This is a genomic window from Bacillus sp. GMa5/1 (assembly GCF_050172015.1).
Lineage (GTDB): Bacteria > Bacillota > Bacilli > Bacillales > Bacillaceae_G > Bacillus_A > Bacillus_A cereus.
In genome coordinates this window covers 1-42,106 of sequence record NZ_JBNLYC010000031.1, presented here as the reverse complement: position 1 = coordinate 42,106, position 42,106 = coordinate 1, and the positions used below count along the sequence as shown (strand labels likewise).

Genomic DNA, 42,106 nt, shown 5'->3' with positions numbered 1-42,106 from the left:
ATCTCTATAAAAATAAATACATAACGAGTATAAAAGATGAATGGTTTAGCTATTCATCTTTTATTTTGTATGCACGTGAAAAAGTTAATTTATGTATACAATCAAAAAATAGCTAAATACTAACAGTGAACGAATAAAGAAAGGTAGGAGTATTCCATGCAAAATTTAACAGAGCTTGAAGTAGAAAACTTACGTCATTTAATTGGTGGACACGCAACAATTATTAACAAGTTGGAGCAGTATGCAGAAACGTGTACAGATCCACAATTGAAACAAATGTTACAAAAGGATGCGCAAGATGCACGAAATACGAAACAGCAATTAATGACTTTCCTAGGATAGGAGGAAGCGGAACATGAATGAAAAAGATATGGTAAATGATTATTTAGCAGGATTAAATGCAAGTTTAACAAGCTATGCAAATTATATTGCTCAGTCTGATAATGAGCAGTTACATCAAACGTTAATTCAAATTCGTAATCAAGATGAGATGCGCCAACGTAATATGTATGAGTACGCAAAGCAAAAAAGTTATTACAAACCGGCAGCACCTGCCAATCCGATGATTGTGCAGCAATTGAAAAGTCAGTTAAGTGCAGAATAATAGGATGAAAAAACGAGCGAAAATGGATTCGCTCGTTTTCTTTTTGTATATGTCAATAAATACATAATAAATATTTTTCCAGCTGTAACAAATATGACGAAAATGGAATATAACAATTCACAAAAAGGACAAACACTTTGCTCAATATTTCACAAAGTATCCATGGTTTCTATCGTGAGAACCTTTATAATTAGGAGTGTAAAGAGCAAAAGAAATAGATTATATGATCAATTAGGAGAGATTGCTATGAAAAGACATACAAGAAAAATTGCAATTATCGGTACTGGATTAGTTGGATCAAGTTGTGCGTATTCTATTGTGAATCAAGGTATTTGCGAAGAGCTATTATTAATTGATATAAATCATGAACGTGCAGTTGGGGAAGCGATGGATTTATCACATTGCATTAACTTTACAAATACAAGAACAAAAGTATATGCAGGAAGCTATGAAGACTGCAAAGATATGGACATTGTTATTATTACAGCAGGGCCAGCACCAAAACCTGGACAAAGTCGCTTAGATACTTTAGGAGCGAGTGCGAAGATTATGGAAAGTGTTGTTGGCGGCGTAATGGAAAGTGGATTTGATGGTATTTTCTTACTTGCATCGAACCCAGTTGATATTATTACATATGAAGTGTGGAAATTATCTGGATTACCTAGAAATCGCGTAATCGGTACAGGTACATCATTAGATTCTTCTCGCTTAAGAACAATTTTATCTGAAATGTTACATGTAGACCCTCGTAGTATTCATGGGTATTCATTAGGAGAACATGGTGATTCTCAAATGGTTGCTTGGTCTCACGTAACTGTTGGTGGAAAGCCAATTCTGCAAATTTTAGAAGAACAAAAAGAACGATTTGGTAAAATAGATTTAGATGAAATTGTTGAGAAGACTGCAAAAGCTGGTTGGGAAATTTATAAACGTAAAGGAACTACTTATTACGGAATTGGAAATTCTCTAGCATATATTGCGAGTTCAATCTTTAATGATGATCACCGTGTCATTGCTGTATCAGCCATTTTAGATGGTGAGTACGGTGAATATGATATTTGTACAGGAGTACCAGCTATTATTACTAGAGATGGTATAAGAGAAGTTGTAGAACTCAATTTAACAGAGGATGAAGAATCTCGATTCGCAAAATCAAACGATATTTTACGTGATTATATGAAAACAATTGGTTACTAACTTATAGAAGAAGGTGAAACAAATGAAGGAATATATAATGTCTCGTGTATTTAAAGCATCTGCTGGAATCGCACAAGGTATTTTCGTATCCCTCGGAATTGGTTTACTGATCGAAAATATAGGAAGAATTGTTGATATACCATTACTTATTACAATCGGAGTTGTTGCAAAATCACTAATGGCACCGGCAATTGGTGCCGGAATTGCTTTTATGCTCGGTGCAAACGGTCTTGTAATCTTCTCGGCGATGGTAGCCGGAGCAATTGGTGCCGGATCCATTTCAATTACTGAAGCCGGTCTAATTATTAAAACAGGTGAGCCAATCGGTGCATTATTAACAGCAACTTTAGCTGTATATATTGGTAAACGTTTAAGTGGAAAAACTGCGTTAGATATGATGCTCGTTCCATTTGCGGCCATATTAGGTTCTGGTTTAGTTGGTATTTGGTTATCTCATAATATTACTCCTGTTTTAAATACAGTTGGAGCGTTTATTAAAGATAGCTCAGCTGGTAGCCCATTCATCGCTTCTATCGTCATTGCAGTAGTTTGGGGGCTATTACTTATCTCTCCAGCTTCATCAGCTGCGTTAGCAATTGCACTTAGCTTAGACGGTGTTGCAGGTGGTGCTGCTCTTGCCGGATGCGTCGCTCAGTTTATCGGATTCTCTGTCATCTCAGCGAAAGAAAATAATTTAGGTGGCATATTAGCTCAAGCACTTTGTACTCCGAAAGTACAGTTACCAAATATCACTAAAAATCCAATGATTCTCGTCCCAACTGTCGTTGCCAGTGCTATAGTCGGTCCAGTATCCGCATTAATTTTCCAACTGGAAGCAGGAAAGGAAATTGCAGGTCTTGGATTAAGTTCTCTTATCGCACCAATTAATTTAATTTCCAGCCAAGGATGGGAAGTTCTCCCGGCGATGGTAATTACTTATATCGTCATTCCAGTAGCTGTTTCTTATATACTTTACATTGCTCTTAAAAAAGCAGGTCGTATTCACTCTGGTGATATGACTGTACCGCAATCTTAAGTTGAAAATCTCCTTAATAATATATAAAAGCAGACTGAGAAGCCACAGTCTGCTTTTTTGTCATGCTACATTCTATGATTTTGTTTTACTGGAACTCTTATTGGTTCTTTGGCCAATAAGAGCTGAACGCCGAAGTAAAGTATACTTGCAAGCGTCATTCCAGAAATGGCATCTACAAAGGCATGCTGCTTCGTAAATAGCGTTGATAAAATAATAAGTGTACCGAAGAAAGTAAGGATGTAATATTCAAAAGCATGCTGTTCTCTACGCTTAAAGGCAGCTAACATAATTACAAATGTAGTAAGAACGTGAATGCTAGGGAAACAGTTTACTGGCTGGTCGATACTATAAATATAGCGAACTAGTTCAGAAAATACATCTGTTCCAACGACAGTCGGACGCGGTACAGTTGTTTGCCAAAAATAATAAATAGAAAAACAAGCAAGCTTTCCAAAAATAACACTACTTAAAGTGACATAATATTGCTTTCGGTCAGCAAAGCAGTAATAAATAAGTGCGCCGTATAAGTATGGAAACCAAAGTAAATAAGGAATAATAAATGCTTTTACAAATGGAATCCAATCATCTACTACAGTTGTAACGTCTACTGCGTGAACAGTCGATTTATTTAATACGTCGTAAAGGGGACTTACGAGCACGAGTAGAAGTATATAACTTAACGGAAGAAAAGATGAAAGTTTAAATTTCTTCATGTTGATCTCCTATGTTTAGTAATGTAAGTAAATTCAATTGATTATAATATAGAAACGTGAATTGGGCTATCGATTTTACTTACATTTTCTTGAATTAACCTTACGTTTTTGTCACTTGACTAAAAAGAAGGAGAGGGTGCTAAATGAAGCGTTTATCGTATTTCTTATTTTTTATATTGATATGCCTAGTAGGTGCTGGGTGTGCAAAGGATAAAGCAGGAGAGAAATTAGAATATAACGGAAGAGCACTCGTAATTGGAGTTGTTGGAGAAAAGCCGAAAGATATGTTTAGGAATGTAAAGTTTGAAGAAATGAAGTTAGAGGAACTGGAAAAGAAATCTAAGGAAGTGGATGGTTTTCTCATAATGAAAGATCACTTTCAAGAAGCCTCAACAGAGCAGTATAAAAATGTATTTTCATCGCTAAAGAAACCAGTGTTTTTTATCGGTTTACAAGATAAATCATATTCAATTTTTATTACAAAAGGAATAGAGTATAACAGTGCACGAAAAGATGTAAATGCTATGTATACGCAAGGCTTTGCAAATATCGGAAGTGGTGAAGGGCAACAATGGGCAATTGGTTTATCTAATGGTGGAAATACAGAAGAAAGTATTCATAATATGTATATCGTCGTATTTCAAACCATCGCAGATTATTTGAATAGATGATGAGGGAGCCTGTAAACGAGGCTTCTTATTTTTTTAATCAAACGTTTGTTTAAGCTGTATGTTCGGTAGGAAGAAACTGATGTAACTCAATGGTTAACAAAGAGAAATGGAGAATTAATCAAACGTTTGTTTAAGCTGTATGTTCGGTAGGAAGAAACTCCTGTAGTTCAAAGGTTAAGAAAGAAAAATGGAGAATTAATCAAACGCTTGTTTAAGATATATGTTTGGTGCAGAATCTAAAAAATTTATATATTTATTTTTTTCTTAACAAATGGCGGAAAAATAAGAAAAATTCGCAGGATTATTAAAAATTATCACGAAATAAGTAAAAGTTTAGCGAATAATGGTTTGAAATAATAAAACGTTTTCTATATGATAAAGGTAAAGGTTAGTAAAAAAGTAGGTGAATTTATGACAGTAACATTTTATTCATATCCAAAGTGTGGCACATGTCAAAAGGCAAAGAAATGGTTTGAGGCAAACGATGTAGCATATGAGATGATTCATATTGTTGAAAATCCACCATCAAAAGAAGATTTACGTAATTTACATGAAAAAAGTGAATTACCATTAAAAAAATTCTTTAATACAAGTGGAATGCGTTACCGTGAACTTGGTCTAAAAGATAAGTTGAAAGATGCAAGCGAAGACGAAATGTATGAGCTTTTAGCATCTGATGGCATGTTGATTAAACGTCCAATTGTAACAGATGGAACGAATGTAACACTTGGTTTTAACGAAGAGCAGTTTGAAAGTGTGTGGAAAAAGTACCAATAAGGTATTTTTACATAATTAATACATTCACTGGAGGTACAGTCATGAGCATTCCAAATAATTTACGTTACTCTGAAGAACACGAATGGGTAAAAACTGAAGGTAATGAAGTTGTTATCGGTATCACTCACTTTGCACAAGGTGAGCTAGGCGATATCGTATTCGTTGAACTTCCTGAAGTAGGTGCAACAATCGAAGCTGACGAGCCATTCGGAAGCGTAGAATCTGTTAAAACAGTTTCTGAGTTATACGCACCTGTAAGCGGTAAAGTTGTAGCAGTAAACGAAGAATTAAGTGACCAACCAGAACTTGTTAACGAATCTCCATACGAGGGTGCATGGATGGTTAAAGTTGAACTTTCTGATGCAAGCCAAGTTGAGAAGTTATTAACTGCAGAAAAATATGCAGAAATGACAAACCAAGACTAATTATAGTCGACTAAAGGACAGCCTTTGTGCTGTCCTTTTTTATTTTATGTGAAATAATGAAATTCAAGTTATATGTAAATAAATAAGCTATTATGAGAAAAACTGTTTTGTGGTAAGGTTTCATAAGTCTTCACAATCTAAACGAGCCGCTTGCGCTTTTCATTGTCCAGCTCTAGCGGCTAGATTGTTCGGTGGCTTCGCTTCTTCCTGCAAGGCCAAAAGCGCCTTTACGTCAGAAGCTCCATCCCCCTCACAATCTGAAAGAGCCGCTTGCGCTTTTCATTGTCCAGCTCCACCTCCTAGCCCTTCATGTCTAAGAACCTTCCGTACGAGAAGACAAAAAGCGTCTTCTGTACGAAAGAACCTTAGCCAACAGGGCTAAACAGTCGGTTCCGCTTTTCGTTGTCTAGCTCCAGCGGCTAGAACAGTCGGTCATTTCACTCCTTCACTTGAGGCAAAAGGCGCCTCTAGTTCAGGAGTTCCAATGCCCTCCTGTTCTAAACGAGCCGCTTCCGCTTTTCTTTTGCAAAAATAAACAGGAAACAACATGAAAATAACGAATATACTATATACTAAGTTCAAGGTTATATAGTATATGGTGATCGGGTGATGACATATGATTTATGTAGAAAAAGTCATTATTGTAGAAGGTACATCAGATAGAAGAAAGATTGAATCTATTATTCGTGAACCGGTGGAAATTGTTTGTACAAATGGTACAATTGGTTTGTCGAAAATGGATGAGCTCGTTGATCAGTTTTTTGATAAGGAAGTGTATGTGCTAGTGGATGCTGATGATGCTGGAGAAAAGTTAAGGAAACAATTTCGAAAAGAATTTCCGCAAGCCGAGCATATCTATATTGATCGCTCGTACCGAGAAGTGGCAACTGCGCCATCTACACACTTAGCAAATGTATTATGGGGAGCCGACATTGACGTTTATACAGAATATTTACGGTAAGGAATGATAGAAGTGATTGATTGGACAGGAGCCGAAGCTACAGCCCTAATAGAGAACGAAGAAAAAACAGTATTATATGTATATACTCCAATGTGTGGAACATGCCAATTAGCAAAAAAGATGTTAACAGTCGTTGAGATGACAATTGAAGGCCTCAAAATTGGGATGTTAGATTTAAATTATGCTCCGTATTTAGCGAAAGAGTATGGGATTGAAAGTGTACCTTGTTTACTTGTTTTTGAAAATGGGACACTGATGAAGAAGATATACGCATTTCATTCGGTTGAATATTTATATACGGAATTAAAGTAGGCGGCAAAATTTTTGCCGCCTCGACATATTTCTTGGGAAATATGTCGAGATGCAGGGTGGATACAGTATTTGTCGAGCGAAAATAACAGGATTGCTCTTTAGTGAGAGGGAATGGTATGTAATAGAAAGTGATATGAAGGATGTGATTTAGGGTGAGATTATATTCTTTGCTTCAATCATTTGTAAATTACGCTAATGGTCAATATCATTTAGAACCGCTTTTAAGACAAGAAGAAAAAACTGTTAATTTTCGCTTTGGAGATGAAAGTTGTTCGTTACAAATTTCAAGAGATTATATAGAGCTGGTACATGAGGAAAGAGGAACGGAACAAATCATTTGCTTAGATGAAAAGGATATAGAACAATTGGTGAATGGAAATGTACGATTGCAAATGTTAATGAACGATGGACGTGTACAATATTCAGGAACGTACCGAACGATGTTATTAGTGGAATCGATGTTTCATATATGTAAACCGATGTCAGTAGGTGCTTAAAATTCTGAAGTTTCATTTTTTGCGAAAATTTCTGTTGACATGGTGAGTGTATATTGATACAATTCAAGTCATAAAATATAGACAATTTCATAAATTTCAAATCAGACGAAAATTGAATCTGATTTCTCTTATCAAGAGAGGTGGAGGGACTGTGCCCTGTGAAGCCCGGCAACCGTCAACTTATGTTGAAATGGTGCCAATTCCTGCAAAGCGAATGCTTTGAGAGATGAGAGAGAGGGATAATGTTGTTATATACGCATATAAACCTTTCTGCTTCTCTAAAGCAGAAAGGTTTTTTTATTGTTTGAATGTGGAGGACATTCAAATAATAAAAGTAATGATAACAGTGGACTACACGCATTAAAAATAAAAAATTGCGGAGTCGATCCAAACAAAAAAGGGGTGAACATCATGATTCTATTAGAGAACGTAAAGAAAATATATAAGGCGAAAAGCGGTGATGTCACTGCTGTAGATAACGCCAATTTAAAAATAGAAAAAGGCGAAATATTTGGTGTTATTGGATATAGCGGCGCTGGAAAAAGTTCGTTAATCAGATTGTTTAATCAGTTAGAGAAACCGACTTCTGGCCAAATTACAATTGCGAATCGTGTTATATCAGCAATTACAGGAAGTGAACTTCGTAAGGCAAGACAAGAAATCGGAATGATTTTTCAACACTTCAACTTACTTTGGTCACGAACTGTACGTGAAAATATTGAGTTTCCACTTGAAATTGCAGGTGTTGATAAAGCGAAGAGAAGAAAACGTGTTGATGAATTAATTCATCTTGTTGGATTAGAAGGAAGAGGAGACGCGTACCCATCTCAGCTGAGTGGAGGACAAAAGCAACGCGTCGGGATTGCAAGAGCATTAGCTAACAATCCACAAGTGCTTTTATGTGATGAAGCAACGTCAGCTCTTGATCCGGAAACGACAGATCAAATTTTAGATTTACTATTAGACATTAATAAGCGTCTTGGTTTAACAATTGTACTCATTACACATGAAATGCACGTGATTCGAAAGATTTGTAACCGAGTGGCGGTAATGGAGAGAGGAAAGATTGTAGAAACAGGTCCAGTACTTGATGTATTCCGTAATCCGAAGCAAGATATTACGAAACGATTTGTACAGCAGTTAACAGATTCTGAAGATACAAATGAAACAATTGAAAGTTTAATTGAAAAATATCCAGATGGAAAAGTAATTCGTTTGCAGTTTATCGGTGAGGCTGTAGAAAGACCAGTGCTTCAACGATTAATGCAACGCAGTGATATAGAAGTTAGCATTTTGCAAGGAAATATTGCACAAACGAATAACGGTTCTTACGGTAGTTTAGTTGTTCATTTAAATGGTGAGGAAACAGCGATCCAGCAAGCAATAGAAGGAATTCATCAAGATCAAGTAGAGCTGGAGGTGATTGCACATGGATAAGTTACTCGCAAATGTTGATTGGAATCAAATGTTAGAAGCAACTGGTGAAACGTTATATATGACGGCAATCGCAGCTCTTGCGACATTTGTTTTAGGACTCATTTTAGGATTGTTACTCTTCATGACAGCAAAAGATAATTTATGGGAAAACAAATCAATTAATACGGTGATTGGAGCATTCGTAAATATATTCCGCTCTATACCGTTCATCATTTTAATTATTTTATTAATCCCATTTACAAAGATTCTTCTTGGAACAATTCTTGGAGCAAGTGCAGCTCTGCCGGCTTTAATTATTGGAGCCGCACCATTCTACGCGAGAATGGTTGAAATTGCACTTCGCGAAATTGATAAAGGTGTAATTGAAGCTTCAAAAGCAATGGGAGCAAAAACAAGCACAATTATTTTGAAAGTGTTAATTCCAGAATCATTACCAGCATTAGTATCTGGTATTACGGTTACGACAATTGCTTTAGTAGGCTATACAGCAATGGCGGGAGTTGTTGGTGCTGGTGGCCTTGGAACACTTGCTTACTTAGAAGGATTCCAGAGAGGGAATAACGATGTAACAATCGTTGCGACAATTTGTGTATTACTAGTTGTATTTTTAATCCAGTGGATTGGTGATAGTTTAACGACTCGAATAGATAAACGATAATAAAAACGGGAGGATATTTTAAATGAAAAAATTATTACTTACGGCACTTATTTCAACTTCAATTTTTGGGTTAGCTGCTTGTGGCGGGAAAGATAAAGATGAAAAGAAACTTGTTGTTGGTGCTTCTAACGTACCGCATGCTGAAATTTTAGAAAAAGCAAAACCGTTACTTGAGAAAAAAGGAATTGAATTAGAAGTGAAAAAATTCCAAGATTACGTGTTGCCAAATAAATCGTTAGCGGATAAGGAATTAGATGCAAACTATTTCCAGCACATTCCGTATTTAGAAAAAGAAATTAAAGATAAAAAATATGATTTTGAAATAGCAGGGAAAATTCATATTGAACCAATTGGTGTATATTCTCAAAAATATAAGAGTTTAAAAGAACTTCCAGACGGGGCGACAATTATTATGAGTAATTCCGTTACTGACCATGGACGTGGTTTAGCAATTTTACAAAAAGAAGGCATTTTAAAAATTAAAGACGGAGTAGATCCAGTTAGTGCAACTCCAAAAGATATTGCAGATAATCCGAAACACTTAAAATTCAAAACGGATATTGAGCCTGGTTTGTTGCCACAAGTGTATAACAATAAAGAAGGCGACGCTGTTTTAATTAACTCGAACTATGCAATTGATGCGAAATTAAACCCAGAAAAAGATGCAATTGCAATTGAAGGCGATGATTCTCCATACGCAAACGTACTAGTGGTTCGTAAAGGTGATAAAGATAAAAAAGCGATTAAAGAGCTTGTAGAAGTATTACATTCTAAAGAAATTGAAGACTTTATTACTAAAGAATATAAAGGTGCAGTTGTTCCTGTAAAAGAATAATTGCTGAAAAAGGGCTGGTGTATGCCGGTCCTTTTTTACTACATAACTATAGGGAGAAGGGGACGTCATATGAAAAAGATTCTATTGTCAGTTGTTACAGCATTATCTGTATTTACATTAGCTGCTTGCGGAGGGAAGGAAGAGAATAAGCTTGTTGTGGGAGCTTCTAACGTGCCGCACGCTGTTATTTTAGAAAAGGCACAGCCGATATTAGAGAAAAAAGGCATTAAGTTAGAGATTAAAAAGTTTCAGGATTATGTACTGCCAAATAAAGCGTTAGCGGATAAAGAAATTGATGCGAACTACTTCCAGCATATTCCGTACTTAGATAAAGAAATTCAAGAAAAGGGATATAAAATTGTAAACGCAGGAAAAATCCATTTAGAGCCGATGGGTATTTATTCTAAGAAGTATAAAAGCTTAAAAGACTTACCAGATGGCGGGACAGTGATTATGAGTAATAACGTAGCGGAGCGTGGCCGTATGCTAGCACTGTTACAAAAAGGCGGCGTTATTAAATTAAAAGACGGAGTAGATGTTGTTAAGGCAACAGTAAAAGATGTAGTCGAAAATCCGAAAAACTTAAAGTTTAAAACAGATGTAGAGCCTGGATTGTCACCAAAGCTGTATGAAAATAATGAAGGTGATGCTTTATTTATTAATTCAAACTATGCAATTGATGCAAAATTAAATCCAACAAAGGATGCAGTTGCGATTGAAGGAGCAGACTCTCCGTATGCAAACATCATTGCAGTTCGTAAAGGTGATGAGAAGAAAAAAGAAATTAAAGAGCTAGTAGAAGTGCTACATTCAAAAGAAATTCAAGATTTTATTAATAAAGAATATAAAGGTGCTGTACTTCCGGTAAGTGAATAAATATAAGGAAAGGGCTGGAAAATTACCAGTCCTTTTTTCTTTATATAAATAAGAAGAAAGGTGTATCATAGAAAGATGTGAAGGAAATACTTATATACATTTGTGAAAAAACGGTTACTTTTTTTCGTCGTTTGCGATATCATTTTATTTGATATAAAATTAGAATGAGAATAAAATGAGAATATGAACGTTTTAGGAATTTTTAAAATGTATATATAGGATTAATGGAGGTATTGAGATGGCTGGTTCTACATTAACGGTTAAAGACTTACACGTATCAATTGATGGCAAAGAAATTTTAAAGGGTGTAAACCTTGAAGTAAAAGGTGGAGAAATCCACGCAATTATGGGACCTAACGGAACAGGTAAATCAACTTTATCTTCTGCAATTATGGGTCACCCAAAGTATGAAGTAACAGAAGGTAGCATCATCATCGACGGTGAAGATGTATTAGAAATGGAAGTAGACGAGCGCGCACAAGCAGGTCTATTCCTAGCAATGCAATATCCAAGTGAAATTAGCGGAGTAACAAACGCTGACTTCTTACGTTCTGCAATTAACGCACGTCGTGAAGAAGGCGATGAAATTTCTCTTATGAAATTTATCCGTACATTAGATAAAAACATGGAATTCCTAGAAATGGATCCAGAAATGGCACAACGTTACTTAAACGAAGGTTTCTCTGGTGGAGAGAAAAAACGTAATGAAATCCTTCAATTAATGATGATTGAGCCAAAAATCGCAATCTTAGATGAAATCGACTCAGGTCTTGATATCGATGCATTAAAAGTTGTATCTAAAGGTATTAACGAAATGCGCGGCGAAGAGTTCGGCTGCCTAATGATTACGCATTACCAACGTTTATTAAACTACATCACTCCAGACTTCGTTCACGTTATGATGAACGGTCGTATCGTTAAATCTGGTGGCCCTGAGCTTGCACAACGTCTAGAAGCTGAAGGTTACGACTGGATTAAAAAAGAATTAGGTATTGAAGACGAAACAACAGAGCAAGAAGCGTAAGAGAGGAGCATAAACATGACAATCGGTACATTACCTTTCGATCAAGAAACAATCCGTCAACGCGCAAGCGAAGTAAACGAAGCTGCTTGGTTGACTGAGTTCCGCTTACAAGCTCTTGCACAAGCAACTGAACTTCCAATGCCAACGCCTGATAAAACGAAAATTGACAAATGGGACTTTATCGGAAAAGGCGACGCTGCTAAGCAAGAGCCTGTAAGTTCTTTAACTGAACTTCCAGAAGCAGTGAAAAACTTAATCGATGAAAATAACAGCGTATTAGTACAACGCACTGGTACAACTGCATTCGTTTCTTTAGCAGACGAAGCAAAAGAAAAAGGTGTTATTTTTACAGACATCGTAACAGCAGCAACTGAGCATGCTGAACTAGTACAAAAGTACTTAATGAAAGACGGCGTGAAAGTAGACGAGCATCGTCTAACTGCACTTCATGCTGCATTAATCAACGGTGGTGCATTCGTATATGTTCCGAAAAACGTTGTTCTTGAAACTCCACTTCAAGCTGTATTCTTAGTAGACGGCGAAGAAGCTAACGTATATAACCACGTACTATTCGTAGCTGATGCGAACAGTACTGCAACTTATGTAGAAAACTATGTTGCAAATGAAAATGCTAAAGGTATTGCAAATATCGTAGCAGAAGTAATCGTGGAACAAGGCGCACAAGTGAAATTCGGTGCGGTTGATCTATTAGCAAAAGACGTAACAACTTACGTTAACCGCCGCGGCGTTGTAGGACGCGACGGCCGTATTGATTGGGCTCTAGGCCTTATGAATGACGGAAACACAATTTCAGAGAACGTTACGAACTTAATGGGCGACGGTTCATATGCTGATACGAAAACAGTAACAATTGGCCGTGGCAACCAAACACAAAATTTTACAACTAAAGTTGTTCACTTCGGTAAACATTCTGAAGGTTGGATTTTAAAACACGGTGTACAAAAAGATAGTGCAACATCTATCTTTAACGGAATTGGTAAGATTGAACACGGTGCATCTAAATCAAATGCACAACAATCTTCTCGCGTTCTTATGTTAGATGAAAAAGCTCGCGGTGATGCAAACCCAATTCTTTTAATCGACGAAGATGATGTAATGGCAGGTCACGCAGCTTCAGTAGGTCGCGTAGATCCAGTCCAACTATACTACTTGATGAGCCGTGGTATTCCAAAACGCGAAGCAGAACGTTTAGTCATCCATGGATTCTTAGCACCTGTAGTTAATGAGCTTCCAATTGAAGGAGTAAAGGCACAGCTTGTTGAGGTAATTGAAAGGAAAGTTCGCTAATGAATATTCATGAAATACGCAAACAGTTTCCAATTCTTGATCAAAAAGTGAACGGCAAACAACTTGTTTATTTCGATAGTGCAGCAACTTCTCAAAAACCAATTCAAGTCATTGAAACGTTAGAACGTTACTATAAAGAATATAATTCTAACGTGCATCGCGGTGTTCATACGCTCGGTACGAAAGCTACCGACGCGTATGAAGGTGCACGTGAGAAAGTTCGCAAGTTTATCAATGCGAAATCAATGGAAGAGATTATTTTCACGCGCGGAACGACAACTGCATTAAATACAGTAGCGGCTAGCTATGGTCTTGAAAATGTAAAAGAGGGCGATGAAATCGTTATTTCTTACATGGAGCACCATAGTAATATCATTCCGTGGCAACAAGTTGCGAAGAAAACTGGTGCAACTTTAAAATATCTTCCGCTTCAACCAGATGGGACAATTTCAATAGAAGATGCTCGTCAAACAATTACACCGAATACAAAAATCGTTTCTATCATGTATGTTTCTAACGTACTTGGAACGATTAACCCTGTAAAAGAAATCGGAGCAATTGCACACGAAAATGGCGCAATTATGGTCGTTGACGGTGCACAAAGTACACCTCACATGAAAGTAGATGTACAAGATTTAAACTGTGATTTCTACGCATTATCTGCTCATAAGATGTGTGGCCCTACAGGTATCGGCGTATTATATGGTAAAAAAGAATTGCTAAACAATATGGAGCCAATTGAATTTGGTGGTGAAATGATTGATTTCGTAGATTTACAAGAATCTACTTGGAAAGAGCTTCCGTGGAAGTTTGAAGCAGGTACACCGATTATCGGTAATGCAATCGGACTTGGTGCGGCAATCGATTTCCTAGAAGAAATCGGTCTTGATAATATTGAAAAGCATGAGCATGAATTAGCGCAATACGCTTTAGAAAGACTATCAGAAGTAGATGGCGTTACAATTTATGGTCCAAAGCATCGCGCTGGTCTTGTTACATTTAATATTGAAGACGTACATCCTCACGATGTAGCGACTGTATTAGATGTAGAAGGCATTGCAGTTCGCGCAGGACATCACTGTGCACAACCGCTTATGAAGTGGCTAAAAGCTTCTTCAACAGCACGTGCGAGCTTCTATTTATATAATACAAAAGAAGAAATTGATACATTTGTTGACTCGCTAATCAAGACAAAGGAGTATTTCACAAATGTCATTTAATAATTTAGATACGTTATATCGTCAAGTTATTATGGATCATTATAAAAATCCTCGTAACCATGGCGTATTAGAAGATAGTGTTACCGTTAACTTGAACAATCCAACTTGCGGCGATCGTATTCAACTTACGATGAAAGTAGAAGAAGGTATTGTGCAAGAGGCGAAGTTTGAAGGCGAAGGATGTTCAATCTCAATGTCTTCAGCTTCAATGATGACACAAGCAGTAAAAGGTAAGAAAATTGAAGAAGCACTTCAGCTTTCGAAAATTTTCTCTGACATGATGCTAGGAAAAGAGTACGATGACAGCATCGATTTAGGAGATATTGAAGCATTACAAGGCGTATGCAAGTTCCCTGCACGTATTAAATGTGCAACATTAGCGTGGAAAGCGTTAGAAAAGGGCTTAAACGAAGATAAGTAATGTTAAAGGTTCCTAAAAACGAGGTTATCTAAGGAGGGACACACCAACATGGCGAAGCAACTGCCAGATATCGGCGATTATAAATATGGTTTCAAAGACAAAGACGTTTCGATTTTCCGTGCTGGACGCGGTTTAACAAAAGAAATCGTTGAAGAAATTTCACGTATGAAAGAAGAACCACAGTGGATGTTAGACTTCCGTTTAAAATCACTGGATAAGTTCTACGAAATGCCAATGCCACAATGGGGCGGCGACTTAAACGACTTAGATTTCGATGAAATTACGTACTACGTAAAACCATCTGAGAAATCTGAGAAGTCTTGGGATGAAGTACCTGATGAAATTAAAGCAACATTTGATAAATTAGGTATTCCAGAAGCTGAGCAAAAATATTTAGCTGGTGTATCTGCACAGTACGAATCTGAAGTTGTATACCACAACATGAAAGAAGACCTAGAAGCTCTAGGAATCGTCTTCAAAGATACAGATAGCGCATTAAAAGAGAACGAAGATATTTTCCGTGAACATTTCGGAAAAGTAATCCCACCAACAGACAACAAATTCTCTGCATTAAACTCTGCAGTTTGGTCTGGTGGATCATTCATCTACGTTCCAAAAGGTGTTAAAGTTGATACACCACTTCAAGCGTATTTCCGTATTAACTCTGAAAATATGGGACAATTCGAACGTACGCTTATCATCGTAGACGAAGGCGCACACGTACACTACGTAGAAGGTTGTACAGCACCTGTTTACACTACTAACTCACTTCACAGTGCGGTAGTAGAAATCATCATTAAAAAAGATGCTTATTGCCGTTATACAACAATCCAAAACTGGGCGAACAACGTATACAACCTAGTTACAAAACGTGCGGTTTGTGAAGAAAACGCAACGATGGAATGGATTGACGGTAACATCGGATCTAAATTAACGATGAAATACCCAGCAGTTATCTTAAAAGGCGAAGGCGCTCGTGGTTTAACATTATCTATCGCGATTGCTGGTAAAGGCCAACACCAAGATGCTGGTGCGAAAATGATTCACTTAGCACCAAACACGTCTTCAACAATCGTTTCTAAATCGATTGCGAAGCATGGTGGTAAAGTAACTTACCGTGGTATCGTACACTTCGGACCAAAAGCGAAAAACTCTCGCTCTAACATCGAGTGTGACACGTTAATCATGGATAACCAATCTACATCTGATACAATTCCTTACAACGAAATCAAAAACGATTACGTTTCACTTGAGCACGAAGCGAAAGTATCTAAAGTATCAGAAGAACAATTATTCTACCTAATGAGCCGTGGTATTTCTGAGCAAGAAGCTACAGAAATGATCGTAATGGGCTTCATTGAACCATTCACTCGCGAACTTCCAATGGAATACGCAGTTGAAATGAACCGCCTAATCAAGTTTGAGATGGAAGGTTCTATTGGTTAAATAGAAATGCGGAGCCGACTGTTCAGACCCGTTGACTAAGGTTCTTTCGCACAGAAGATGCTTTTTATCTTCTCGTGCGGAAGGTTCTTAGACATGAGGGTCTAGGAGGCAAAGCTGGATAATATATGTATGAAGAAAGCGCCCTGCTGTGCAGGGCGCTTTTTTGTTTTGCGGATTTGTCTTGGCTTGGGAGAGGATACCCGGGTGGGTGTTCAGTTAAATATATCAGCGATTTTTCAAATATATCGTCCATAACTCGAAATATATCAGCGATTATTTCAATATATCGACGATTCGACAAGGGATATCGACTTATCAACAAATTACGACATAGCAAGAGGAACGAATACCCCGTACCCTTCAAAAAGGAAAGGAGCATTTATACATAAAGAGGGCAACTGAAAGTAATTTAGATTAAAATACTGACAAATGCAGCAAAGAACTTATGGGAAAATCCCCACGGCTAACTTTCTGACAAATCCCCGCTCTACCAACAAATCCCCACACTGGCAAAAATAAAGTTTCTCATATAAAAAGGACAATCTTTTGCTTTTTCTCACAATGCGAGTACAATGTAAAATAGCAAGAAAAGACGAAAAGTATTTACAGGATTATTGTGTGCGCATAGCGTAAATGGCAGTAAGGAACTGAGAGGAGGTTTTTTCTCTGAATACAAATAAAGAAACAATCATCCACCTTTATCATACAAACGATATACATAGTCATTTTGAAAATTGGCCGCAAATTTCTCGGTTTGTTCTAGGGGAGAAAAAGCGAAGACAGGAAGCGGGAGAGACTGTTTTGACGGTTGATATCGGCGATCATGTGGATCGTTTTCATAGTATTTCGGAAGCGACGAATGGACTTGGGAATACGAAGCTTTTGAATGAGGCGTTATATGATTATGTAACGATCGGAAATAATGAAGGAATTACGTTAGCGAAGGAGCATTTGAATCGGCTCTATGATGATGCTGGATTTGAAATACTTGTCGCAAATTTATTTGAAAAAGAAGGGGTACGTCCGTCATGGGCAAGGCCTTATAAATTGCATACAACGACGGATGGGATTACCATTGCTTTTATCGGATTAACGGTAGCTTATCCAGAGTTTTATCAGATGCTCGATTGGCATATTGAAGATCCCATTATTCATTTAGAGTCTATTTTAGAAGAAGTGAAAGATGAGGCTCATATTACGGTTGTCCTTTCTCACCTTGGAAAAAGTATGGATGAGTATATGGCAGAGCATTATGATATAGATGTTATTTTAGGAGCACATACGCATCATTTATTTGAGCGTGGTATTCTACTGAATAATACTTTACTTTGTTGTTGTGAAAAGTGGGGGCGTTACGTTGGTCACGTACAGCTTACTGTGGATATAGAGATGAAGAAATTGCTGAAAAAAGACGGTAGGGCGATTAAGACGGAACGTTTAGGTGCTTATAGCGAGCCGTTATCCACAATTGAAATACTGCAGGAAGAAAGTGAGCATATAATGGCAGAGTCTGTCGTTCATTTAAAAGAGTCATTACCGGTTGATTGGTTTCATGAGACGCCGTTTTCTCACATGTTAGCAAGTGCGCTGAAAACATGGTGCAATGCAGAGATTGGCATGGTGAACGCTGGTGTACTTCTTGAAGGGTTAGAAGAGGGTGTTGTAACGCGCGGAGATATTCACAGAATTTGTCCACATCCAATTAATCCGTGTGCTTTGAAAGTTCCAGGAAAGATATTAAGAGAAGTTATTTTGAAAGCACGTAAGCCGAATATGGAGAATCTTGAGGTGAAAGGATTCGGATTTCGGGGAAAAGTGATGGGGAAAATGATTTACGCTGGTGTAGAAGTCATTCCAGATACGATTCCCGGGAATAAAATTTTACTCGAAGATGTATTAATTAACGGGGAATCGCTGGAATTAGATCGTATATATACAGTAGGAACGATTGATATGTTTACATTTGGCTACTTATACCCAGAGCTATCCACACTTTCTGACAAACAATATTATATGCCAGAACTACTTAGAGATGTGTTAACAGATATGTTAATAACTTATACATCTTCCGTTAAACTATAGGCTAGTTAACTTGTAACACTCATTTTTCTCTTGTCATACAGATAAGAAAGAGAGGAGTGTGAACTATGGTTAATGTGGAGCCAATTATAATTGATAATTATACGTTTATTGCAGTTAGCGTGAAACTTCCAAAGACGAATTTGCTAGCTGTAATGAGCGATAAAGGATATATTATGTGTGGTGCATTAGATGTAGGTCTTTTAAATGAGAAATTAGGTGATCGAGGAATTATTGCTGGCCGTGCGGTTGGTGTAAGAACGATTGAACAACTTCTTGAAGCACCGCTAGAATCAGTAACGATTGAAGCCGAAGCTTTAGGTATTACGACTGGCACAATCGGAAAAGAAGCATTATTAAAAATGAGATAAGCATATATCGTCCCTCCTTCTTGCATAGAAATGATATAAGAAGGAGGTTTTTTTATGAGTATATTTCGCTCGAAAAACTCGCGGTTTCGAAGGGGACCTATTGCCTTTCGGTATATACTGCTTATGTCGTTTATTCTTTTTGTTATATTACTTACGCAAGGGTTGTGGATTGTGAATAATAATATTCAACCGACCTTAATTAAATATGGGGAAGTAGAGACACATAAAATGGCGACGGCAATTATGACGAAGGCAGTAAAGGATCGAATTAATGAAGGATTCGATGTAGATTCATTAATGAAAGTACAGAATGATAAAAACGGAAAAGTATCCATAATTAATTTAAATACAAAGCAAGTAAATGAAATCGTAACATCAACGACCACGTACATAGAAAAATATTTACAGCAAGTAGAACAAGGGAAGTTGAAGGAGCTAGGTATTTCTGAAAAAAACGGCGCGACTATGGCAGTTCCTTTTGGGCGTGTAACTGATAATGCACTTCTTGGTAATATAGGACCAGATATTCCGATTCATTTCACCCCAGTTGGACATGTGAATACAGATATTAAACAAAAAATTGAGCCGCATGGGATTAATACTACAGCGATTCAAATTGTTATGGAAATGGAAGTAACATTGCAAGTGATTATTCCATTTCATACGAAAGAGATAAAGGTGAAACAAAATGTTCCGATTGCGACGCGTATCGTTCAAGGGGAAGTGCCTACGTATTATGGAAGCGGAAGTGTTGCTGTACCTGATAAAAAGAAAACAGATAGTTAGTTGTAAATAAAGTGAAACTCGGCTCAGTCAGGCTTTTACTGGATAAAAAATAACCGTAGCAATGCAGCTACGGTTATCGTTTTGTATTTGCTCGTTCTTTGCGCTCCCAAAGGCTTAAATGCATGTATGGATCGAAGGCCCATTCTGTATAGCCATTGTCTTTATACATGCCAAAATGTAAGTGGGGCGGAAATTTTCCGGCTGTGCCAGGAGGTCCATAACCAGTGCTACCAACAAATCCGATTACTTTCCCTGGCTCAACAATTTGTCCAAGCTGTATTTCTTTTGAGAACCCGCCTAAATGAGCGTAATAATGGTAATTGTTATGAAGGTCGCGAATACCAATGCGCCATCCACCAAGGCGGTTCCAACCTTTCGTTTCAATAATGCCATAGCAAGTCGATCTTACTGGCACGCCATATCCGGCAAAAATATCGGTTCCTTCATGAATCCTTCTGCCGCCAAAACTTCTTCCAGCGCCGAAAGTACTACGGTAGCTATGGTCACTACGGATCGGAAGAGGAAAAGCATTTCCTTCTAAATTAATACGTCCATAATGTTTATAAATTTGGGCGTATTCGCTAATTAAATCAACTGTTTTGGCACGTCTATAATATTCCCAGAGCATAATTTTAATACGGTCTTCTGATGTTCCTTGTTTCCTTAAAATAGTCGCTGCGGTATGCAGAAGATCACGGTCGCTATTTGCATTTGCAAATCCATCTTTGTCACCATCTAAACCTATTCCGCCAAATAGAGAAATTGTATGGGGGAAAGTATTGTTACTATTAATAGGTCCAGCCCATATTTCTGGTTTGAAATAAAGGGAAATGATGGCATCTGGTTTTTTCGGAATATCTTTTCTTACGCTCCGTATATTTCTTTCATATTGATCCATTGCAGCTAAGTAATACCATGGAATGCCTGAAGACTGCTCGGTTTCTTTATATAGTGCCATGCGCTTTTCGTATATGCTTTGCTGATTATCTTCACCGTAAGCGATGTTTTGGTGGAGAAGAAAACAAATAGAAAGCAAAAGAGAAATTTTTCGAAGCATGAAATAGACTCCTTTCACAACATCACTCTTTTTAGTGTGGGATATACGGAGTATTTCATTATAGGGAACGATTGGAAAAAATCTTAGAATCTTCATTTGAGCAAATCGCTTTCATACGTTAGAATAGATATGTTACATTGAAAGAAGCGAACACGGTAAACTATTTCATATTGTGCGGAGTTGATAACCATGACAAAACAAACAGAATATAAGCGCAAGCCCGAATGGTTGAAAATTAAGTTAAACACGAATGAAAACTATACAGGCTTAAAGAAAATGATGCGTTCTAAAAATCTTCATACAGTTTGTGAGGAAGCAAAATGTCCGAATATTCATGAATGCTGGGCTGTAAGAAAAACAGCAACATTTATGATTTTAGGTGCGGTTTGTACACGTGCTTGTCGTTTTTGTGCGGTTAAAACAGGCTTACCAACTGAGCTTGATTTACAAGAGCCAGAACGCGTAGCAGATTCTGTAGTACAAATGGGCTTAAAGCACGTTGTTATAACAGCGGTTGCACGTGATGATTTAAAAGACGGGGGAGCAGCTGTTTTTGCTGAAACAGTACGAGCAGTACGTCGTAAAAATCCATTCACGTCTATCGAAGTATTACCATCTGATATGGGTGGAGTAGAAGAAAACTTAAAAATGTTAATGGATGCAAAACCAGATATTTTAAACCATAACATTGAAACAGTACGTCGATTATCTGACCGAGTTCGCGCTAGAGCAAAATATGAACGTTCATTAGAGTTTTTACGTCGAGCGAAAGAAATGCAGCCTGATATTCCAACTAAATCGAGCATTATGGTGGGCTTAGGTGAAACGAGAGAAGATTTAATTGAAGCAATGGATGACTTACGTGCAAACAATGTGGATATTTTAACTCTTGGGCAATACCTACAACCATCTAAGAAGCATTTACCAGTTCTTAAATATTACCCACCAGCAGAATTTGCAGAGCTTAAAGAAATTGCACTTAGCAAAGGATTTAGCCACTGTGAAGCTGGCCCACTTGTGCGTTCTTCTTACCATGCGGACGAGCAAGTACGTTCTGCAAAAGAAAAAACAGCAGAAGCTAAATAATGAAAAAAGAGAGCTAACGATTAGCTCTCTTTTTGTTTATACTCTAAAACGGTATTTGGACATGTTAATAAAATCTTTTTTAATTCTTCTGTGGATAATTCAATTGTAAATTCAGGTACACCAGGTGTAATTAAAATTTTATCGTACGTATAAATAGCGTTATCCACAATAATTGTTACATCGTGTGAATATCCGAAAGGAGCCACACATCCCGGCGTACAACCAGTTTTGTCTCGCAGTTCATCAGGAGAACAGAGAGATAAGCGTTCTCCTGTTAGTTCTTTCATTTCTCCCCGGTTGAGTCTTGTGCCCTCTAACGTAAAAAATACGTAATAATCTCCAGACTTTGATTTTAAAAATAAGCTTTTACTTGGAGTGCCTTGTAAGCCGAGTCTCTCACGTACAATCCGATCTGTCTCATAATCGAGTACTGGTTCGTGTTCAAATTTTTCATAAGAAACATTTGTTTTATGTAGTAGAGCAAGTACATCTTCGTACATATGGAGTGATACCCCTTTCTATTATTAGTACAGTTTCTTCTCGTGGCGTCAACTGAATGTTTTGGAAAGGGATATTACTTGGACGATGCTTCCCATAAGCGTTTTATGATACATTGTTCGTCGATTGTAATTTCGTAAATATCAGGATTCGTTAAAGTTCTCCATTCATTAAAGCCAATCGTATGATTAAAATGCTTTAAAATGAGCGTAAGTAAATTGCCATGTGTAACAAGTAGTGTTGTCGTATGGTTTAATTGTAAAACGTCTTGAATAAGCGATATGGCACGGTCTGTTGCTTGTTTTGTTGACTCTCCGCCTGAAAAGGCAATATCTATATTTGTAAAAGTAGATTCTAGTTTTTGCATCCAATCATCCATTGGAACGTTGCTCAATATGCGTTCAGTTAATCGTTCATCTTCTTGGATAGATAAGTTAGCTTGGAGCGCATAGGGCCGAATGGAATCGATAGCTCGGACAAATGGGCTTGAAATAATATGATCGATTTGTAGATGATTTTCTAAGAGGAATGTAGCAAGGGTATTTGCTTGGTCTTTTCCATCGGTCGTTAATTCAGCATCACGTTTTTGCCCAGTTGCTGAACAATGTCGTATTACAATAATTTTCTTCATAATTCATCCCCATCTTTCAAGTTGACGCTATATACTTCGACAAATGTGGAAATAATTCCTTTTTCTTGTAAAACGGCATATGGATTTAAATATGTGGAAAAGTAATGTGGATAATGAACATTTGAGGTGCAATCATGAATAAAATGATATGTATTGTAGTTAGTCTTTGTTTTTTAATACACTTGTCCACAACTTATGCAGAGTCGAATCAAAAAGTAAATTATCCAAGCAATCGAAATAAGTCATTTGTGAGTGAGGATATTTTTTATAAACAGTTAGATAAGAAAATCTATAAAGAATACAATAATGCAGCATATAGTGTTCGAAAAAAAATCTTATTTAAAGAAGTGCCCGATGAAGAATTTTCTTTCCTACAAAAAACAGCCGTGGGTTGTCGGAGTAGTGTGATGCTTCAAGATTTTTTTGTTCATCCTGATCGCCAAGTTTATTTTTTTGCTTCCTTTTCTCAAAATGAAGTAGAAGAGTTTCATAAATATATCGTTATAGATGCAGAAACAAAGAGGGAGCTGCAAGAAGGAAAAAGCTATCATCATTGCGACAATCCATAAAAAATAAACCACCAATCGGTGGTTTATTTTTTACTCCGGTACACTCATTAATTTCGCTTTCATTTTGCGAATAAGAACGACAGCGCCAATTGTACAAAGAAGTGTAATTCCTTCTGCAACGAAGATATTGATTGTTTTTGTTTGGTAAAGTGCCGCGAAAAAGTCTACAAATGCGTGGAATAGTATAGCGTATACTAGGAAGATATATTTCTTCTGTTTTACTGCGTATAAAACAAGCATTGTAAAGGCAATTTGAAGCACGAGTGCCATAATTCTTTCTAAGCTACCAAGGAAGTATAAGTAGGCAGGTTGCTGAATTAACATGTCCTGTAAAATGCTCAGCTCTGGTTTTTGTTCAATCAGTCGAGCGAAGCTACCATCGTTAATAGAATTAGCAAAGATTAATGCTTGTAATGCAGAAAAACCGCCAATTAAAATAGATTCAATTCCGCCGTGACCAATTCCATAAGCGAAGCCATCTTTATATTCTAGATATTTTTTTAGTAAGAAGAAGAAGGCAACGAAGCGTCCTAATTCTTCAAAAATACCAGCAGTCAATCCGCCATAAATTGCGAAGACAAACGGATTTTCTAAAAATGGAGCGATTGTTGGATTACCGCGCATAAATAGGTGGAATGGTGTTTCAAGAATTTGGGTAAATCCGATAAAGATAAGAACACCAATGCCGACTACTTTCCAATTCATATTATATTTTTTACGGAAATAAACGAGTACAATAATTGGGACCAGAATCGAGACAATGAGTTGAAAGATGATGCTGGCAATTACAGTATTTGAAACCATACTTTCACCGCTTTCTAATATATGTACATAACTATTATGCATCAAATATAGGAGAGATGAAACTTTTTAAGATAAAATGAATTTACTTATTGACTCTAACGTTGCGTCATACTTTATCGTATGTACTAAGGGGGAGATACAAATGACAATGAGAGTAAAAGAAGTAGCTGATTTAGTTGGAATTAGTGTGCGCACACTGCATCATTACGATGAAATTGGGTTGTTAACCCCAGACGAGACGACAGAGTCTGGATATCGTCTGTATTCCAATGAAAATTTAGAGACATTGCAGCAAATTTTGTTTTTTAAAGAGCTTGGCTTCCCTTTGAAAAAAATTAAAGAGATTATCATGAGTCCATCATTTGATCGCGAAGAGGCACTAGAGCTTCATAAGAAAATGCTTCTTGAAAAGCGTGCTAGATTAGATAAAGTGATTGCGACGATTGATAAAACAATTCAGCATACAAAAGGAGAGATTGAAATGACGAACAAAGAGAAATTTGAAGGATTCGATTTCAGCCATAACCCATATGAAGAAGAAGCACGTGAAAAATGGGGAGATGCAGCTGTAGATAAAGCGAACGAATATGCAAAAGGTATGTCAAAAGAGAACCAAGAGGAGTTTAATGCTATTTATAGAAATTTAGCAGCGCTTAGACACGGAGCACCAGATTCTAAAGAGGCACAAGAAGCAATTGGAGTGTGGTACGATTACTTGCAAAACTTCGGTGCATATTCATTAGATGCTTTTAAAGGACTCGGTCAAATGTACGTCGCTGATGAGCGCTTCACGAAAAATATCGATAAGTTTGGTGAAGGGTTAGCGCAGTTTATGTGTGATGCGATGGAGGTTTATGCGAATCGTAATAAAAAATAAAAAGTAAAACAGGTGGAGATTTTCTCCACCTGTTTTACTTTTTAATCATATCATTCAAAGTCTGATCTCCCGTATTGTTCAAATGAGGATTTTTACTCATTTCACGTTTTAGCATATCGAGGCTTTGCGTATATTCTGTATCATTTAATGCGCCAGATTGAAGACCTTGAATTTGGGAAATCAACTTTTGGTCTGTTGATACATATGCTTTATAATAGCGAGGGACGATGGACAAAGCAGCTCTATATACTTGATCTGCTACGAGTTTTGGATCCGTTGTGTTTGCACGGTATACAACAAATACTTCATCATCGGTAACGAGCGTAGCAGCGTTTGTAACGTCAGGAAGTTTGACTGTCATACTTGTAATCATTTCAGCAACTTTCTCACGGTTAATGGCTCCTACTTGTTTGTTAGATACTTCATGCTTTTGTTTAGATGAATAGCCGACCCTTGTGAGCCGTGTATTTGTATTTTCCGTATGATACATGTCATTTTTATTGGAAACAAGAACACGGCTTCCTTCTTCACGTTCCATTTCAGCTTTGTTCGCTGATTGGCAGCCTGCAAATAAGGAAATAGTGAGAAGGGAAAGTAAAATTTGTTTTTTCACGATGTATCACCTCCTTCTCCATAGCATGTACTAATTTGCAATTTTTTGTATTTGAAATTGTTGGTTGTTATGCTTTGTGATACGATAAAAAGAAGAATGCTTAGAGAGGAAGTTAATGATGGAGCAAAAGCAAGAGATTCATGCTACGGTGAGCATTAATAATGTGCAGTACGAAGTAATTAAAAACTTTCGTGACGGTTTTAGTGAAGAAGCATTTAAAGAGCGCTATGCAGAAATTTTAAATAAATATGATTATATCGTTGGAGACTGGGGATATGAGCAACTTAGATTGCGCGGATTCTTTGATGATAGTAACCAGCGTGCGACATATGATACGAAAATTAGTACGTTAACGGAGTATTTATACGAGTACTGTAACTTCGGTTGTGCACACTTCGTATTGCGAAAAGTGAAGAAATAAAAAAATCCTCTTACGATTGTAAGAGGATTTTTTGCATTATAAACAAATCGAGATATAATCTCCTTCAGATAGTATTGTATTTGGCTTCATTTGTTGTCCATTCAATTGAATATCCCCATTTTTAATTTTATCCACAATGCGTGTACGGCTCCAGTCGGAAATATATGTGGATAAGGCTTTATCGATGCGGTGGGAACCGAAAACGATGTCTAATACGATCGTGATTTTAGCTATGCCGTTTTCTTTATGTTGCATAATGGAAATAGTAGTAGTTGTTTCGGCTTGATCTTGCTGCGTCATATCGACTGTTTCAACGTGATCAGTAAATGATTTATAAATACGCAGTTTTTGATTCCACGTATGATCTTTCGGACATTTATAAATGGCAAAGCGGTATATGTTTTTTCCGTTGGCGTTATGCCTACGAATATTTGTGTCGGTAAATAGGGTAGTGCGTCTGCAATTTTTACAATACTTTTCGATTGTGTTTTGTTCATTTTCATATAAACTCCAAGAAAGTTGTACTTTCTGCATTTTCCTTCACCTCTTATAGTAGTGGCAAAGGAACGTAATACAGCTATTTGGATGTCTTGTAGTATGAAGACATGAGAAAAAGACAAAAATAAAAGGAGGTTCCCTTAGGAACCTCCGTAAACATCATACTACAGATGCGTTACGTTCCTTTGTAATGGGAATGGGCAGACTACTCCCTTGAAAAAGCGTGGTGCTTTTTTGAGAGTAATGCTATCCAATTGCTGGTCCATTACAAAGTAAATGTTGGCATACGTAGATAACGTCCTTTCTACCCAAATAGATTTATTCTTAATCATAACATATTAGTTTGAAAATTAAAAATACTTATAATGAAAAAACACCAGCTAAAACAGCTGGTGCCTAAGATAAATTATATAAGTTCAAATAAAAATGAGCGTAATTCTTCTGCAATTTCTTCAGTCATAGAAAATGCGTGCTCTAAGTAGCCTGGTTCGTTTAAATCGTCAGCACCGATGATTGCAAATTTATTGCGTTGCATATCAAGGACAATTGTTTTACCGTAATGACGATCGGAGTATAATAGCGCTAAATCGTGACGCTCATTTTCTCCCATAAAGCTAACGAAACGAGTTTTTGTAGCGACAGTATCGTCGTACAGAAAGAAACGTTCTTCCATACACATGGCTCCTTTATTAAATATCTAAGTTTAAGTGTGGTTTATGATCTAAATGGTGATGCGTTTTAATGAATCGTACTGTTCTTGTTTTGTAACGCATTACGATAGAGTATGTTTCAGCTAAATCTCCACCAAGGAATTTAACACCGTCTAATAACTCACCAGCAGATACACCAGTTGCTGAGAAGATTGCATCATCCCCAGATACTAAGTCATCTAACATAAGAAGTTGACGAGGATCTTCTAATCCCATTTCACGACAACGAGCTTCTTCTTCTTCGTTCATTGGAACTAAACGAGCTTGCATTTCACCTTCAAGGCACTTTAATGCTGCTGCAGAAATAACACCTTCTGGAGCTCCGCCAATACCTACGAATAAGTCGATACCCGTTCCAGGTAGTGCTGTTGCGATTGACGCACCAACATCACCGTCACCAAATAATTTTACGCGCGCACCTTTTGCACGAACACGATCAATAATATCTTGATGACGTTCACGTTCTTGAACGATAACCGTTAGATCGCGAATCTTTTTATTGTTAGCTTCTGCTACAATTTCAATTGTTTTTTCAATTGGATCATCTAAGCTAATTTTACCAGCTGCTTTTGGACCAACCGCGATTTTTTCCATGTACATATCAGGAGCATGAAGAAGGTTCCCTTTGTCTGCGATTGCAATAACTGCCATTGCATTTGCAAGACCTTTTGCAACGATGTTTGTACCTTCTAATGGGTCAACGGCGATGTCTACTTCTGGACCGTTACCTGTTCCTAGTTCTTCACCAATATACAACATCGGTGCTTCATCAAGTTCTCCTTCACCAATTACAACTGTACCTGCCATGTTTACTGAATCGAACATATCACGCATTGCTGTAGTTGCTGCATCATCTGCTTCATTTTTCTTTCCGCGGCCCATCCACTGTGCGGATGCTAAGGCTGCTGCTTCTGTTACACGGACAATTTCTAGTGCGAGTTCACGTTCCAAGATTCCATTCCTCCAATTTCAAAAATCATACAAATATAACTATAACAAATAACGGAGAAAAGGTGAATTCGAAAAATTGTCGATTTTTTCAGAAGAAAGCGTTACAATTAAAATGTAAATGCTTTAATTTCCAGGTAGGTGACATTCATGTATTTTGTAGACAGAAAGAAAATAGAACAAATGCTAGTATGTTTAGAACGAGCAACAAGTACATTTCAAGAGAAAAAGATATATGAAACCGAGTTTGAATTTTACGCATTAGAGCGCATAGCCCATCTTATTATTGATACTGTATTAGATGCCGGGAATGCGATGATTGATGGATTTATTATGCGCGATCCAGGAAGCTATGAAGATATTATTGATATTTTAATGGACGAGCGAGTGATAAGTGAAGAAGATGGACAAGGGATGAAAGAAATTATCCTTCTTCGAAAAATGCTTACGCAAGACTATATTCAAATGAATCATGATGAATTATATAAGACGATTCAAAAACATATTGCAGTGGTAGAGAAATACCCAGCAAATGTTCGCAGTTATTTAGAAAAGGAATTAGGACCTGTATCTGCATTTGTACCAGAATAATTATGCTTATAAGATCCCCAGAGAATGCCTTTTGGGGATCTTATATTGTATGTGAGAAAGAAAAGGGAGAAGGGTGAAGTATGGGGGAAGCACGTACTACGAAAGACGAAATTGTACAATTGTTGAAAGTAAAGGGAGAGCACACGGTAGCTGAACTAGCTGACGTTTTAGAGATTACAGAAATGGCGATCCGAAGACATTTAAGTAATCTTGAGAAAGACGGACTCATTTATTCTAAGATGGTAAGGCAACATGTCGGAAGACCAACTTATTTGTATGGATTAAGTGAAAAGGGAGAAGATACATTCCCGAAAGAGTATAAGCAATTTGCGATTGATATGCTAGAAGATTTAGCTCGAATGGGTGATGAAAAAATACTTCGTTACGTTTTAAAAGAGAGAACGAAGCGAATGGAAGAACAGTTACAAAAGAGAGTGAGTAATCAAAAGAATTTAGCATATAAAGTGCAAGAGATAGCAGCTATGCAAGAGAAAAACGGTTATATGGTTCAAATAAAGAGAGATGGAGAGAATTCTTTCGTAATTGAAAAACAAAACTGTCCGTTAAAGGAAATTGCAGAGAGATTCCCGCAAGTATGTGAAGATGAAAAAGAGATGTATAAGCGTTTATTTGCAGGAGCAGATGTAAAGACGTTAGCAAATATGTGTGAGGGCGATTGTAGTTGTTCTTACCAAGTAAAAGAGAAAAAATGAACGTTATGGGGCGCTTTTAGGTAAAGCGTTTTTTTCTTTGGAAAAAGCGGGTAATATAAGAGTGGTATGATAAGGTGAGAACGTTAGCATAGAAGGAGAGACATAATCGATGTATAAAGGTTACTTAATTGACTTAGACGGTACGATGTATCGCGGGGAAGAACAAATTGAAGAGGCAAGCGACTTCGTAAAAGCATTAGGAGAGCGCGGCATTCCTTATTTATTCGTTACGAATAACTCAACGCGTAAACCAGAACAAGTGGCAGAAAAACTTGTTCGTTTCGATATTCCAGCGAAAGCAGAGCAAGTATTCACAACGAGTATGGCGACTGCGAACTTCATTTATGAACGTAAACAAGACGCAACTGTATATATGATTGGTGAAGAAGGCTTACACGATGCACTTGTGGAAAAAGGATTTGAACTTGTGGATGAAAATCCTGATTTCGTTGTTGTTGGTTTAGATCGTGACATCACATATGAAAAGTTAGCAAAAGCGTGTCTTGCTGTGCGTAACGGCGCAACGTTTATTTCCACAAATGGAGACATTGCCATTCCGACTGAGCGCGGATTATTACCAGGTAACGGCTCATTAACATCAGTTGTAGCAGTATCAACAGGTGTGGATCCAATCTTTATCGGAAAACCAGAATCAATCATTATGGAACAAGCTTTAAAAGTACTTGGCATAGAAAAAAAAGAAGCATTAATGGTTGGGGATAACTACGATACAGACATTTTAGCAGGAATAAATGCTGGCATGCATACCCTTCTTGTCCACACTGGAGTCACAACTGTGGAGAAGTTAACAGAATACGAAGTACAACCAACGCAAGTTGTGCATAACTTGACGGAGTGGATTGAGAAGATGTAATGAAGAAAGCTGTTCCAAACTTTGGAACAGCTTTTTTTCTAATATTTGCGGGCAGCCCGATTGGTGTGGGCTAACATTCAGTTGTGACTAGTGTCGATTTTTGTCGGTAAGTCGATATATTTGAAAAATCGCCGATATAATCTGAGTTGCGCCGATATATTTAGAAAATCGCTGATATAATATGAGTTGCGCTGATATATTTAGAAAATCACTGATATAATTTTATTAGAACGCACGATTCACAACGTCTTTAACCTCTTCAAGATATTGTTTACGCACACTGTCATCCACAGAAGGAACACTTGTATAGAATGTATGCTCAATTGTTTCAATGCCTGTAAATTCAAAAATACCAACATCCGCTGTTTTCTTCATTGCATCAAACATGCCGCCTGCTGTGTATGCCTCTTTCGTATTACCCATTGTAGATAATAACAATCCTTTTTTACCGCTTAATAACTTTTCAATACCGTTTTCACCGTAAGCATAAGCAAATCCATGGCTAAACACACGGTCAACGTATCCTTTTAAAATAGCAGGAAGTCCCGCCCACCAAACTGGATAAATAAATGTAATGCTGTCAGCCCAAGAGATATGTTCTTGTTCTTCTTTAATATCTTCTGGTGTATTTCCTTTAGAAAATGAGATGAAATCGGAAGCGCCTAATACTGGATTAAAGTTTAATTCGTATAGATCGCGAACGCGTACTTCGTGACCTTTTCCTTCTAATTCACTTTTTACCGTTTCTAAAATCGCATGGTTGAAGCTTTCTGTATTCGGGTGTGCATAAACGATTACATGTTTCATTTTTCTTCCTCCTATTTGTGGATATGTGAATAGTTATTTGTATATCTGTAACTATTATGGTTACTACCTTTATAGAAGTCAAGTAATACATATGTATGTATAAAAAGACGCCCGAAAATCGCCTTTTTATACCCCGCTCATACAAAGTACAAAAAAGACAAATAAAATAATGACAATACCAATGCCGAAGTTAAATACGAGAGTACTATCCATATATGTAGCCTCCTTGTTTGAAAGTAAAAAGCACTCTAGTTAAGAGTGCTTTTTTATTTTGAATCTACTTTATAACTTTTAGAAAGTGATTCATGCGTGTAATGATTTACATTATTTTATGTATTTATACTTTGAAATGAGTAAGTCCTTGTTGGATATAGAAAAAAAGACACTCGTGGAGTGTCTTTTAAGATGACAAAATGTGCCAATTGCTTGAGGTTGATAAGACGCTAATTTCCGTGTTAACGCCTTTTCTTTAATCAAGAAGTGTAGCAACAGCGATTCAAATAGATTGTACCATTTGTTTAATTGTGGTGCGTATGCAATTGTGCATATTATGATCATGAGGTAGGTAATGAACTGTGAATAATTTGAAGTGATTTATTTACGATTTCTTCTGCGGCATATATGCCGATTGCGTCTGTTTTTAAAATATGAGGTTGTAAGTTATCATGCATTGCCCCTAACTCACCATGAAGTGGTGCAAAGGCATGGTTCGCCTTTTCAAGCATGCATAAATCAAGTAAAGAATCCCCAGCTGTAATAATCGTATCTATTTGCAAAATTTCTTTTATATATTGCACGGCGTCCCATTTGTTAATTGGTTTTGGTACAAAGTATAGCTTTCTACCTTGAAGTGAATGATTCCAGCCTTGTTTGTCTAACCAGGAAGTGAAGGATGATAATTCATCATAAGGAATGTTCTCCCGTTTAATAATGCAATAATGGAATAGATCATCAGCTGTTTTTTGTGATATAACCCAATCTTTATGAGCTATTTGTCCAAATTCCTTTAGTATGTCGTTTCCCTCTATACATTCAAACGATAGTCTTTCTTTTACTATCCTGTTCCAAGTACCATCTTGTTTACCGTTATGAAGGATATTACCGCCGTTACTTGTAATGGCGTATTCGGGAATGATTTCGTCTTGGAATAAAGAAATACGCTGAAACTGCTCAATAGTTCTTGTTGTAACTGGGATGAAATGTGAGTGCAGTTGCAATTTTTTTAGTAGTGAAATGGTTTTATGTGATATGAAAGAAATTTCTTTCCCATCTAAAGTTTCAATGAGTTGAATTGATTCATCTTCTATAGGGGCACGAAACGATTTCCGGGAATAAATAAGCGTCTGATCAAGATCACTGGCGAAAATCATATCGTTTCCCTCTTAAGAGGCTTAATGAGCCCGCAACATGAATAAGCCATATTCTCATAGATTTCAATAGGGACATTCTTTTCTTTAGCAAGAAGTAAAATATGCTTTAAATCGGGATTGTTTTGCTTCCGTATTAAAATTTTCCATGGTATTCTCCGGAGTAATACACGAGTTGTTTCGCCCACTCCTGGTTTGATTAAGTTAATATCGTCAATTTCAAAGTGATTTTGGATAGACTGTATATCTTTTAATCCTTGCCAAGAGGGATCAGTGTAAGTTGAAGTAATATAACGTAATTGATTATCTATATGAGAATGAACAGAAGGGAATAAATCTGTTACCTCATCAATGAATAAATTTGATAAGTCTTCTTGTTCTAGCTCTTTATAATATTTAACACCATGAAAATCATTTGGACCGATATAGGTGTCATTTAGTACAGTGCGGCTAATGAGTCCAGAGACTGTTGCATTTAAGCAAGCGCTAGGAATAAGAAAATCTTCACGTGTACCGTAAATTGAAGTACAGTAACCGGGATCAGCAAGCACAGCCATACAATGAGAAATGTGTGTATTATTTCGTTCGTTAAATGTGTGTACTGCATATTCTAATTCTTTTTTTATTGCACCTTTTCCAGTCCACCCATCAATGAATTGAATTGTTTCTTTAGGGTGATGTTCCAAAATATAATGGAGTGCATTTTCATCAATACCGCGTCCGCGAACAATAGAAATACAATAGTGAGGTACATCAAGGTTGTATTGATAGCGTATGTAGCGTTTGATAAGAATGCCAATAGGTGTACCAGCACGAGCTAATGAAACGAGGACAAGGTTAGTTCCTTTAGTTTGTATAATCTGTTCGGCGACAACTCCAACAGCGATGGCTAGTTTGTGTTTGTATTGTTGCAGGGAAGAAAAGAATAAATCCATATACGCTTTAGAGGGTTTATATTCCATTGGTAACATTTCGGAATAATGTGTGCCAGCTTGAATTGCTTGTTCTCTAGTTTCCGTGGAACTTTCTTTCATTAAATCACTAATATCTTTTAATAGAAAAATAGCATCATTTGGATTGTAACTACTAATATGAGAATTTAATTTTACCATAATTATCAACCTTCCTTTTCTATGCTATTTGAAAATGAGACGATATGAATAAAAGGAATAACTGTTTGTAACTGCTGTAGAAGAGGAGATAGGGCTTCTTCCCCTAAATCACGCTCAATGAAAACAAATACTTCATCGTAATCATGAGGTGAAATATTATAAAAGTAATTTGTAATAGTAGAATCTTCAGGACTTGGATATGAGAAATGATTATGAATGGCGTAGTTCACATCATTTGAAACAGAATGGATAGGGCTTCTTGTTGTAGATTGATATAAAATATTTTCACCCATTTCAGCAGCAATTTTCATTGGGATATACATAAATTCACCCGTTCCGAGACAGAGTGTTCGTTTTCCAATTCTTTCTCTTTTTAAAGTTTTTCCTGCTTCTTGGGCGAAAGAATGAATGTGCTTTTGTTCATATGCTGAAATGCCAAATCGCCCAGTATATTTTATATAATTTGATGTATAGGGTGATTTTAGGCAGGTAAGGGTATGTTTTTTGAAATCAGGTTTTGTTTCTTCAATTTGAATCTCTTTTTTTGCAATATTTAATGGTTGGCCAGTTGTATGAATACTGCCTTCTAATAAAGAAATAACATGAACCTTAATTTGAAGTTCTTCTTCTAATTGTTTAAATTGTTTTCTATTAGTATGAGAACGCCAGTCTAACAAAGAAGCAATTATATATTCTTCTCGTGGGAATTTATTTTGAATAGATCTAATAATATTTAATGCTGTTTTTCCTGTTGTCATCTCATCATCTACGAGAACAATTGGATTGTTGTTTTGAAAAAAGCTTTCATCTACATAACAACGGTGTGATGTTGCATGAGAATGTTCTTCCTCAAATGTAATGACAGATTCTAGGTGGGGTATCGATTCCCTAGTTGTATGTACATACTTTGCATTTTGAAAGCATTGAAACATAGAATGACCAAGTGATGTCGCTGTTTCAGCGAATCCGATGAACAAAACTTCTTCTTGCAGAGGATATTGATAACGAAATACTTCCTCTGGGATTTCATCAATTTCTAATGAAATGAGATTTAAAATTTCTTTTTGAAATGGATGAGAAATATTATGTAGTATTTCCATATATCTTGCAGCGAGAGCAACTCCACTTGATAGAGAGACTGTAGGTTTAATAGGAAGATGCTTTCCAAGGATTGTACTCACAAATAAAAAACTACGTTTCTTATTTATTCTCGCAGCCATTTGAAAAAGATTGTCTAGCGCTAAATTATATGGATTATCACGTACTTCTACATGAACTTGTATAGTATTTAAAACGTTATACGTGTTGCTTTGCGTTTGTAATAAGGAGATCGGTGAATTGTTTGTTTTCATGTAGCACCCCGTAAATATTAGATTTTAAAATGGTTTTGCGAGCCCACCCATAATGAGGTTTTACTTCATTCATTTTGTTAGAAAAACTGCTTTTTAGCACTCCATTATACGTATTTGCATTTTGTAAAATTAATCTCGCATCTAAATAATCTTCCATTGTGACAATGTGCATTGCCTGTACAACTTTAATATGAGATGGGTGAATAACTGTCTTTCCGATTAAGCCATTTGCATGGTCAAGCGATACCTCTTGAATAAGCCCTTCTTCATGATCATTAGAAAAATATTCCCATACACATCCTGAAATAATATATTCATTTGTTGCCCTTGAGAAAACGTTAATAATGTCTGAAATACAATCACGGACAACAGTAATATGATAGATAGGTGTGTATTTATTACGCCGAATACTAAATATACTTGAAAAATCAGTAGCACCAATACGTACATTTAAGATGTAATCGTGATAAGAATCTAGTAAATCCTTTATTTGTAATAATGATTCTGCCCGTGTTTCCTTATACATAATTTCGGGTGATTCTAAAATCGGCATGCCATATAGCGATAATGAGTATAACTCGTTTATATATGCAAGCTGATCGATATAAGTCTTTCCGTTAATCGGTGTGAATTTTGGAAAGACAAAACCACATAAACAATGAACGGCACTACCTAATTCAGTAACAATTTTCTTCATTTGACTTGGCTGTCGAACTCTAATAAAAAGGAGTGGGATGTCTGCTTGATTTAGTATGTTGGCACTGACTAAGTTAGCGATTTGCTGTATTTGAACGACGATGTTTTGCTCTGCAAGTTTTACTTCCTCATCGCTTATAGCGTCCTCTAGACAAAGAATAATTGAGATAGCATCCACATGTTTCCTTCTAATTATATCTTCCGCAATCGTTTCTTTCGTGCCAGGAGTATATAGTGTAGCGCCTAGTGCGTAAGCTAGTTGTTCTTTTCCTATATTTTTTGAAAAATTAAGAGGTTCTTTATAGAAAAAATTTTGCCGTTCTTCTGAGGAGAGATAAGAAAAGTAATTCAAATTGTCACCACCTTATTTATAATGATTCTGTTTAATCGTAACATAATAAGAAAAATCTTCCATAAAAATGAAGCAAGATATTAAAAAAATATATTGAGAAAGATGAATTATAAGATGAATATCGAATATTGTTAATAGAAATATAATAGGGGGAAAGAGAAAGTGGATATACATAAATTAACAGAGGAAGAAGCAAATGAGATAAATACTTGGACGTACGAGGAACCATATAATTTATATAGTTTTTCAGGCGAGAAAGAAGTAATGGAAGAGCTATTAGATGGAACGTATTATGGCTGTTGTGATGATCAAGGAGACTTCATCGGTTATTTTTGTTTTGGAGCAAATGCACAAGTACCAGGTGGAAGAGATGCTCATTTATATGGTGGAGAAGGTGTGACTGATACCGGACTTGGCATGAAGCCGGCGTTAACCGGGAAAGGAATGGGGAAAGAATTCTTCCAAGCTGGAATAGCGTTTGCCACGAAAGAGTTTAATGCAAAAATGTTTCGATTAAGCGTAGCGACATTTAATACAAGAGCGGTTACGTTATATAAAAATATCGGATTTAAGCAAGGGCCTATTTTTTTGAGTCGCGGAAGAGAATTTATGCTGATGGAATATGAAAGACCGTCAGCATGAACCTGACGGCCTAGAAAACACTATTATTCTGAGTGCTCAGCTCGGTGCGCTAAACGGCTTGAAGCAGCGGCAGCGATTCCGCCAACGATATCATCAAGGAACGTGTGCACCTTTCCAGTTGATTTATCATTTAAGTATTCTAAAATACCAGGTTTTAATTTATCAATATATCCAAAGTTCGTGAAACCGATAGAGCCGTACACATTCACGATAGAAAGTGCGATAACTTCATCAATTCCGTATAAGCCTTCATCACGTTTTACAATATCTTGTAACGGTTCACTTAGCATTCCCTTTTCAGCAAGGACATCAAGCTCGATACCAGTAATCAGTGCGTTTTGTACTTCACGTTTTGATAGTACACGTTCTACATTGTAACGGCATTCTGACATCTCTAAATTTGGATGATATTTTTTTTGAAGAAAATGAACAAGTTCAGCAATATCGTCAATTGTTACACCGCGTTCTTGTAATAGTTTTAATGCTCTTTCTTGTAGTTGATTTGATTCTTTCATGTTTATCACCTTTTTTTCTTTTTAGTATTTGTATACGTTTCGTTGCTTTATCATGTGCATAGGAATGAAAGGCGAGCACAAGCTCATATATATAAAGAAAAACCATAGGTGGCGACTGCGATGATTCAGCATATTTATGAGCATTATCACATGCATGTTAAAGAATTAATCCCCCTTGGCCCCTATAAAAGCTTTTGGATTCGCAACAAAATTTATGTACTTGTTCCAATTGGAGAAATGGAGGAAGAAGTACTTGTAGAGATGAAAAAGCTCAGTGATTATATGAACCAGCAAGGGGATATAACTGTAGCGACTTTCGTTCCGACTATACACGGCTACTATGTAAGTGAGATAGAAGAACAAAATTATTGCTTATTAAAAGGTATGCGCACGTTAGAACGACATGCTATGTCATTAGGAAGTGAGCTTTCTATATTCCATAAACGAGGTGCATTCTTTCCAGAAGAGATTGAGCAATTAAGCCGAATTGGTGAATGGAAAGCGTTATGGGAAAAAAGGCTCGATCAATTAGAAAAGTTTTGGCAATCACAAGTGATGAACCACCCTTCAGATGTATTCGATCAATTGTTTATTGAATCCTTCCCGTATTACTTAGGAGTTGCAGAAAATGCCATTCAATATGTTGTCGATACAGAAATGGATGATACGCCGCAACTAACGGATGCAGCAACAATTTGCCAAGAACGATTCACACCTTTATTATGGCATCAAACGAAGCGTCTCAAACTTCCTTTTGATTGGGTGTATGATCACCCGAGTCGAGATATTGCAGAATGGATCCGCCATATGATGATAGAAAAAAAGAAAGACTGGGAGCAAACAATCGTTCAATTTGTTACGGATTATGAACGGAATTATTCGCTATCCTCATTTGGCTGGCGCTTATTATTTGCAAGGCTCCTGTTCCCGCTGCACTATTTTGAAACGGTCGAACGATATTATCAAACTGGGAACGAGGAACAAAAAAGCATATATAGAGATCGCTTAGAAGCCATTTTACACGATGTGAACCGCTCAGAGCAATTTATGAAGCACTTTTATGGCTCACTTCGTTTACCAGTAGATAAGCTTGGGATTAGAAAATTAGATTGGCTATCTTAAAAGTATAAAAAAGAGACCGATGGAGGTCTCTTTTTTATACCACAATTTTATGTAATACATTATGCCCCTACCTGCTGATCTGTACATATATTTAAAACGAATTGATGCTTTTCGAGCTTTTCATTTACTTTACCCAATAATTCTTGCTGGATTTCTTTAAATAAAAATTGATAGCTTGTATTCCACGTTGGTATAGCGGATGAAAGGCCTAATAAATAATCTTTTTTCTTTTCTAGTTCTTGAATTGTTAAAAAAGTGTTCCCCATTTTTGGCATGTGTCGTCCCCCTATGTTTTTTACTTTATATGTGTGAACGATTCACTATATAGTATTAATTATCGCATTTTTTGAGAGGGATTTCCAATTTTGTTTTATGATGTTAACGGATAAATGTGATTTGAATAAAAAAAGGAGACCAAATTTGGTCTCCTTTTAGCAAGTGACTTTGAACGAGCCGCTAGATAATATCCAGCTCCAGCGGCTAGAACAGTCGGCCATCTCGCGCCTTCCTGTGAGGCAAAAAGCGCCTCTTCGTCAGGAGCTCCAATGACCTCCTGTTCTGAACGAGCCGCTTCCGCTTTTAATTAAAATACTTGTTCTACTTCGATAACGCCTGGTACTTCTTCAAGTAACGCGCGCTCGATACCAGCTTTTAGTGTGATTGTAGAACTTGGGCAGCTTCCGCATGCACCCATAAGGCGTAGTTTTACGATACCTTCTTCAATGTCTACTAATTCAACGTCTCCGCCATCGCGAAGTAAGAATGGACGTAATTTATCTAATACTTCTAATACTTGTTCTTGCATATGTGGGTTTTCCATTTTTATCGACTCCTTTCATCAGTTTTATTATAATCAAGATAGAGGGGAAAATCTATTTTTTCTCTTCTTGTTTTATTGTCGAAATTTTGTATCGTGTTTTTTCAGTATAGGGGTATGGAATAAGTTTGTAAAATGATGTGCTTATGTAATAAGACATCTGAATATACTGTTGGGACAAGAAGTGGGGGAGAAGAAATGGTTAATGTTCAAGTGTATGGGACGAAAGTAATTTGTGCGAGCTGCGTTGGAATGCCATCTTCAACAGAAACGTTTGAGTGGTTACAAGCGGCAATTGGTCGTAAATATGAAGGACAAGAAAATAAATTTAATTTCGAGTATATTGATTTCCAAGAAGAACAAGAAGATGCGGATAAAAAAGCATTCGCAGAGCGCGTAGTGGAAGAAGATTTATTTTATCCGGTCGTTCTTGTAAATGGAGAAATTGTTGGAGAAGGAAATCCTCGTTTGAAGGATGTTTACGAAGAAATCGAGAAATATTTATAAAACAAGAAGTCTTTGCGAATTTGCAAAGGCTTTTTTTATTGGAGGGATAGATATGAAAAATGGAGTGAAGCATGCGTTACCAACGGAAGTAGAGCAGTTAATGGAGCGGTACACAGTAGAATTAAAAGAAATTTTTTTGGATGAAAAAATAGTCGGGGTATATATTTACGGATCCATCGCACTAGGTGCATTTCATAAGGAAACGAGCGATGTTGATTTTGTTACAGTGATAAATGATTCCGTGAATGAAGCTGAAAAACAGCAGCTTGTGGAACTACATAAGAAACTTAGTGATAATATGCTAGGTAAAAGAATGGACGGTATGTATATTCCGCTTGCTGACTTAGGGAAATACAATGATGAAATGAACGAGTACGTATATTGTGCAGATGGTAAAGCTAATGTTGGTCATTGGGACATTAATGCGGTCACATGGTGGACGTTGAAAAATCAAGGCATTACAGTTACCGGAAAAGAAGCAGAAGATCTTCCGCTACAAATACAATGGAATGATGTAGTAAATACGATGAAATATAACGTAGAACAGTACTGGAGTGAAAAGGCGAAGAAGCCATATTTATTTTTTATAGAAGAGTGGGTAGAATCAGCTGTCGTTACGATGGGACGTATTTTATATACACTAGATCATAAAACAATCGTTTCAAAAGATAGAGGCTTGCAATACTTGTCAGAACGTTCAGCGGAAGAATGGGAGCTTTTATTAAAAGAAGTAGCTAGAATACGGCAGAACCCAAAAGAAAAGCGAATGCTCTCAAGGTGGAGAAGGGCAGATATGACGAAGAGGTACTTACTGCATTTAATTGAGACGTGTAGAGAGAAATGGTAGGGAAGAAAATGGACAATACAGTGGGGTGTATTGTCTTTTTTATTTTGTAGTAGATAGAAAAGTATTTACAAGTATTGTGTAGAGGAAAAATAATAGAAAAAAATATGTGCATGGGGGAAGATGATGAGTAAATATAAATTACATATAGATAGAGAACAATTATGGAAAGGATGCGTTTTAAATTCGATTGCCCATGCAATTAATGTAGCGCATTGTCCAGATTTCTCACATGAAAGTTCATGGGATGGATTTAACTATAGTATGCAAGATAGCCAAGGCGGACAAGGGGTAATTACGTTTCATCCGAATTACACGATTGTATGTCTTCAAGATGTGAATAGTGAGAGAATGGATGAGTGGATTGATGCGAAAAGTTATTTTGAAGGGGCACCTTCGGAAGTAATAGATATTGCGAAAGAAGAAGCACTTCAATACGTATTAGAAGAAGTAGAAGGCGAAACAGTTCCTTTTATTACAACTGCATTTTGGATTGAGGATAGTGGTGCGTATTCAATTGATTCATTTGAAGAGATGGAAGAGCACGGTGGATTCTTATTAGAAATTCCATTACTTGATACAGAATCAGCAATGGAAAGACTGGAAGAAGAGTATGAACTGACAGAGGAACAAATAGAGCTTTTACAACTCGTGTATGAGAAAAAAATCCAAAGGCCAAATGAGGAAATTAAGTTGTCTAAAGAAGAAGTAGCAATGATTGGAACGGAAGATAGCGAAGGATTGGAAGCTAGTAAGGAGTCATTTGCAGAAATGAATATTACTTGGGAGTTGTAGGATAGGATATAAAATTGTGATAAAGGACTAGTAGAAAGAACAATGTGAAATTACATTGCACTTTCTACTAGTTTTTTCATATACATATCAACTTCGTGAAAGAATATGGGCTCTTTTTCCTTAGTATTCAGATGCACGGTGCAATGTAAATATTGCTGTAAGTAGCGATTAGCTTGTTCGTACTGTTTTAATTTGTAGAAAGAAAAACAAGTAAGAAGTAGAAACGCTTTTTCTTCTAATATTGGAACGACAGCTAGTACCGGAGTAATGGAATGTATATTTATTTCCACTAAATTTTCATAAGATGTCCACGTTTGAAACCAGTCGAAAATAGTAGAAAGGTAACCCGGAATGTTGATAGTTTCATGTGAAACATTATGCAGAGGAAGTTAATAATGAACTATTCATGAGTTGTGTAAGTGGAAATATGTTTGAAATAGTAGAAGGCTAATTTGTGAGCTCTTTTAAGTCGAGATGTTTGTTTTAAAATAGTAGTATATATTCACTAAAAAAGATGTATAAAAATGATTTTGATGCATCCTTTTTAGTGAATATATAAAATAATTAACTTAGTGTATTAAAGATATGATACATGATTATTTTAATATATTTAAAAGTAAAATGAAATAAGAAA

At 36.7% G+C, this 42,106-nt stretch carries 51 protein-coding genes, 1 pseudogene and 1 riboswitch; of the genes and pseudogenes, 34 read left to right on the top strand and 18 right to left on the bottom strand.

Going from position 1 to position 42,106, the window contains the following annotated elements; genetic code table 11:
• The first annotated feature begins 156 nt into the window (after nucleotides 1-156).
• The 4 genes from ACQGSG_RS10490 to ACQGSG_RS10475 all read left to right on the top strand — a co-directional run bounded on the left by ACQGSG_RS10490 (nucleotide 157) and on the right by ACQGSG_RS10475 (nucleotide 2,837).
• Nucleotides 157-342: a hypothetical protein gene (locus ACQGSG_RS10490; protein ID WP_001180551.1), complete on the top strand. Its 186-nt coding sequence runs from the start codon at nucleotides 157-159 to the stop codon at nucleotides 340-342.
• A gap of 13 nt (nucleotides 343-355) precedes the next feature.
• On the top strand, nucleotides 356-604 hold the full coding sequence (locus tag ACQGSG_RS10485) for a spore coat protein (RefSeq protein ID WP_001002987.1): 249 nt from the start codon (nucleotides 356-358) through the stop codon (nucleotides 602-604).
• 246 nt (nucleotides 605-850) lie between these two features.
• Nucleotides 851-1,801 (top strand): L-lactate dehydrogenase, encoded by a 951-nt coding sequence (locus ACQGSG_RS10480; RefSeq protein ID WP_000820651.1) that lies wholly within the window; start codon nucleotides 851-853, stop codon nucleotides 1,799-1,801.
• Nucleotides 1,802-1,823: 22 nt separating this feature from the next.
• The gene (locus tag ACQGSG_RS10475) at nucleotides 1,824-2,837 is read left to right on the top strand and encodes a PTS transporter subunit IIC (protein WP_000666178.1); all 1,014 of its coding nucleotides are present in this window, start codon (nucleotides 1,824-1,826) and stop codon (nucleotides 2,835-2,837) included.
• Nucleotides 2,838-2,902: 65 nt separating this feature from the next.
• Here the strand turns inward: ACQGSG_RS10475 and ACQGSG_RS10470 are convergent, their stop codons facing one another.
• Nucleotides 2,903-3,550, bottom strand: coding sequence for a phosphatase PAP2 family protein (locus ACQGSG_RS10470; protein ID WP_000713771.1), 648 nt, complete (start codon nucleotides 3,548-3,550; stop codon nucleotides 2,903-2,905).
• A gap of 143 nt (nucleotides 3,551-3,693) precedes the next feature.
• On the opposite strand from ACQGSG_RS10470, the gene ACQGSG_RS10465 reads away from it, so the two are divergent.
• The 18 genes from ACQGSG_RS10465 (at nucleotide 3,694) to yunB (ending at nucleotide 19,654) form a co-directional block, all read left to right on the top strand.
• Entirely contained in the window at nucleotides 3,694-4,221 is a 528-nt protein-coding gene (locus ACQGSG_RS10465; protein ID WP_098869191.1) for a hypothetical protein, read from the top strand.
• Between the two features lie 411 nt (nucleotides 4,222-4,632).
• Entirely contained in the window at nucleotides 4,633-4,998 is a 366-nt protein-coding gene (locus ACQGSG_RS10460; protein WP_000218968.1) for an arsenate reductase family protein, read from the top strand.
• Between the two features lie 41 nt (nucleotides 4,999-5,039).
• A complete protein-coding gene (gcvH, locus tag ACQGSG_RS10455) occupies nucleotides 5,040-5,423 on the top strand; it encodes a glycine cleavage system protein GcvH (protein ID WP_000026896.1) in 384 nt (127 codons plus the stop codon).
• 616 nt (nucleotides 5,424-6,039) lie between these two features.
• Nucleotides 6,040-6,384, top strand: a complete 345-nt coding sequence (locus ACQGSG_RS10450) for a toprim domain-containing protein (protein WP_000640870.1) — start codon at nucleotides 6,040-6,042, stop codon at nucleotides 6,382-6,384.
• A gap of 3 nt (nucleotides 6,385-6,387) precedes the next feature.
• On the top strand, nucleotides 6,388-6,696 hold the full coding sequence (locus ACQGSG_RS10445; protein ID WP_002062684.1) for a thioredoxin family protein: 309 nt from the start codon (nucleotides 6,388-6,390) through the stop codon (nucleotides 6,694-6,696).
• A gap of 152 nt (nucleotides 6,697-6,848) precedes the next feature.
• Nucleotides 6,849-7,193, top strand: a complete 345-nt coding sequence (locus ACQGSG_RS10440; RefSeq protein ID WP_001242139.1) for a hypothetical protein — start codon at nucleotides 6,849-6,851, stop codon at nucleotides 7,191-7,193.
• Nucleotides 7,194-7,318: 125 nt separating this feature from the next.
• Nucleotides 7,319-7,426, top strand: a riboswitch (SAM riboswitch).
• Nucleotides 7,427-7,604: 178 nt separating this feature from the next.
• Nucleotides 7,605-8,630 (top strand): methionine ABC transporter ATP-binding protein, encoded by a 1,026-nt coding sequence (locus ACQGSG_RS10435; protein WP_000601780.1) that lies wholly within the window; start codon nucleotides 7,605-7,607, stop codon nucleotides 8,628-8,630.
• On the top strand, nucleotides 8,623-9,288 hold the full coding sequence (locus ACQGSG_RS10430) for a methionine ABC transporter permease (RefSeq protein WP_000359401.1): 666 nt from the start codon (nucleotides 8,623-8,625) through the stop codon (nucleotides 9,286-9,288). The genes ACQGSG_RS10435 and ACQGSG_RS10430 overlap by 8 nt, the downstream gene beginning before the upstream one ends.
• Before the next feature lie 22 nt (nucleotides 9,289-9,310).
• Nucleotides 9,311-10,123 carry a methionine ABC transporter substrate-binding lipoprotein MetQ gene (gene metQ, locus ACQGSG_RS10425; protein ID WP_000735096.1) on the top strand — a complete coding sequence of 271 codons (813 nt, stop codon included), beginning with the start codon at nucleotides 9,311-9,313 and terminating at the stop codon, nucleotides 10,121-10,123.
• A gap of 69 nt (nucleotides 10,124-10,192) precedes the next feature.
• Nucleotides 10,193-10,999, top strand: a complete 807-nt coding sequence (metQ, locus tag ACQGSG_RS10420) for a methionine ABC transporter substrate-binding lipoprotein MetQ (protein WP_325842571.1) — start codon at nucleotides 10,193-10,195, stop codon at nucleotides 10,997-10,999.
• A gap of 238 nt (nucleotides 11,000-11,237) precedes the next feature.
• Entirely contained in the window at nucleotides 11,238-12,023 is a 786-nt protein-coding gene (sufC, locus tag ACQGSG_RS10415; RefSeq protein ID WP_000929160.1) for a Fe-S cluster assembly ATPase SufC, read from the top strand.
• 15 nt (nucleotides 12,024-12,038) lie between these two features.
• Nucleotides 12,039-13,331 (top strand): Fe-S cluster assembly protein SufD, encoded by a 1,293-nt coding sequence (gene sufD / locus ACQGSG_RS10410; RefSeq protein ID WP_000152167.1) that lies wholly within the window; start codon nucleotides 12,039-12,041, stop codon nucleotides 13,329-13,331.
• The gene (sufS, locus tag ACQGSG_RS10405) at nucleotides 13,331-14,551 is read left to right on the top strand and encodes a cysteine desulfurase SufS (RefSeq protein WP_001020760.1); all 1,221 of its coding nucleotides are present in this window, start codon (nucleotides 13,331-13,333) and stop codon (nucleotides 14,549-14,551) included. Before sufD ends, sufS begins: the two co-directional genes overlap by 1 nt.
• Nucleotides 14,541-14,972 carry a Fe-S cluster assembly sulfur transfer protein SufU gene (gene sufU, locus ACQGSG_RS10400; protein WP_000009523.1) on the top strand — a complete coding sequence of 144 codons (432 nt, stop codon included), beginning with the start codon at nucleotides 14,541-14,543 and terminating at the stop codon, nucleotides 14,970-14,972. The genes sufS and sufU overlap by 11 nt, the downstream gene beginning before the upstream one ends.
• 48 nt (nucleotides 14,973-15,020) lie before the next feature.
• Nucleotides 15,021-16,418, top strand: a complete 1,398-nt coding sequence (gene sufB, locus ACQGSG_RS10395; protein WP_001118827.1) for a Fe-S cluster assembly protein SufB — start codon at nucleotides 15,021-15,023, stop codon at nucleotides 16,416-16,418.
• 666 nt (nucleotides 16,419-17,084) lie between these two features.
• Entirely contained in the window at nucleotides 17,085-18,500 is a 1,416-nt protein-coding gene (locus tag ACQGSG_RS10390; RefSeq protein WP_153580208.1) for a bifunctional metallophosphatase/5'-nucleotidase, read from the top strand.
• Between the two features lie 65 nt (nucleotides 18,501-18,565).
• Nucleotides 18,566-18,868, top strand: a complete 303-nt coding sequence (locus ACQGSG_RS10385) for a YunC family protein (RefSeq protein ID WP_016118834.1) — start codon at nucleotides 18,566-18,568, stop codon at nucleotides 18,866-18,868.
• Nucleotides 18,869-18,922: 54 nt separating this feature from the next.
• Nucleotides 18,923-19,654: a sporulation protein YunB gene (yunB, locus tag ACQGSG_RS10380; protein ID WP_325842572.1), complete on the top strand. Its 732-nt coding sequence runs from the start codon at nucleotides 18,923-18,925 to the stop codon at nucleotides 19,652-19,654.
• Between the two features lie 73 nt (nucleotides 19,655-19,727).
• Here the strand turns inward: yunB and ACQGSG_RS10375 are convergent, their stop codons facing one another.
• Nucleotides 19,728-20,711, bottom strand: coding sequence for a M23 family metallopeptidase (locus ACQGSG_RS10375; RefSeq protein WP_058839414.1), 984 nt, complete (start codon nucleotides 20,709-20,711; stop codon nucleotides 19,728-19,730).
• Between the two features lie 189 nt (nucleotides 20,712-20,900).
• On the opposite strand from ACQGSG_RS10375, the gene lipA reads away from it, so the two are divergent.
• A complete protein-coding gene (gene lipA / locus ACQGSG_RS10370) occupies nucleotides 20,901-21,797 on the top strand; it encodes a lipoyl synthase (protein WP_000166372.1) in 897 nt (298 codons plus the stop codon).
• A 20-nt stretch (nucleotides 21,798-21,817) separates the two neighbouring features.
• Here lipA and ACQGSG_RS10365 read toward each other — a convergent pair whose 3' ends face one another.
• Together ACQGSG_RS10365 and ACQGSG_RS10360 are read right to left on the bottom strand one after the other, a co-directional pair.
• Nucleotides 21,818-22,297, bottom strand: coding sequence for a YbaK/EbsC family protein (locus ACQGSG_RS10365; protein WP_000272747.1), 480 nt, complete (start codon nucleotides 22,295-22,297; stop codon nucleotides 21,818-21,820).
• 74 nt (nucleotides 22,298-22,371) lie between these two features.
• Nucleotides 22,372-22,926, bottom strand: a complete 555-nt coding sequence (locus ACQGSG_RS10360; RefSeq protein WP_000721050.1) for a histidine phosphatase family protein — start codon at nucleotides 22,924-22,926, stop codon at nucleotides 22,372-22,374.
• A 134-nt stretch (nucleotides 22,927-23,060) separates the two neighbouring features.
• On the opposite strand from ACQGSG_RS10360, the gene ACQGSG_RS10355 reads away from it, so the two are divergent.
• A complete protein-coding gene (locus tag ACQGSG_RS10355; RefSeq protein WP_001038440.1) occupies nucleotides 23,061-23,495 on the top strand; it encodes a hypothetical protein in 435 nt (144 codons plus the stop codon).
• Between the two features lie 30 nt (nucleotides 23,496-23,525).
• Here ACQGSG_RS10355 and ACQGSG_RS10350 read toward each other — a convergent pair whose 3' ends face one another.
• Nucleotides 23,526-24,341 (bottom strand): YhfC family intramembrane metalloprotease, encoded by an 816-nt coding sequence (locus ACQGSG_RS10350; protein ID WP_002101508.1) that lies wholly within the window; start codon nucleotides 24,339-24,341, stop codon nucleotides 23,526-23,528.
• Between the two features lie 100 nt (nucleotides 24,342-24,441).
• Here ACQGSG_RS10350 and ACQGSG_RS10345 point away from each other — a divergent pair, with 100 nt between their 5' ends.
• Nucleotides 24,442-25,176, top strand: a complete 735-nt coding sequence (locus ACQGSG_RS10345; RefSeq protein WP_000178768.1) for a MerR family transcriptional regulator — start codon at nucleotides 24,442-24,444, stop codon at nucleotides 25,174-25,176.
• Between the two features lie 34 nt (nucleotides 25,177-25,210).
• Here the strand turns inward: ACQGSG_RS10345 and ACQGSG_RS10340 are convergent, their stop codons facing one another.
• Nucleotides 25,211-25,789: a YhcN/YlaJ family sporulation lipoprotein gene (locus tag ACQGSG_RS10340; protein ID WP_000744128.1), complete on the bottom strand. Its 579-nt coding sequence runs from the start codon at nucleotides 25,787-25,789 to the stop codon at nucleotides 25,211-25,213.
• Nucleotides 25,790-25,907: 118 nt separating this feature from the next.
• Between ACQGSG_RS10340 and ACQGSG_RS10335 the strand changes: the two genes are divergently transcribed.
• Nucleotides 25,908-26,210, top strand: a complete 303-nt coding sequence (locus tag ACQGSG_RS10335) for a YutD family protein (protein ID WP_000435943.1) — start codon at nucleotides 25,908-25,910, stop codon at nucleotides 26,208-26,210.
• A gap of 36 nt (nucleotides 26,211-26,246) precedes the next feature.
• Here the strand turns inward: ACQGSG_RS10335 and ACQGSG_RS10330 are convergent, their stop codons facing one another.
• The 3 genes from ACQGSG_RS10330 to glpX form a co-directional block, all read right to left on the bottom strand.
• Nucleotides 26,247-26,744 carry a hypothetical protein gene (locus ACQGSG_RS10330; RefSeq protein ID WP_001174575.1) on the bottom strand — a complete coding sequence of 166 codons (498 nt, stop codon included), beginning with the start codon at nucleotides 26,742-26,744 and terminating at the stop codon, nucleotides 26,247-26,249.
• Nucleotides 26,745-27,114: 370 nt separating this feature from the next.
• Nucleotides 27,115-27,381, bottom strand: coding sequence for a DUF3055 domain-containing protein (locus tag ACQGSG_RS10325; RefSeq protein ID WP_000392606.1), 267 nt, complete (start codon nucleotides 27,379-27,381; stop codon nucleotides 27,115-27,117).
• A 16-nt stretch (nucleotides 27,382-27,397) separates the two neighbouring features.
• Nucleotides 27,398-28,369: a class II fructose-bisphosphatase gene (glpX, locus tag ACQGSG_RS10320; protein ID WP_000439090.1), complete on the bottom strand. Its 972-nt coding sequence runs from the start codon at nucleotides 28,367-28,369 to the stop codon at nucleotides 27,398-27,400.
• A gap of 147 nt (nucleotides 28,370-28,516) precedes the next feature.
• On the opposite strand from glpX, the gene ACQGSG_RS10315 reads away from it, so the two are divergent.
• The 3 genes from ACQGSG_RS10315 (at nucleotide 28,517) to ACQGSG_RS10305 (ending at nucleotide 30,544) form a co-directional block, all read left to right on the top strand.
• Complete coding sequence (locus ACQGSG_RS10315; protein ID WP_000274008.1) at nucleotides 28,517-28,957, top strand: DUF86 domain-containing protein; 441 nt, start codon at nucleotides 28,517-28,519, stop codon at nucleotides 28,955-28,957.
• Nucleotides 28,958-29,037: 80 nt separating this feature from the next.
• Nucleotides 29,038-29,670, top strand: a complete 633-nt coding sequence (locus ACQGSG_RS10310) for a helix-turn-helix transcriptional regulator (RefSeq protein WP_000503346.1) — start codon at nucleotides 29,038-29,040, stop codon at nucleotides 29,668-29,670.
• 109 nt (nucleotides 29,671-29,779) lie between these two features.
• Nucleotides 29,780-30,544, top strand: a complete 765-nt coding sequence (locus ACQGSG_RS10305) for a TIGR01457 family HAD-type hydrolase (RefSeq protein ID WP_000276465.1) — start codon at nucleotides 29,780-29,782, stop codon at nucleotides 30,542-30,544.
• A gap of 225 nt (nucleotides 30,545-30,769) precedes the next feature.
• On the opposite strand, the gene ACQGSG_RS10300 is transcribed toward ACQGSG_RS10305, so the two are convergent.
• The 5 genes from ACQGSG_RS10300 to ACQGSG_RS10280 all read right to left on the bottom strand — a co-directional run bounded on the left by ACQGSG_RS10300 (nucleotide 30,770) and on the right by ACQGSG_RS10280 (nucleotide 36,230).
• Nucleotides 30,770-31,351, bottom strand: coding sequence for an NAD(P)H-dependent oxidoreductase (locus ACQGSG_RS10300; protein ID WP_000683436.1), 582 nt, complete (start codon nucleotides 31,349-31,351; stop codon nucleotides 30,770-30,772).
• Between the two features lie 554 nt (nucleotides 31,352-31,905).
• Complete coding sequence (locus ACQGSG_RS10295) at nucleotides 31,906-32,721, bottom strand: HAD family hydrolase (protein ID WP_000575383.1); 816 nt, start codon at nucleotides 32,719-32,721, stop codon at nucleotides 31,906-31,908.
• Nucleotides 32,718-33,830: a cysteine protease StiP family protein gene (locus ACQGSG_RS10290; protein ID WP_000239908.1), complete on the bottom strand. Its 1,113-nt coding sequence runs from the start codon at nucleotides 33,828-33,830 to the stop codon at nucleotides 32,718-32,720. Before ACQGSG_RS10290 ends, ACQGSG_RS10295 begins: the two co-directional genes overlap by 4 nt.
• A gap of 5 nt (nucleotides 33,831-33,835) precedes the next feature.
• Nucleotides 33,836-35,182 carry a phosphoribosyltransferase family protein gene (locus ACQGSG_RS10285; RefSeq protein WP_087964794.1) on the bottom strand — a complete coding sequence of 449 codons (1,347 nt, stop codon included), beginning with the start codon at nucleotides 35,180-35,182 and terminating at the stop codon, nucleotides 33,836-33,838.
• Nucleotides 35,127-36,230 (bottom strand): HpcH/HpaI aldolase/citrate lyase family protein, encoded by a 1,104-nt coding sequence (locus tag ACQGSG_RS10280; RefSeq protein WP_325842573.1) that lies wholly within the window; start codon nucleotides 36,228-36,230, stop codon nucleotides 35,127-35,129. Before ACQGSG_RS10280 ends, ACQGSG_RS10285 begins: the two co-directional genes overlap by 56 nt.
• A gap of 162 nt (nucleotides 36,231-36,392) precedes the next feature.
• Between ACQGSG_RS10280 and ACQGSG_RS10275 the strand changes: the two genes are divergently transcribed.
• The gene (locus ACQGSG_RS10275) at nucleotides 36,393-36,872 is read left to right on the top strand and encodes a GNAT family N-acetyltransferase (RefSeq protein WP_325842574.1); all 480 of its coding nucleotides are present in this window, start codon (nucleotides 36,393-36,395) and stop codon (nucleotides 36,870-36,872) included.
• 23 nt (nucleotides 36,873-36,895) lie between these two features.
• Here the strand turns inward: ACQGSG_RS10275 and ACQGSG_RS10270 are convergent, their stop codons facing one another.
• Entirely contained in the window at nucleotides 36,896-37,387 is a 492-nt protein-coding gene (locus tag ACQGSG_RS10270) for a phosphatidylglycerophosphatase A family protein (protein WP_000665094.1), read from the bottom strand.
• Between the two features lie 120 nt (nucleotides 37,388-37,507).
• Between ACQGSG_RS10270 and yutH the strand changes: the two genes are divergently transcribed.
• Entirely contained in the window at nucleotides 37,508-38,509 is a 1,002-nt protein-coding gene (yutH, locus tag ACQGSG_RS10265; protein WP_325842575.1) for a spore coat putative kinase YutH, read from the top strand.
• A gap of 59 nt (nucleotides 38,510-38,568) precedes the next feature.
• On the opposite strand, the gene ACQGSG_RS10260 is transcribed toward yutH, so the two are convergent.
• Nucleotides 38,569-38,784 carry a carbonic anhydrase gene (locus ACQGSG_RS10260; protein ID WP_325842576.1) on the bottom strand — a complete coding sequence of 72 codons (216 nt, stop codon included), beginning with the start codon at nucleotides 38,782-38,784 and terminating at the stop codon, nucleotides 38,569-38,571.
• Nucleotides 38,785-39,092: 308 nt separating this feature from the next.
• On the bottom strand, nucleotides 39,093-39,329 hold the full coding sequence (locus tag ACQGSG_RS10255; RefSeq protein ID WP_000431159.1) for a NifU family protein: 237 nt from the start codon (nucleotides 39,327-39,329) through the stop codon (nucleotides 39,093-39,095).
• Nucleotides 39,330-39,524: 195 nt separating this feature from the next.
• On the opposite strand from ACQGSG_RS10255, the gene ACQGSG_RS10250 reads away from it, so the two are divergent.
• The 3 genes from ACQGSG_RS10250 to ACQGSG_RS10240 all read left to right on the top strand — a co-directional run bounded on the left by ACQGSG_RS10250 (nucleotide 39,525) and on the right by ACQGSG_RS10240 (nucleotide 41,472).
• Nucleotides 39,525-39,833, top strand: coding sequence for a YuzD family protein (locus ACQGSG_RS10250; protein WP_000248588.1), 309 nt, complete (start codon nucleotides 39,525-39,527; stop codon nucleotides 39,831-39,833).
• Nucleotides 39,834-39,885: 52 nt separating this feature from the next.
• Nucleotides 39,886-40,680 carry a nucleotidyltransferase domain-containing protein gene (locus ACQGSG_RS10245; protein WP_141527126.1) on the top strand — a complete coding sequence of 265 codons (795 nt, stop codon included), beginning with the start codon at nucleotides 39,886-39,888 and terminating at the stop codon, nucleotides 40,678-40,680.
• A gap of 123 nt (nucleotides 40,681-40,803) precedes the next feature.
• Nucleotides 40,804-41,472: a hypothetical protein gene (locus ACQGSG_RS10240; protein WP_061654814.1), complete on the top strand. Its 669-nt coding sequence runs from the start codon at nucleotides 40,804-40,806 to the stop codon at nucleotides 41,470-41,472.
• A gap of 50 nt (nucleotides 41,473-41,522) precedes the next feature.
• On the opposite strand, the pseudogene ACQGSG_RS10235 reads toward ACQGSG_RS10240, so the two are convergent.
• Nucleotides 41,523-41,855 (bottom strand): annotated as a pseudogene (locus tag ACQGSG_RS10235) (DUF4304 domain-containing protein); the annotation flags it as partial.
• Between the last annotated feature and the right edge of the window lie 251 nt (nucleotides 41,856-42,106).

Excerpts from the sequence above, each read along its gene's own strand:
- ACQGSG_RS10490 (WP_001180551.1), top strand. The coding sequence starts at position 157 with ATGCAAAATTTAACAGAGCTTGAAGTAGAAAACTTACGTCATTTAATT.
- ACQGSG_RS10485 (WP_001002987.1), top strand. The coding sequence starts at position 356 with ATGAATGAAAAAGATATGGTAAATGATTATTTAGCAGGATTAAATGCA.
- ACQGSG_RS10480 (WP_000820651.1), top strand. The coding sequence starts at position 851 with ATGAAAAGACATACAAGAAAAATTGCAATTATCGGTACTGGATTAGTT.
- ACQGSG_RS10475 (WP_000666178.1), top strand. The coding sequence starts at position 1,824 with ATGAAGGAATATATAATGTCTCGTGTATTTAAAGCATCTGCTGGAATC.
- ACQGSG_RS10470 (WP_000713771.1), bottom strand. The coding sequence starts at position 3,550 with ATGAAGAAATTTAAACTTTCATCTTTTCTTCCGTTAAGTTATATACTT.
- ACQGSG_RS10465 (WP_098869191.1), top strand. The coding sequence starts at position 3,694 with ATGAAGCGTTTATCGTATTTCTTATTTTTTATATTGATATGCCTAGTA.
- ACQGSG_RS10460 (WP_000218968.1), top strand. The coding sequence starts at position 4,633 with ATGACAGTAACATTTTATTCATATCCAAAGTGTGGCACATGTCAAAAG.
- gcvH (WP_000026896.1), top strand. The coding sequence starts at position 5,040 with ATGAGCATTCCAAATAATTTACGTTACTCTGAAGAACACGAATGGGTA.
- ACQGSG_RS10450 (WP_000640870.1), top strand. The coding sequence starts at position 6,040 with ATGATTTATGTAGAAAAAGTCATTATTGTAGAAGGTACATCAGATAGA.
- ACQGSG_RS10445 (WP_002062684.1), top strand. The coding sequence starts at position 6,388 with ATGATAGAAGTGATTGATTGGACAGGAGCCGAAGCTACAGCCCTAATA.
- ACQGSG_RS10435 (WP_000601780.1), top strand. The coding sequence starts at position 7,605 with ATGATTCTATTAGAGAACGTAAAGAAAATATATAAGGCGAAAAGCGGT.
- ACQGSG_RS10430 (WP_000359401.1), top strand. The coding sequence starts at position 8,623 with ATGGATAAGTTACTCGCAAATGTTGATTGGAATCAAATGTTAGAAGCA.
- metQ (WP_000735096.1), top strand. The coding sequence starts at position 9,311 with ATGAAAAAATTATTACTTACGGCACTTATTTCAACTTCAATTTTTGGG.
- metQ (WP_325842571.1), top strand. The coding sequence starts at position 10,193 with ATGAAAAAGATTCTATTGTCAGTTGTTACAGCATTATCTGTATTTACA.
- sufC (WP_000929160.1), top strand. The coding sequence starts at position 11,238 with ATGGCTGGTTCTACATTAACGGTTAAAGACTTACACGTATCAATTGAT.
- sufD (WP_000152167.1), top strand. The coding sequence starts at position 12,039 with ATGACAATCGGTACATTACCTTTCGATCAAGAAACAATCCGTCAACGC.
- sufS (WP_001020760.1), top strand. The coding sequence starts at position 13,331 with ATGAATATTCATGAAATACGCAAACAGTTTCCAATTCTTGATCAAAAA.
- sufU (WP_000009523.1), top strand. The coding sequence starts at position 14,541 with ATGTCATTTAATAATTTAGATACGTTATATCGTCAAGTTATTATGGAT.
- sufB (WP_001118827.1), top strand. The coding sequence starts at position 15,021 with ATGGCGAAGCAACTGCCAGATATCGGCGATTATAAATATGGTTTCAAA.
- ACQGSG_RS10385 (WP_016118834.1), top strand. The coding sequence starts at position 18,566 with ATGGTTAATGTGGAGCCAATTATAATTGATAATTATACGTTTATTGCA.
- yunB (WP_325842572.1), top strand. The coding sequence starts at position 18,923 with ATGAGTATATTTCGCTCGAAAAACTCGCGGTTTCGAAGGGGACCTATT.
- ACQGSG_RS10375 (WP_058839414.1), bottom strand. The coding sequence starts at position 20,711 with ATGCTTCGAAAAATTTCTCTTTTGCTTTCTATTTGTTTTCTTCTCCAC.
- lipA (WP_000166372.1), top strand. The coding sequence starts at position 20,901 with ATGACAAAACAAACAGAATATAAGCGCAAGCCCGAATGGTTGAAAATT.
- ACQGSG_RS10365 (WP_000272747.1), bottom strand. The coding sequence starts at position 22,297 with ATGTACGAAGATGTACTTGCTCTACTACATAAAACAAATGTTTCTTAT.
- ACQGSG_RS10360 (WP_000721050.1), bottom strand. The coding sequence starts at position 22,926 with ATGAAGAAAATTATTGTAATACGACATTGTTCAGCAACTGGGCAAAAA.
- ACQGSG_RS10355 (WP_001038440.1), top strand. The coding sequence starts at position 23,061 with ATGAATAAAATGATATGTATTGTAGTTAGTCTTTGTTTTTTAATACAC.
- ACQGSG_RS10350 (WP_002101508.1), bottom strand. The coding sequence starts at position 24,341 with ATGCATAATAGTTATGTACATATATTAGAAAGCGGTGAAAGTATGGTT.
- ACQGSG_RS10345 (WP_000178768.1), top strand. The coding sequence starts at position 24,442 with ATGACAATGAGAGTAAAAGAAGTAGCTGATTTAGTTGGAATTAGTGTG.
- ACQGSG_RS10335 (WP_000435943.1), top strand. The coding sequence starts at position 25,908 with ATGGAGCAAAAGCAAGAGATTCATGCTACGGTGAGCATTAATAATGTG.
- ACQGSG_RS10330 (WP_001174575.1), bottom strand. The coding sequence starts at position 26,744 with ATGCAGAAAGTACAACTTTCTTGGAGTTTATATGAAAATGAACAAAAC.
- ACQGSG_RS10325 (WP_000392606.1), bottom strand. The coding sequence starts at position 27,381 with ATGGAAGAACGTTTCTTTCTGTACGACGATACTGTCGCTACAAAAACT.
- ACQGSG_RS10315 (WP_000274008.1), top strand. The coding sequence starts at position 28,517 with ATGTATTTTGTAGACAGAAAGAAAATAGAACAAATGCTAGTATGTTTA.
- ACQGSG_RS10310 (WP_000503346.1), top strand. The coding sequence starts at position 29,038 with ATGGGGGAAGCACGTACTACGAAAGACGAAATTGTACAATTGTTGAAA.
- ACQGSG_RS10305 (WP_000276465.1), top strand. The coding sequence starts at position 29,780 with ATGTATAAAGGTTACTTAATTGACTTAGACGGTACGATGTATCGCGGG.
- ACQGSG_RS10300 (WP_000683436.1), bottom strand. The coding sequence starts at position 31,351 with ATGAAACATGTAATCGTTTATGCACACCCGAATACAGAAAGCTTCAAC.
- ACQGSG_RS10295 (WP_000575383.1), bottom strand. The coding sequence starts at position 32,721 with ATGATTTTCGCCAGTGATCTTGATCAGACGCTTATTTATTCCCGGAAA.
- ACQGSG_RS10290 (WP_000239908.1), bottom strand. The coding sequence starts at position 33,830 with ATGGTAAAATTAAATTCTCATATTAGTAGTTACAATCCAAATGATGCT.
- ACQGSG_RS10285 (WP_087964794.1), bottom strand. The coding sequence starts at position 35,182 with ATGAAAACAAACAATTCACCGATCTCCTTATTACAAACGCAAAGCAAC.
- ACQGSG_RS10270 (WP_000665094.1), bottom strand. The coding sequence starts at position 37,387 with ATGAAAGAATCAAATCAACTACAAGAAAGAGCATTAAAACTATTACAA.
- yutH (WP_325842575.1), top strand. The coding sequence starts at position 37,508 with ATGATTCAGCATATTTATGAGCATTATCACATGCATGTTAAAGAATTA.
- ACQGSG_RS10260 (WP_325842576.1), bottom strand. The coding sequence starts at position 38,784 with ATGCCAAAAATGGGGAACACTTTTTTAACAATTCAAGAACTAGAAAAG.
- ACQGSG_RS10255 (WP_000431159.1), bottom strand. The coding sequence starts at position 39,329 with ATGGAAAACCCACATATGCAAGAACAAGTATTAGAAGTATTAGATAAA.
- ACQGSG_RS10250 (WP_000248588.1), top strand. The coding sequence starts at position 39,525 with ATGGTTAATGTTCAAGTGTATGGGACGAAAGTAATTTGTGCGAGCTGC.
- ACQGSG_RS10245 (WP_141527126.1), top strand. The coding sequence starts at position 39,886 with ATGAAAAATGGAGTGAAGCATGCGTTACCAACGGAAGTAGAGCAGTTA.
- ACQGSG_RS10240 (WP_061654814.1), top strand. The coding sequence starts at position 40,804 with ATGAGTAAATATAAATTACATATAGATAGAGAACAATTATGGAAAGGA.